Origin of the sequence: Natronococcus sp. A-GB7 (assembly GCF_029688865.1) — an archaeon.
Taxonomy (GTDB): Archaea; Halobacteriota; Halobacteria; order Halobacteriales; family Natrialbaceae; genus Natronococcus.
In genome coordinates this window covers 110,428-167,270 of record NZ_JARUKV010000008.1, presented here as the reverse complement: position 1 = coordinate 167,270, position 56,843 = coordinate 110,428, and the positions used below count along the sequence as shown (strand labels likewise).

The window sequence follows — 56,843 nt, the reverse complement described above, 5'->3', positions numbered from 1 at the left end:
CGCCGAGTGGGCTACCGCTGCCTCCGCAAAGTCCTCCTGGGAGGTCTGGACGCCGAGGTTGACGACGTCGAAGCCAGCTGCACTCAGGGCCTGCTCTAGGATCGTGATGCCAACGACGTGAGCATCGGAACCGATCACGCCGAGGACGACCGTTCGGGACATCGTATCCAGAACCATGATGAATTGCCGTATAAAGTTAATGGTTGATCATGATAATACTCCTTAAACACCCTAACACCACCCCCTTGAGAGACAACCACACCTTCATGATCTATTGCAAAGGTTTTTGCGCCTGTCCGCAGACAGTCGCCTCCATGGGCGCACTGTCGAACCTGCGCGTGATCGACCTGACGCAGGTGCTGGCCGGCCCGTACTGTACGATGTTGCTCGCGGATATGGGCGCCGACGTGGTAAAGATCGAGCGCCCGGGCGGTGACCTGATCAGGTCGAACCCGCCGTTCGTCGAGAGCGACGAGGAGGCCTACGGCGGCTACTTCCAGAGCGTCAACCGCGGCAAGCGCAGCCTCGAGCTCGATTTCAACGACCCCGACGATCGGGAGGACTTCCTCTCGCTCGTCGAAGAGGCCGACGTCGTCGTCGAGAACTATCGCTCGGGGACGATGGAGAAGTACGACCTGGGTTACGAGACCCTCAAAGAGCGCAACCCGGAGCTAATCTACTCCTCGATTCGCGGCTTCGGTGATCCGCGGACGGGCGAGACCCACCGCCAGGGCCAGCCCTCCTTCGACCTCATCGCGCAGGCGTTAGGCGGCGTGATGGAGATCACCGGACAGGAAGAGGGCCCGCCGACGAAGGTCGGTCCCGGCATCGGCGACCTCTTTACCGCGACGCTGAACTGTATCGGCATCCTCGCCGCGGTCAACTACCGCCACTGTACCGGCAAGGGCCAGTACGTCGACACCGCGATGTACGACGCGATGCTCAGCATGACCGAGCGGGCGGTCTACCAGCACTCTTACACCGGCGAGGCGCCCTCGAGGCGGGGCAACTCTCACCCGACGCTGTTCCCCTACGACGCCTTCGAGACTCGCGACGGCCACGCCGTGATCGCCGCCTTCGGCACGAACCACTGGAACGAGGTTTGCGAGGCGATGGGACGGGAGGATCTGGCTGCGGAGTACCCCGAGGCAGCCGATCGTCTCGAGCACCGCGAGGAACTCCGGGAGGAGATCGCAGCGTGGGCCGCCGACCTCGAGACCGCCGACCTCGTCGAGACCCTCGAGGGACGGGTCCCGGTCGCGCCGGTCCAGAGCACCGACGAGATCTTCGAGGATCCCCACGTCCGCGACCGCGAGATGCTCGTGCCGGTCGAACAGCCCGGAGCCGACGAAACCGTCGAGATCGCGGGCTCGCCGATCAAGATGACCGAGACGCCGCCCGAACCCGGTGGCCGAGCACCGCTGCTCGACGAACACCGGGGGGAACTGCTCGAGGACGACGAGCCCGAGCGCACCGACGCCGAGACGGCGGCCGACGACTGATCGCCGTCGAGGGGTCGGCTCCTCTCGGAGCCACCTCGAAGCGTGCCCGGAGCGGAGGGTAATCCTTTTGCGGCCCCCACACACACCTCGGGGTATGGACTGGCCATTCGACCCCGACGGGGAGCAGGGCAGCGAGGGAATGCGGAAGTTCGACATGCGGATCATCGCCGACAAGGTCGACGAGGAGGAGGACTTCCCGATGGACCGCGACGAGTTCGTCGCCGAACACGGCGACGACCCGATCCGAATCAACTACAAGCGCGTCGTGCCGATGCGGGAGATCTTCGAGTACGTCGAGCCCGAGGAGTTCGAGACGATGCTCGACATGCACAAAGCCGTCGGCGCGGCGATGCGGGCCGGCGACTTCTGGGAGTACCACCCGGAAGGAAGCGACCCGGAGAAGAAACCCGCCTGAGCCGTCACGGATCTGGATTACGTACCACTTATACGACGCCGATCGAAACCTTCGGGTACCGTGACGAACACGCAGGTTACGCTCCTCCAGATCGACAACTACGGTCCCTGGACCGTAACGCCCGAACCGCGCCGGGAAGCCGATCTCCAGACGCTCCAGTCGCGGCTGTACGCCGACGTCTCCCAGTTCGTCGGCAACCGCGACGGCTACGTCTTCTTCACCCGCTTCGACAACATGATCGCCGTCACGAACGGACTCTCACACGAGGACCACGCGCTCCTGCAAGAGTCCATCGGCAACCGGTACCCGGTGACGGTCAGTCTCGGCGTCGCGACCGGGACGACCCCGGTACAGGCACTTTCGGACGCGACCGCGCTGATCCAGGAGGCCGGCAGCGCACAGGACAAGAACCGACGCGAGTGTCTCGGGGGCCGAACGATCGACGACGAGCATCGAACCGACGGGGACGTCCAGATCGCACACTTCGACGTCATCGACGCGACCGGCGAGTACACCGACGAACTCAACGCCTTCGACACCTTCATCGAGATCGAGCAGGGGTATGCCTCCCTCATGCGACACATGCGACGGGCCCACGACAGCCTCGCGTTCTTCGTCGGCGGTGACAACGTCATCGTCGTCTGTCCGGACCTCGGCGAGGCAGAGTACGAGGAGGCGATCTACCACGTCCAGGAGGAGGTCGACGTCGAGCTTCAGGTCGGCGCCGGCCGGGGGAGAAGCGCCCACGAGGCAGGCATCGCCGCCAAACACGCCCTCGAGGACTGCCGTGCCGACGGAACCAGAATCGAACTCGAGTGGTGAGGACCCTCGCGGTCGCGTTCGTGCCCGTTCTTGCGAATCTTTGTAGACACTGTCGAACCTCGTACGTTTGTCACGCGTTCACTTAACCGTGCCGGAGATAGTTTTTAGCCGGTCCGTGGGATGTGTACACATATGGAACCGGAACTGTCCGTCAGGGAGGTCCTGACGACCGAATACGTCGGTGTCAGCGAGTCGGATCCCGTCTTGGGTACCGTCCGGCTGATGCGCGAAGAACGAGCTGGCTGTGTCCTCGTAGTTCGCGGCTCGGAGCCGGTCGGAATCATGACCGAGTGGGACGTACTCGGCCTCGTCGCCGAGGAGGACGATCCGGCCGAGACGACCGTCGGGGAGGTCATGACCAGCCCGGTGATTTCGATCAACGCGGGCTGGTCGCTGGCCGACGCCGCGACGACGATGAGCCGACAGAACATCCGCAACCTGGTCGTCGAGAACGACGACGAGATCGTCGGCGTGCTCACCCAGCGAGACGTCATCACCGCCGCGGGCTCCTTCCAGGGAACGACGAGCAGCAGCCCCGAGGGCTCCCTCGAGTCGGAACGCCCCCTCGAGCAGTCCCGGTCCTCGCGTCCCGGCGACGACCTCGAGACCGAGCTGTTGCCAAACGGTGGCGACGAGTTCTCCACGCAGGGCGTCTGCGAGGCCTGCGGTTCGCTCGCCGACTCGCTGTGGGACGCCAACGGGCGACTGGTCTGTTCAGACTGCCGATCGGTTTGAGGTCACCGTCGTAAGCCCGTTCCGGCCGGCGCGACGGAGGGAGAATAAGAAGACCTTTTGGATGCAGCTGTCGACCGGAGGACAATGGCTTCGGACTCACCGGTCGTCGAACCCGCGACCCAGGGTGACCTGCCGGCGATCACCGAGCTGTGGGTGCGGCTGGCTCGCGACCAGCGCGATCACGGCTCGTTCGTTCGCGGCGAGGAAAACCGGGAGACGATGCGGGAGACGCTCGCCGGACACCTCCACACCGACGGGCTCCTCGTCGCACGCGACGGGGAGTCGATCGTCGGCTTCGTCACCTACTCGCTCGAGCGAGGATCCCTCGAGCTCGACGCGACCCGGGGGCTGCTCTCGAACATCTACGTCGCACCCGCCTACCGCGACCGCGGGGTCGGGACCGCGCTGCTCGAGGCTGCCGAGGACGCTCTCGCCGACCGGGGTGCGGAGGTCGTGATCCTCGAGGTGCTGTCGGACAACGAGGCCGCGAGGCGGTTCTACGAGGAACGTGCGTACGAGCCCTACAGGGTGTCGATGCGGCGGTCGCTCGAGGACCGGCCGGAAAACGATACACACTCAAAGGAGGAACGGTAACTCACTGCTGCGCCAGGGGAGCATGGGCGGTTCATGCACTCGACTTGTAATCGAGACTTCGTGGGTTCAAATCCCACCCCTGGCTTGGCCGCTGTTCGAATCCCACTCCTGGTTCGGTCGTCGCGAGCGCGAACCGAACTCTTACCGATCGGTTCGGCTTTGGTTGTTCGACGGACACGTCCGTTCGTCTCGAGCTACCGTACCGCTCGAGTCGACTTTCATTTTCTTCGAGTTGTTCAACCGTTGGTCGATTACCCATCCGTTTCGAACGCGCGTCCGACCACCGGAACCGTACCGATTCATCACGGACTAATTCGGGGTCGGTCGGATATAGTTCCGCAATCGGTCCGCTGAACCGGGTGAAAAACCCGTAGGAGGACTGTTTCGATACGCACAACTTCTTAGTCCGTATAAGTAGCTGGCTTGATTTCTCACGAAACTGTTCTTCGCCACGAGTCACACGGTGGTGCGCGCTTATTTCGGCGATAATATCGGATTTCCCGTTCCATCCGCTCGAGAACGTCTCGACCCGCCTCGTCGGGCTTGAAACTGTTGAACGGGGTCGTTCGCAAGCTGAGATACTTTCACTTCAAATTACTTCGAGTATATGTATAACGGACCCGTCTGTACGGAAAGTCGTAATGTCGAACGACTCTGGTAACTGGCTGACAGGTAGACGAACGTATCTGAAGGGATGTCTTGCGGGACTCGGAACGCTTTCCGCAACCGGGATGGCCTCCGCGTCCACGGACGCGAGTGCGAGCGAGAGCGACTACAGCAACGTGGTCGATATGGTCGAGGCGGGTGCCGATCCGAACGGCAACGAGTCGATCACCTCCGTCGTCCAGCAAAACATCGCAGAGGACACGCTCCTGAAGTTCCCCGAAGGGGAGTACTACATGGACGACCAGGTGCGGTTCACTGGGTTCAACAACGTTGGGATCGTCGGAGACGGCGCGACGCTGGTTCCGGCGGACTACCACACGTTCGGTAGCTCGCGAGCCCGACTGTTCCGACTCGGAACGAACAACAATCCCGGCGGTTCGGTGTGGTTCGAGGGCTTCGAGGTCGACCAGACCGCATCCGACACCGGTATTCGCGTGATCAGCGCCGAAGTCACGGACGAACTCGTCGTCCGCGACGTCTTCGTTCACGGCGTTCACGACAGCGGTACCTGGGGTCCCGCGCTGTTCAACATCACGGACCCCGACGGATCCGGTATCATCGACTGCTTCCACGCGTTCGACGGCGCAGTACACGTCGATGAGACTCCGAACAGCGGTCGATGGCGAGGTGCGACCGGAATCGTTCTCAACGGAGAGCACCAGGGCGACATCACGTTCAAGGACTGTATCCTCGGAGGGTTCCCGGGAACCGGATTGTACGCCTCCGGTAACAACGGACGCATCAGCGTCGAGGGTGGATGGTACGAAAACAGCGCTACCGCCTCGATCCGCCTCAGCGGAAACGAGGGTTCGATCGAGAACACGATCATCGCCGTCGACGAGAACAACGTTCAGGCGAACGGACAGCACGCGATTCGTCTCGACCAGGGCAATCAGTTCACCGTCTCTAACGTGACGGTTGACGTTCCACAGCAGAACGGCGAAGCGATCCGAATCATGGGAGGCGCCGAGTCGACCACGATCGCCAACACCCGAGTCGTAGCCGAGGGCCAAAGTGCGGCCATCCGAGTGGACGATGGCGCCGGCGAAGTCGACTTCGTGAACTCGGAGGTCGAGATCAACGGCAGTTCCTACGCCTTCCGCATCCTCGGTGACAGCCCCGGTGCCGTTTCCCTCGAGGACGTCAGCGTCGTCGGTGACGCCGGTGGCTCTCCGATTCAGCCGGCGATCTTCTGTGAACGCAACAACTGCCAGTTCGAGGGTCTCTCCGTCGAGCAGCTCGGCGAGGGTCGCCGCCGGGGAATCGAGCTTCGCGGTAGCGACTACCTCATCGCGGACAGCGAGTTCGAGACGAGCCGCATCCCGATCACCGTTCACAACGGAAGCGACGTCACCATCGAGAACACCACCGCAGAGGCCGCCGACGGCAGCAGCTCGGTTCGCATCCACAATCGGTCGGGCTCGGTTTCCATGGAAAACAACGAGTTCCCCGGCGGCGTTGACGACCGCCGATAACTCGAGCTAGGGAAGGGATCGAGAACCGGTATCGAAGGGTGGTTCGTTCTTTTGTTCGTCTTCCGGCGGTGTCAGCGTCCGGACGAGACGACCGCGATAGCACACGCTGTTTCTCTAACGGGCGTTCTCGGAAAAAAGAGGGTCTCAGATTCGATCCATATGTGGGGTATAAACATACACATCAATGCCCACATTTGTCGCGTAGTGCATCATATTGTGGCTTCGTTCCGAACAGAGGACAGAGGGTTTATATATAGCGATGGAAAGACTCCGCCTAATGCTACTCTCAGTCGACCGCTCCGATACAGCCTCCGCCGCGTCGTTGAGTTACGAGGTCGTCGCCGCTGTCGCCGACCGAGAGGGTGTCGAGCCGACCGATATCGAACCGCCGAAGTACGATGCACTCTACGAGGTTATCAACCCCGAGGCGCTCGACTCGTTGTTCTCCCCTCGCGAGAACGGAATGCACCGAGCCAGCGGCCGGATCGAGTTTGACTACTGTGGCTACCACGTCGTCGTAACCAGCGACGGCGACGTCGACGTCACGGAACTCGAGTAGAGACAAGCCTTCGAACCGACGCAACTGCGTGTGTTCTCGGCTATCCGTGCAACGAGCGACGGCTACGCGTCCCGACAGGCCGCCTCGAATACAGACTCGTGGAGTCGCCCAGCGACCGTCTCCAGCAGCGGTTTCATGTTCTCGGTGTCGGCACGATTGTACTCGACGAGGCGCTCGAGGGCGGCGTCGTCGCCGGCCTCGTACTCGTGCCAGAGCCGAACCGCGTCCCGACCGCTGAGGTCGGGCATGTCGCGACCGATCCCCAGCTCGCGTTCGATCGCCTTCAGCCCGCCGTCGAGCCCCACCTTCTTGCAGGGGTACATGAGATCGACGTGAGGAACCGTCACGTCGAGGTCGTAGCACGTCTCGAGGAACGGAACGTCGAAGCGCTGCCCGTTGAACGTCACCAGCAGCGCCGACTCCTCGAGTTCCGCCTCGAGGCGCCGGGCGGTCAGGTCCCGGCCCTGGACGAACGTCTTCGTCTCGTCGCCGCGGTGGATCGACACCGTCGTCACGTCGTTGCGATCGGCGCTCAGGCCGGTCGTCTCGATGTCCAGAAAGGCGGTTTCCTCGCGGACGTTCTCGTAGAGGCGCCACCGGCTCGCGGCCGGCAGCGACTCGGCGAACGTCGAGACGTCGCCGCGCTCGAGGTGAGTCCACCCCTCGTCGATGAACGTCTCGATCCGGTCGGCGAGCGTGTCGCCGACGACGCTGCCGTCGAACTCCTCCCAGTGGGTTACCCCGTTCTCCCAGAGCCGGCGCTCGGTGGTCTCCCCGACGCCCCGGACCGGGATGAAACTGTTCTCGATTCGCACACCAGTGTAGGGGTGCCAGTCGGCCAAAAGCGCTTGGTTCCGCACGAGCGACCGGTCGGTTTCCCGACCGGTCCGAACGCCCGGCTTTTGGTCCCGGCCCGTGTAGAGCGAGGTATGGCCGATCCTGATCCCGACGACGAGCTCGCCGACGCGATCCGCGAGCTCACTACGACGATCGAGGAACTCCGAACCGAACTCGATGAACCCGCTCGCCGCCCTCGCCCTCGGTTTCCCGCGCCCCGCCCGCCGACCCCTCGAGAGCTACTCCGGGTGGCCGACGAGGTCGCGATCCCCGCGCTGCTGGCGACGCTCGAGTCGAGCGTCCGAACCCTCGAGGCCCTCCAGCGCGGCCTCGAAATCGTTCGTACGGAACGAGAGGTCCGTGACCGCGTCGACGAGAGCGCCGACCGCGCCGGAACGCGCGCGAACGAGGTGCGCCGAGCGACGCTCTCGCAGCTCGACACCGTCCTCGCGGAGCTCCAGCGGGCGGCCGCCGACGGTTCGCTGCCCGCCGACGAGGACGCTCGAGAGCTGCTCGTCGAGGCCCGCGAGCTCCGCGACGAGGTCGACGGCCGACTGCGACGCGCCGTCGAGGGCCGCGACGACTCCGACGAGAGCGGGCCGATCCGGATCGACATCGATCAACCCGACGGAACGACGGAGACGGACGAGGACGGCGACGACCCCGACTCGAGCGTCGACGTGGACGCGGAGCTCGAGACGCTCAAGGATCGGTACTCGGAGGACGAACGAACGGACGGAACAAACGGCGAAAACGAGGGGGCGGAGGACGACGAATCCGAAGACGGCGATCCTCAGACCGGTTCGAACCGGTAGCCGTCCCAGTCCTGGCTGTCGGGCTCCCTGATGCCGGCGCCGGGCTCGCGGAGCTCCTCGGTGTAGACCGGTTCGACCTCGTCGCCGGTTTCCGCGTCGTCGTTCGTGAGCTGAACGAGTGCGCGGACCGACGTCTCGGCGTCTTTGCCGTCGTCGACAGCCTCACTGACGTCGAACTCGACGATCGCGAGGTGGTTGGGCTCCCGGACCCCCGGCGGCGTCGCGGTGCTGGTCGTCCAGGTCACCACTTCGGCGGTGTACTCGCTCAGATCGATCGTCTCGACCGGCTCCGCACCGTTCCTGCTTCGCGGGTGACCGGGGTAGCTAATCGTGCCGTCGTCGTAGCGGGTCGCTTCCATCGTCATTGTCCTGTCTCCATAATGGTCGTGATAACGCAGTTGCCGAAGCCGCCGACGTTACAACAGAGCCCAACCTCCGCATCGACCTGGCGGTCGCCGGCCTCGCCCATCAGCTGTTCGTAGATCTCGACGCCCTGGGCGACGCCGCTGGCGCCCAGCGGATGGCCCTTCGACTTGAGCCCGCCGGAGGTGTTGACCGGCAGCTCGCCCGTATCCCGTTCGGTGTACCCTTCCTCGACGAGCTCCCAGGCCTCCCCCTGCTCGGCGAAGCCCAGCCCCTCCATCTGCAGGAACTCGAGGATGGTGAACATGTCGTGAAGTTCGGCAACGTCGATATCGTCGGGTTCGCGGTCGCTCATCTCGTAGGCGCCCTCACCACTCTCGACGACCCCGCCCATTACCGTCGGATCCTCGCGTTCGTGGACGACGTGCGTGTCGGTCGCGCCGTCGATCCCCGAGATGACGACGTAGTCGTCGGTGTACTCCCGGGCGACCGACTCGGGACACAGCATCAGCGCGGCCGAGCCGTCGGTGATCGGGCAGAAGTCGTACAGCCGCAGCGGATCCGCAACGATCGGCGACTCGAGAACGGTGTCGACGTCGACCTCCTTCTGAAACTGCGCGTGAGGGTTGTCGACGCCGTTCTTGTGATTCTTCGAGGCGACCTTTGCCAGACTCTCCCGGGGCGCGTCGAAGCGCTCGAGGTAGTGGCGCGCGGTCATTCCCGCAAAGGAGGGCAGGGTCACACCCGTCTTGTACTCGACGGGATGGGTGAGGGAGGCGATGACGTCGGTCGCCTCGCCTGTCGTCCGATGGGTCATCTTCTCGCCGCCGACGAGCAGCGTCATCTCGCTCGCTCCGCTTGCCACCGACTGCCAGGCGGCGTAGATCCCCGCTCCGCCGCTCGAGCTGGTCTGATCGATGCGCTGGGTGTACGCCGGCAGCGCGCCGATGTCGTGTGCCAGCCCGTTCATCACGCCGGTCTGTCCCTCGAACTCGCCGCTGGCCATGTTCGAGACGTACAGGTGTTCGACCTCGTCGGCCTCGACGCCCGCGTCCTCGAGACAGTCGAGTCCCGCCTCCGCGAGGAGCTCCTGGATCCACTCCTCGCGTTGCCCGAACTTGGTCATCGAGGCACCGATGATTGCAACGCGTTCCATACCGTATGCGACTCAACTCAATGATTTATATTGACGGGATTGCGGCAGCGTTCGACGGTCGACGGGGACCCGAGTGGGCGTTTGCCGTCGCTCATCCGTCCTCGAGTGCGACCAGGGTGCCGTCGGCACGGATCGCGTAGACGAGACCGTCCGCGAGTGCCAGCCCGCCGTGCGTTCCGATGTCGTCGGTCGGCTCGGTACTCCAGCGGACAGTCTCGTCCGCGACCGACACCGTAAACACCGCGTTCCGATCGACCTCGCCGCGAGGATAAGTGGCTTCTCGGCGGAACGGCCTCGAGAGGCGAGCTACGCCGACTCCGCCGCGGCCGTCTGCAACTCGCTCGCCCTCGAGCGCGCCTGCGAGATGACCGCGGGCCGGGCCTCGAAGGCGACGAGGACGTCCTCGTCGCCGTAGGTGACGTCCTCGACGTGGGCGTTGTCGTGGAGCCAGGAGACCACGCTCATCGTGTCGTCGGTCATCGGGAGGACGAGCCGTTCTTCCTCCCAGTCGGGCAGCTCCCGGTCGATACGCTCGAGCAGGTCGTCGACGCTAGTTCCCTCCGTTGCACTGACGACGGCAGGGTTCGGAGCGAGCGCCGACAGGGCCTCCGTCTTGCGCTCGAGCTCCTCGTCGTCGATCTTGTCGACCTTGTTCAGGACGGTGACGATCGGCGCCTCGTTTCGCTCGTAGAGCGTGTCGTGACAGGTGACGAGCTTCTCGTGGATCTCGTCGACGTCCTCGCTGACGTCGACGACGAGCAAGACCAGATCCGCCCGGTAGACCGAGTCAAGCGTCGACTTGAACGACTCGACCAGCCAGTGGGGGAGGTCGCTGATGAAGCCGACCGTGTCGGTGACCAGGACGTCCCGGGGTTCGATGTCGGCCTTTCGGGTCGTCGTCCCCAGCGTCGTGAACAGCCGATCCTGGGACTCCGCGGTCGCGTCCAGATCCGGGTGGAGGTCCTCGTTCTCCTCGACTTCGAGGTCAGCTGCGAGCCGGCGAAGCAGCGTCGACTTGCCGGCGTTGGTGTAGCCGGCGAGCGCGACCAGATCGAACCCCGAATCGCGCCGTCGCTCGCGGCGGTGTTCCTCGGTCTGCTCGATCTGCTCGAGCTCGTCCTTGATACGGCTGATCTGGGCCTTGATGTCCCGCTCGCGGCTCTCGTCGTATTCGCCGAGCCCCATGAACCCGGGGTGTTCCTCGCGCTTGGCGAGGCTCGTTTTCGCCTCCGCTCGCGGGAGCTCGTAACGGAGTTCGGCGAGCTCGACCTGGAGCTGGGCCTTCCGGGTCTGGGCGCGCTGGCCGAAGATTTCGAGGATGAGGGTGAACCGATCGATGACCTCGACGCCCTCGGGCAGCAGCTGGCCGAGATTGTACGTCTGGTAGGGGCCCAGTCGGTTGTCGAAGATGACCGTCGTCGCCTCGGATCGCTCGGCGACGTCGGCGAGCTCCTCGGCTTTCCCCTCGCCGAGCTGGAGCGCCGCGTCGGCGGTTCGGGACTGGGTCACTTCGCCGACGACGGTGTAGCCGGCCGCCGCTGCGAGTTCGCGGATCTCGGTGGTGTCTGGCGTGCCGGAGTCGACTCGTTTGGCGATGATCGCGTTCATGCAAGTACTCGTGTGTAGGTCGGATAGTCGCTCGAGGCGGGGCGCTCGTCGTCGGTGCGCTCGACCGCAGTCGTCCCGGGGCCGTCGCTCGAGCGACGACGCGCGCGTCCGGAGACGCTACTGATGGCGGTCGAACACCTCCGTTGAACGGTCGCGGAGCATACCCCTTCGTACGCGGCGGATCGTCTTGAATCCAGTGCACGACCGAGAACCGTCGACGGAGCCGGCGTCCGCGGAGAAACGAGGACGCGGCCTACCGCGTGTTGAGGTCGTCCTTGTCCTTGATGAGTTCCGTCTCGGCCTCGCCGCTCGAGTGTTCGTTGACGGTGTCGTAGAACTCGTTCTGTAGTCCGGCGGGGAAGGTGAGCACGCCGATCCAGGAGCCGTCGGCTTGCCACTCCTCGCGTTCGAGGTCGCCGAACCCGCGGATCTTCGACTGCGCGCTGCCGGCGTGCTCGGCGGGGATCTGGACAGCCATCGTCACCTCCTCGAACCGGATCGGGATCACGGGTCGCAGGTCGTCGAGCGCGTCGTCGACCTGTTGCTGGGCGGGTTCCATCGGGTCGACGGTGAAGCCGGCTTCCTCGAGGGCGTTGTCGATCCGCTCGGGGGGATGGGGAGCGTTGTCCATCTGTGGGTTGACCGCGTTTCGCGTGATGGTGTCGATCAGCTGCTTGCGCTTTCGCTCCTGCATCTCGCGGCGCTGGTCGGCCGTGATCTGGATCTCCCCCTCCTTGATGACCTCGGGGATGATTTCGAGGGGGTCGGTCGTATCGAAGACCTTCTCGAGATCGTTCTCGGCGGGGCGGTCCCCACGCGAGGCGTTCTCGAAGACGTCCTCGGCGGCGATGACGTCCTCGAGGTCGCCCTCGAAGTCGCCGCGTTTGATCGCCAGCGCTGCGTCCGGATCGACAAGCACTTCGAAACGCGCCCCGTGTGACTCGAGTCGCGCCGTCACCGCCTCGTCGAGCGATATCATACCGGAGCATACCTCCGGCCGGGTAAAAGAGCTTTTCCTGCCGGCGTTTCGGTGACTACTCGTCGGTTTCCTCGTCCTCGCCGTCGTCGAGCAGGTCGTTCTCCTCGAGATGGGTCTCGATCTTGTCGTGGTCGAACTGCTCGAAGGACTCGCTCTCGACGTCGATCGTCGCGAGTCCGACCTCGCTGGGCAGCAAGGAGCCGTCGTTGACCGACGCGAGCGCGTCGAGCGCGAGGGCGATACCGCCGTCGAGGTCGGCCTCGTCGTCGTAGTTCTCCTCTAAGTACTCCTGGAGCTCGCCGCGATCGGAGCCGACGGCCAGTGCTTTCCACTCGTAGGGCGTCCCCGAGGGGTCGGTCTCGAACAGTCGCGGCTCGCCGTTGTCGATGCCGCCGACGATCAGGGCGACGCCGAACGGCCGCGCCCCGCCGACCTGGGTGTACTGCTGGATGTGGTCGGTGACCTCCTTCGTCAGCGTCTCGACACCGATCGGTTCGCCGTAGCGGAGGTGGTTGACCTGCGCCTGCCGACGGGCGAAGTCGATCAGCTGGCGGGCGTCGGCCACGTGGCCGGCGCTCGCGATGCCGACGTGGTCGTCGGCCTTGTGTATCTTCTCGACGCTCGAGTCCTCCAGCAGCGGGGAGGGGACTCGCTTATCGACGGCGAGAACGACGCCGTCGTTGGTTCGCACGCCGATGCTTGCTGTGCCTCGCTTGACCGCCTCGCGAGCGTACTCGACCTGGTAGAGTCGGCCGTCGGGCGAGAAGATCGTGATGCCGCGGTCGTACGCCTGCTGTTGTTGTTGTCCCTGCATAGTATCACGCGAAACTGCAATCGAGGTCTGTCGCGCCCACGAACGCGTCATCGAGTCGCACGTCTGCAGACCCGTCGCGCACGACGGCGACTCGCTCCTCGTTCCGGAACACGACGTTTCTCTCCTTCGATTCTTGCCGGCGGCGTCCTAAATAGTTTTCTTCACCGGCACGGATCGTGCCACTGATACCGCGGACCCGAATTCCGATCGCATCGCCGTCGATCTCGTCGATACAGGCGATCGCCGCTCTGGCGGGTTCGGTCTCGCCCCGACGGACTCGGACGATCGCGGAACCGATTCCGTCCTCGAAATCGAACCTGACGACCGTCAGATCGGCCGCGGCGCTGCCCGGATCCCCCAGCAGGTTCTGGCCCGCGTACCAACACTCCCGCTGGAACGCCCGTCGGTCGATCTCGGCGTCGGGCCAGCCCTCGAGCTCGAGGGCGAGGTAGCGCCACCGTGGCTGGAGGTGTTTCGGGAGGTGTTTCATTCGCCCGAGTCCGGGTCGGGGGCCTCGGCCTCGGCGACCGGACTCCGCTCAGCGACCAGCACGCCCACCTGGTCGTGAACCCGCTCGACGGCCGTTAGCGAAAAGCCTGCGCTCGTAAACGCGTCCGCGAGCGTGCCGACGGTCGCCGGGTCGTCGACGTCGGGCGAGTAGAACGGCGCCTCGGGGTCGGGCTCGCCGAAGAACATCACGTCCCCGAGGACGAACTTTCGGGGCTCGAGGCCGGCGATCACCTCGATCGCCTCCCGTTTCTCCTCGTCCGAGAGGTGGTGCATGGCGAAGTTCGAGGTGACGACGTCGACGGGTCCATCGTACTCGGGCTCGCGGAAGGTGCCCCGATCGAACGCCGCGTTCTCGAGGCCCTCCTGTTGGGCTTTCGCGCGCGCCTCGTCCATCATCCCCTCGCTGATGTCCCGGCCGACGACCCGCTCGGCGTCGGGCGCGAGCGCGAGCGCAATGGCGCCCGTTCCGGTCCCCAGATCGAGGACGACGTCCTCGGCGTCGGGCGCGGCGTGTTCGATCACCAGGTTCGCGCAGGCGCGGTACTCGTCTGATTTCGACTCGTCGTACTCGCTGGCTTTCTCGTCGAAGCGGGCGGCGTGTTCCTCAGGACTCTTCTTCATATCGTCCCCGTTCGACCCCCGGCTCAATGAACGACTCGGAGTCGATGCAGCGATTGCGCTCGGCGAGTCGCCCCCACTCGGCGAGTCCGTCCTCGATAAAGTCGCTCGAGAGGCCGACCTCCTCGCCTAGCGCCCGCAGTTCGCGGGGCGCGCGAAGCTCGAGGTGCGAGTGCGGGTCGGCGCTGACGACGTAGGGCGCATCGTAGTAGTCGGCGATCTCCTCGAGTTTCCGCAGCGACTGGATCGCCCGCACGCGGCGACCGCCGCTCGCTCGAAGAACCCCCGAGAGATCGAACTCGATGCGGACGCCGTTCTCGACGGCCGCCTTCACCAGCACGTGGTTGACGTCGCCGCCGCCGGCCATCGGGCCCGCCAGCACGTCGACCTTCGCCTGCTCGACGGCGAAGCGGTTCAGGGCGTTCGTCCCGCCCTCGAGCGCGAGGATCGTGTGCGAGGGACGGAAGTTACCGACGGAGCCGCTCGCCTGTTCGGGGTCGTCGGCTCGGATCTCGACGCCGCGGACGACGTCGATCCCGTACTCGTCGGCGATCCCGCCGGCGTCGTAGTCGGCCCGCGCGCTCGAGTGGTTGCGCACGACCACGCCCTCGTAGCCGTAGTCGGCCGCCAGTTTCGCGAGTCTGGCGACCGTGCTCTGCCCCTCTGGGTGGGCGCGGACGGCCTCGTACATACTCGAGGAGTCTCGGGGCTTCGACTTGGGGTTTGCGTCACGCGCTCGCCCGACTCCCTCGAGCAATAGATTACGGCCGGGAGCGCGCTCGCCGAATTCGGCGAGCGCGCGACTCAACGGAAGAGCAAGCTCTTCCGAGCATCGCGAACGCGCAGCGTTCGCTCAACGGGGAAGGGCAGGCAGACTCCCGGTACTCACCGCGAGCGAACCCGGAGGGTGAGCGAGCGGGCCGACGACCGATGCGAGTGAGGACTATCGGGACGAACAAACGGAGGGAGGAGTGTCCTCGTGAGTGAAACGAACGAGGGCTCGGAAGTCGCAGCCCACGCAGCGAACGTAGTGAGCGAGTCGGAACGTCTTCCGGTGCTTTTGCTCAACCCTGAGCGGGAGCGAAGCTCCCGCGAGGTCCAAAAGAGCTCCGCTCTTTTGAGGATTTTACCGAGTGCCGGCGCGCCGTGTGGCAGCTACGCTGCCGTCGGCGCGGAACAAGCGCAGAGTAAAAGGTTGTTAGTTGAGAATCGACTGTGCGACCGTCGCGAGTTGGCCGTTGTCGGCCTCGGTGAGGCGCTCGTCACCGATCTTCAGGCGCAGGCGCGGGCGGCCGACGTCGATGGGGACCTTCTCGGTGTCGATCAGGCCCATGTCCTCGAGCTTGGTCTTCGTGCGGCTGAACGTCGCCTTACTGGCGATGCCGACGTCCTCGCCCCACTTGCTGATGTCGTACAGCAGCGCCTCGTTTTTCGCGGCGACGAGCAGCGAGATCGTGACCTCGTCGAGCCCGTCGCCGTCGCCGCGGGCGGTCTCGAGCGAGTCGAGGATCGCACTGAAGTCCTCCTGTGCGTCGGGGCTGATCTCCTCGGAGAGCGTGTTCTGGACGTCGGTGATCGGCGGCGTCCGGAGGTTGAACTGCGAGGCGTCCTCCCAGCGAGTCGCGTAGGCGTCGTGGGTGTCGGTGACGAAGCTCTCGTCGTCGGTGACGAGCCCGCCGACGCGGTCGTTGGCGTGAACGATGGCGACGACGCTGTCCTCGGTCACGAGCAGGGAGTTCTCGGGAGCCTCCTCGAGGGTGCGCAACGAGAGCGCGCCCTGACTGACGAGGTCCGCGGCGTTGGAGGCGACGATGAAGTCGTCCATGACGTCTTTGAGCGTCCGCTCGTCGGCGAGCATGTGCACCGACGGGAGGTCGCCCTCGAAGGCGGTCGCCACGGAGACGAACTGCTCGATGGCATCCCGGGAAGGGTTTACCATGTACACGTCGCCGCTCGCGTCTTCGAGTACCGATTCGAGGATATCGTCAATCTGGTGATTGAGTAAATTCGAGGTCATGCCAATACAGAAGTAAACGAGGTACAGTTACTTAATTTTGGTGGCCGTTTTTTCGGCAGAACCGATGGCTTCCGCTAGAGCGAGACCGAAAGATCGCGGGGCCGTCGTCGAATCAAGCCGTTCGAGCCCCGTCGCACCCCACATTTATCTATATAATACGTGCCAGCAAATTAGTATTATAGCCCATTCCATCTATACTTATATCTGAAATTACGACAAAACTTATGTTCACCTTCTGTTATTGTAGGGCTGCATGGGTGCATTTGGTGACCTGATCGAGGCGGTGCGGATGTGTGTCGAACGACGAGTACGAACTAGCGGCGACGGTCGCTCGCTCCTCAGAGCGAGCGGCGTCAGCACGTACAGCGGCCCGTAGCGGTTCAGACCAACCGCGACCACAGTTCTCCGGACCAGTAGATATCGCCGTCGTAGATGACCGACGACTCCGTTTCCTTGAGCAGTGACAGAAGCTCCGATCGGTCCAGCGTGAAACTGGACTCGTTGCCACAGAGATAGGCGTACTCGCTGCCGGTCGTGTGTGGCACGTAGTACGATCCCGTCGCACGCGTCGAGTAGCAGTCGAACGTCGCCAGATACCGGTCGCTCTCGAGTTCCTCGAGGGTGATCGTCGTCGGGAGCCGGCTGTCGCTCTGGGTGAGCGAGTGGGTGCCGTCGCCGACGACGGCGTAGTCCTTGCCCATCATGATCCGACGGCGTGCGAGTCGAAGCGCACGCTCGATGCTGAACCCGCGGACGAGCAGTTTGGCGAACGTCGATCCGACCTTGATCGCGTGATCGTTCAGCACCTTCCGGAACGTGACCGCGCCCGCGACGCTTCCCTTCTCGATCAGCTCCATCCCCTCGTAGTAGGAGCCACAGGCGTTGAGGAAGAACGTCTGTGCGGAACACTGCTCCAGGCTCGAGGCCGAGAGCGTCCCGTCGGTACAGCGCAGACCGTCGGTCTCGCAGTGGCCGATGTAGTGGACGAAGTCGTACTCGCTCTCGAACACCGTCGCGAGCTCGGCCCTCGTCAGCCCCTCCTCGACGGTGACGTCCATGCGAACCTCGTTCGACCGTCGTCGGTATATTTCGGCGACGTCGTCGTGTTCCCCGGCCATCTCGGGATCGTTCAGGACGACACAGATCGAGGTCGACTCGCTCGAGCGCTCGAGATATCCCAGCCGGTTGTGGTAGGCCGTCGCCGTCGATTTGAAGACGTCGATCGGGACGCCGTCTGCGAGCCAGCCGTGAACCCGAGCGTCCCGGAGATCGGGTTTGACGATGTCGACCGACGCGACCTGTCCGGAGTGGGCTCCCCCGGGAGAGCCGTTTCCGCCGCGATAGAAGTCGGTCAGGGAGCGCTCGATCAGCTCCTGACCCTCGAGCTCGGAGGTGCGGGGCGTGTACAGCAGGCTCATTCGATCGAGCAGGAACGGCAGCGTCTCGGCGTTTTCGTACTCGGGAGCGACGTACGTCGCGAGGTGCCACTCCGGAAGGCGGTGTTCGACCGCCTCGTAGGGGACGTCGAGGTAGGTCGCGAGCCGCGTCGCGGGCGTCGCATCGTACAGCCGTTCGGCGTCGAGTTCGAGGACGTCGAGCAGGCTGGACTCGGCGAGTTGGGTCCCGTACGGGCCGACGTTGCGGGCCAGACAGTCCAGAAAGAACGTCTTTCGAAGGAGTCGTTCGACGTCCCGCTCGAGACCGGGCATGGGCGACAGCTCTCGTTCGACGCCCTGGTCGGGAACGCGAAGCCGCGGACGCGTTCCGACGATGTCGTCGCTGTTCGTCGTTCGCACCGTCGCCTGGAGATAGTACGCGAGCGACGCGGTAGCGTACAGCGACTCGTAGTTGGGGGGGACGACGAACTCGATGCCGCTCTCCCGGTGTTCGGATCGGATCCCCTCGGGGATCTCCAGTTCGTCGCCGAACTCGATCAGCGGCGGATGACCGCGCAGCGTCGGATACGTGCGGTCGGGGCTGGTGGTCTTGTACGAGGAGGCGAGATGGGAGATCGCCGTCGCAACGTCGGCCGGCGAGTCGGGGACGGTGATCGTCCCCGCGGGGCGTTCGTGACGGCTCCGAAGGCCGACGATGACCCGAATCGGCTCCGGAAAGGAGACCACGATCGACTCGAAGTCGTCGGTCTTCCGGATCGTCGCGCGTCCGGAAAAGCGGAGGTAGCTCTTGATCTCCGTGTCGACGTCGATCACGTACTCGTCCGGCGGCAACGAGAGGGACTCGCCGCCCGGATCGAGTTCGTACCGTGCGCTCGAGCCGAGGGCGAACGCGTAGACGACGGCGTTCGGAAACCGAAGCTCGTCGGTCGTGACGGTAATCGTCTCGTCGACCGGACGCGGTATCTCGCGGCCCGATCCGACGACGGAGAGATCACTCCCGACAACGGTGAGTTCGGCGTTATCCGTGTCCATCACGTGGAGCGTTTCCCCGGCCGTCGCCCACTCTATCATTCGGTATGCTCAATACCCGCCCGATTAGTTAGGTGTATCGGACGTTACCCCCGGTCCGGAACGTTTCGCCGGACGGACGCTACTGGCTCGACTTGCCGTAGACGGGTACACTTATCCCCTCACCGGACCGCACACCAGACATGGATCACGAGCACGTCCGGGACGTCGACCCCGCCGTCGCCGACGCACTCGAGGGAGAGATCGATCGACAGCGGGAGTCGCTCCAGATGATCGCGAGCGAGAACCACGTCAGCCGCGCCGTCGTCGACGCGCAGGGAAGCGTCCTGACGAACAAGTACGCCGAGGGCTACCCCGGCGAGCGCTACTACGGCGGCTGTGAGTACGCCGACGAGGTCGAGGAGCTGGCGATCGACCGTGCCACGGAGCTGTTCGGCGCCGAGCACGTCAACGTCCAGCCCCACTCGGGTACCCAGGCCAACCAGGCCGTCTACTTCTCGATGCTCGAGCCCGGCGACAAGATCCTCTCGCTGGATCTAAACCACGGCGGCCACCTCAGTCACGGCCACCCCGCGAACTTCGTCGGGCAGCTCTACGACGTCGAGCAGTACGAGGTCGACCCCGAGACCGGCTACCTCGACTACGAGGGGCTGGCCGACCACGCCGCCGAGTTCGAGCCAGACATCATCGTCTCCGGCTACTCGGCGTACCCCCGCGAGGTCGAGTGGGAGCGCATCCAGGAGGCCGCCGACGACGTCGGCGCCTATCACCTCGCGGACATCGCCCACATTACGGGGCTCGTCGCGGCAGGCGCTCACAGCTCGCCGGTCGGCACCGCCGACTTCGTCACCGGAAGCACCCACAAGACGATCCGCTCGGGACGGGGCGGAATCGTCATGTGCGACGAGGAGTACGCCGACGACATCGACGCCGCCGTCTTCCCCGGCGGACAGGGCGGCCCGCTGATGCACAACGTCGCCGGCAAGGCCGTCGGATTCAAGGAGGCCCTCGAGCCCGAGTTCGAAGAGTACGCCGAGCAGACGGTCGCGAACGCGAAGGCGCTGGGCGACCAGCTTTCGGAACACGGCTTCTCGCTGGTCTCGGGCGGGACGGACAACCACCTCGTACTCGTCGACCTCCGCGAGAGTCACCCCGATACCTCCGGCGGCGACGCCGAAGAAGCGCTCGAGGACGCCGGCATCGTCCTCAACGGGAACACGGTTCCCGGCGAGACCCGCTCGCCGTTCGATCCCTCGGGCATCCGGGCGGGTACGCCCGGGCTGACGACGCGGGGCTTCGACGAGGACGACTGCCGCGAGGTCGCCGATCTGATCGCCCGCGTCATCGACGCGCCCGACGACGAGGATGTCATCGCCGAGGTCCGCGAGGACGTCGAGTCGCTGTGTGCGGAGAACCCGCTGTACGAGTAGTCGGCCCGGTTCGGGCCGGTCGCGCCCGCTGATTGCGTTCGACGTTTCGCGTTCGTTTTCACCGGTGACCCGTGTCCGAATATGCACTCGGAACGGTCACGTGTGGCGCGCGGTGTCGTCCTAGTCGTCGTTGCCGCCGCTGTTTCCGTCGATGGCCTCGTGTTTGTGGAGCAGGCTCATCTTCTCGCGGAGGTCTTCGCCTTCCTCGCCGTAGGTTCGCACGCGGTAGACGTACAACAGCGACACCAGCCCGATCCAGACGGCCTGTAGCACGAGCGCCGACGGGGCACCGAGGGCGACGAAGATCATAAACGCACCCGAGACGACGACGTTGCCGACGGCGACGACCTTCAGCAGCCACAGCGGGAGCTTGTAGAACGAGTACTGGTAGCGCTGGGGGAACGTCTTCGGCAGGTTCCACAGCGCGACGCCAGTGATCATGAAGCTCATGAAGATGCCGGTGACCGTCACGGTGACGAGCCAGTCGAGGACGTCGACTGCGAGGATCCCGTCCAGGGGCCCCATCAGCGGTGCGGCGAGCAGCGGCGGGAGACTGAGCAACAGGAGCGCGCGATGGGGCGTCTTGAACCGATCGTGGATTCCCGCGAAGAAGCCGGGGATGACGTCGTCGCGGGCCGCGCGCATGATCGTTCGCGAGTAGGAGGTGTACAGCGTATTGGTCGTCGTCGCCGCGGCGACGAGCGCGCCGAGCGCGACGAACGCGATCGCCCACCCGGGCATGATACCGCCTGCAACCGCCGCGAGACCGCCCTCGACGGCCTGTCCGTCCTCGCCGACGATCGATTCCCGCGGGACCGCACCGACGAGCGCCACGACGGTTCCGATCGTCAGGACGGCGACGAGCGCCATCCCGACGGCCAGCACGCGCGGGATGTTCTTCGCCGGATTCTCGAGTTCCTCGCCGATCTCGATGATCATGGCAAAACCCTGGAAGGGGATATACAGCGTCACGGCAGCCAGGAAGAAGGGTGCGTAGCCGTCAGCGAACGGTTCGCCCTCGCCCGCCGGGAACAGTGGCGTGACGTTCGACGCCTCGAAGGAGGTGAGTCCGCCGGCGATGAACGTCAGCATCGCCGCCATCAGGAAACAGACCAGAAGGATCTGGACGTTCGCGGCCAGTCGCACGCCGACGTAGTTGAACGCCAGGAAGGCGCCCAACAGCAAGTAGACCGAGACCAGCGTCGGGAGCTCGACGAACACGGGGACGTACTCGGCGAACCCGAGCGCGGCGAACAGCAGATACGCCCAGACCGCCATCACCGGAACCGCGACTCCCAGGAACCCCCAGTACGGACCGACCAGCCGCGAGGCGTAGACGTACGTACCGCCGGCGACCGGGATCGCCCCACCGAGTTGTAACAGCAGGAGAATTCCCAGCACCATCGGGATCACCGATAGCAGGATCGCGACGACGATGCTCGGCCCCGCGACGGCCGCCATCTGCGTCGGTACGATGAAGATGCTCATTCCCACTGCCGTCCCGATGAGCAACGCCACTGCGGCGATCGGGCCGACCCGCTCGTTGATCAGCTTGAATTCGTCTCCCGACATCGGTACTGTGCAAGTCAATACCAGACAGTTAGACATTAACATTGTTGTTTTTATACCGGTGTGTATTGGCGGACGGAAGGGTGAGATCGAGATAGCCTGATACTGTACAGAGTGTGTGCCGGTAACGGATACTGATTGACGCTGCTGTAAGGGTCCCTCGTCAACTTCGATGATCGGTACCGATCGGTGATGGATCGACGACCATCTCTCGACTGCCCGGCTATCGGCCGCTTTCACGAGAAAAGTAGCCACAGAGATGTCCAGTAGATCCAAATCTGGTGGCAGTCCTGGTACGAATACGAGTACTGATCAGTCTCGTAGCCACCCACTCGAGCGGGGCTCGAGTGACCCGACGAGTCGTTGCATGCAGATGACTTATAGACGAGCGTGATGGTCGGGAACACATGCCATTCGATCGAACGGCCGTCGGTCGTCGAACAGTGCTCTCGGCCGTCGGGGCCGCGGGTATCGCCGGTCTCACCGGAAAGGGCGGAGCGACGCGAGGATCGCTGGCTCGCGGCGAGTCAGGAACGGACGGCGGCGAACCCGCTATCGTTCCGGACGGCGTCGAACGGATCGACCGGACCTTCGAGTACCACCTCGAGCTTGGACTACACCACGGCGCGCAGCTCTCGGTGTGGGAGGACGGCGAACTCGTCGCCGATCTCGCTGGCGGGGTCGACGGGCCCGACGGCGACGCGGTGACCGACGACTCCCGATTCCTGCTGTTTTCGTGTACGAAACCGTACGCCGCGGCCTGTCTCCACGTACTCGCGGACCGCGGAGAGATCGGCTTCGACGACCGCGTGGTCGACTACTGGCCCGACTATGCCGACTCGGGATCGCCGAAAGCCGAGACGACGATCCGACAGGTTCTGAGCCACCAGGCCGGAATCCCGGCGGTCGACGTCGACGACGAACCCGACCGCTGGGACGATCCGTACGCGATCGACTGCGCGGTCGAGGAGGCAGACCTCGCCTTCGAGCCCGGAGAGACGGCCCAGTACCACGTCTTCAGCTTCGGGTGGATCATCGCCGGACTCGTCCGGCGAATCGACGGTCGACGGATCGACCGGTTCGCACGCGAGGAGGTATTCGAGCCGCTGGGAATGGACCGCACCCACATCGGGCTGCCCGAGGACGAGCCCGACGACGTCGCGACGCTGGTCGGGTTCGAGCCGTTCGACCGCGTCGGCGAGCCCGAACCGATCGTCGGCTACACCACCGAGGAGGCCGCCGCGGAGTTCAACCGGGAGGACGTCCAGCGAAGCGTCGCTCCCGGCGCAACCGGGGTCGGAACTGCGGGCGACCTGGCCAGGTTCTACGCCTGCTACGTCAACGGCGGCGAGCTCGAGGGTACCCGGCTGCTCGAGGAGGAGACGGTCGACGAGGCGGCCGCGCCCCAGGCCGAGGTCGGACCCGAGGGCGGCGTCGGCACCGCACAGCGGTACGGGCTGGGGTTCCAGCTCGGCGGTACCGTCCCGGACCGCCACGGCGTTCCCGACCCCGCAGCTACCTACGGCCACGCCGGACTCGGCAGCAGCATCTCCTGGGCGGACCCCGAGGACGGGCTCGCGTTCGCGTACGTAACGAACGGGATCCGAGACGCCTACGAACACGACGTGCGGATGGCGGCGATGGGTGAGACGGCTCGAGGGGCGCTTCGGTAGCGCTTCGCTGACGGCTTACCGGCTTCGAGCGACCGACTGCTCGAGGTGGTCGAGTTCGTACTCGGCTTCGAACGCGCCCAGACACGCAACCGGTGCGCCGGCAGCCCACGCCTGGGGCTCACAGGCGGTTCCGTACTCGATCGGGATCGTCGCGTGATCGCGGTCGAAGCCGGCGAACAGTTCGGGGAGTCGGTCGGTTCCGCGACGGGACGCCGCGTCGACGACCCCCTCCGTGATCGCTTTCGCGGCGTCGGATCGACCGTAGTTTACCATCCCCAGGACGACGAGCGACGTGTCGTGGGGCCAGACGCTCCCGAGGTGGTAGCTCTGGGGGTTGTAGGCGTCGTGGTCGCTCGAGAGCGTCCGGATCCCCCATCCGGAGAACATGTCGTCGGCGACCAGTCGATCGATCACCGCGTCCGCCCGTTCTGCGGGAACGATCCCGCTCCAGAGACACTGCCCTGGGTTCGTCGCGACGCTCTCGATCGGGTCGCCGTTGCCGTCCAGTGCGACCGCGTAGAACGACTCCTCGGGAAGCCAGAACGCCTCGTCGAACCGTTCGGCGAGTTCGGTAGCGCGTTCGTCGAGTTCCGACGCGGTTTCGGCGTCCCCGAGATGGCGGTAGAGCTCCGCGGCCCGCGAGAGCGCGTCGTAGTAGTAGCCCTGTACCTCCGCGACGGCGAGTGGTCCCGTCGGATGGCTGCCGTCGGGATGAACGATCCCGTCGCCGCTGTCCTTCCAGGCACGGTGGGTCAGTCCGTCGTGACCCTCGGTCGGATACTCGAGGAAACCGTCGTCGTCGGCGTCGCCGTACGTCTCGAGCCACTCGAGTGCGGCCTCCAGGTTCGGCCGGAGCTCCTCGAGCAGGTCGTCGTCCCCGGTTCGGCTCCAGGTTTCGTGGAGCAAGACGACGAACAGCGCGGTCGCGTCGATCGTGCCGTAGTAGGGGGAGTGGGGAACCGTCTCCCTGACCGTCAGCTCGCCGTGACGGAGTTCGTGGAAGATCTTTCCGGGAGCGGCGGCCCGGAACTCGTCGACCTCGGTCGCCTGGTGGTCGGCGAGGTACTGAAGGGTCGCGACGGCCGGATCGCTCGTCATCGGCAGCGCCTGATAGGCGGCGATCAGCGAGTCGCGGCCGAACGCCGTCGCGAACCACGGCGTCCCCGCGGTAAACAGTGGTCCGTACTCCGTGTCCATGGTCAGCGAGAGAAGGTCGCGACGGCTTCGCTCGAGGACCGCGTCCGTCTCCGATCGCTGCGTGCTCGGGAGCGACGTCCTCTCGTACCAGTCCCGTTCGCGCCGCCGAACCCGCTCGAGCGAACGGTCGTACGCGTCGGTCGGCGACGGCGCATCGTCGGTCGGGGTGACGACGACGGTGACGACGCCCGTTTCGCCGGGTTCGAGTGAGACGCCCGTCGAGAGCGTCGCGCCGGTGCCGTCGACCGCTTCGACGGAGACCTCGTCGCGTCCCGCAACTCGAACCGTGGTGGCTCGCTCGTAGTCGACGTCCGCGGGGTCGTACGCGAACGTCACGCTATCGGATTCGGCCGTCGCCTCGATCGTTCGCTCCGGTGCGTCGGCGTGGCCCCGAATCTCGAAGAGATCCTCGAACCCGGTTTCGAGGTCGAACGTCAGCCGCTCCTCGAGCGGTTCGCTCTCGAGGTTCGTCAGTTCGATCCGTTCGCAGAACGCCCGGTCGACGACCTGGCGCCGGGTGACCTGAAGCGACCGCGCGCCGACCTCGATCTCGCTTCCCGCGTGAACGATCCGCTCACCCGGACGCGGAGCGGTGATGTCGATCGTTTCGAGCGCCCGGTCGAGTTCCAGGGCATACATGCGAAGGTGACGCACGTCGTCGTGGTAGAATCCGTCGTGCGCTCGAGTCGGCCGTCCATCCTCACCGGTTACGAAGAAGGTCCGACCGTTCGCGACCGTGCTGTCCGATTTCATGCGCCGGTGTAGTTGGGGTCCTGACTTAAAACCACGTTTTCACACTACTCCAGTAGTAGTAGATCCGGAATATTTATACTCAAGTAGTCGGTGTCTTGTGAGTAGATGTCACGGAACCGAATCAGCCACGATAATTCGGGCAGAATCACCCGGCGGCGGGTCGTTCAGAGCGCCGCAGCGGCAGGTGCGCTCGGTCTTGCAGGATGTCTCGGGGGCGACGACGACGAGACAGATCCCGACGAGATCGACGAAGGGGATCTCGAAGGAACCGAGCTGTCGCTAACCGGCTGGGCGACCGACGACACCGAGTACGAACTCCTGCAGGAGCAGGTCGAGCAGTTCGAAGAAGAGTACGGCGCCGACGTCGACTACGAGCCGATTCCCAGCGAGTACGAACGCCAGGTCCAGACCCAGATCGGTGCCGGCGAGATCGCCGACGCCTTCTACCTCGACGCCTCCTACTACGCGTCGTTCGCCTCCGAGGGAGTACTCGTCGACCTCGAGCAGTACATCGAGGAAGACGACGATCTCGACGTCGACGACTTCTTCGACCCGCTCATCGAGGCGTTCACGTACGACGGAACGCTGTACGGCGTTCCGAAGGACTTCTCGACGCTCGGACTCTTCTACAACGAGCCGATGCTCGAGAACGCGGGCGTCGACGAGCCGCCCGAAACGTGGGACGAACTCCGGGAGTCGCTCGAGGCCGTACAGGAGGAGGGCGAGGTCGACTACCCGATGTTCGCTTCCGACGACGGCCGGATGTTCTTCCCGCTGTTGTTCCAGAAGGGCGGTCAGGTCCTCTCCGAGGACGGCGACGAGTGTGTCGTCGCCTCCGAGGAAGGCGTCGAAGCCCTTGAGTTCGTCGTCGAACTACTCGAGGACGACCTGATCGGCCGCCCGTCCGAGACGGGCTACGAGTGGCACGGCGAGGCGCTCGGATCGGAAGGCGTCGCGATGGCCGTCGAGGGAACCTGGGCGATCGCCAGCCTCGAAAGCGAGTTCTCGGACGTCGACGACGACGTCGACGTCGCCCACCTGCCGATCCCCGAGGACGGCGAACAGGCGACCGCAGCGTACACCGTCTGTTACAGCAGCTCCGAGCACACCGAGGATCCCGGTGCAGCCTACACGCTGATCAGCGAACTCACCGACAGCGAGGGGATGCAAGCATGGGCCGAGCAGGGGCTGGCGCTGTCGGCCCACGAGGACCACGACGACCTCGAGTACTACGAAGACCATCCGCGCCGTCAGACCATGCTCGAGGCCGGCGACTGGGCCGAAGTGATGAACTTCGGGCCGGAGAGCGGCGAGATCATGAACGTCCTCACTCCCGAACTCGAGGGTGCGATCACGGGCCAGAACGATCCTCAGACTGCACTCGAGCGCGCCCAGGAACAGATCAACGACGACGTGCTCTGAGATGGCGTACGAATCGGAGGCCGACGAGCGGACGACAACGGAGAGCGGTACAAGCGGATTAGCCGGTGCCAAGCGACGGCTCGGCATCACGGAAGACCAGTCGAACCTGGCCGGGTTGCTGTTCGTCGCGCCGAACGTCGCCGTGTTCTCCGTGTTTCTGCTCGGTCCGGTGCTGTACGCGTTCTACCTCGCCTTTACCGAGTACAGCATGCTGACTCACGAGTCGACGTGGGTCGGCCTCGACAACTTCTGGACCGTGCTGACGCCGTGGCCCTGGGAGAACGGGTTCGAGCCGCTGCGGGACCCCGGCGCGAATACCTGGTGGTTCTCGCTACGAAATACCGCGATATACGCGATCGGTACCGTTCCACTGCAGATCTACGGCGGTCTGGCGATCGCGCTGATGCTCGACAAGCGCGTCCGCGCGAAGAGCGCGTATCGAGCGGCGTACTTCATGCCCGTCATGCTGAGTGGCGCGGCGTCGGCAGTCATCTGGCGCTGGCTGCTCGCGGACAACGGCATCATCAATGAGTTCCTCAGCCCGTTGGGTCTAGCCCACAACTGGGCTGGCGATCCGAACACGGCCCTCGGTGCGATCATGCTGTTGGCGATCTGGGGCGGGATCGGGTTCAATATGATCCTCTTCCTGGCCGGCCTGCAGAACGTGCCACAGGAGCTGTACGAGGCCTCGCGCATCGACGGTGCGAGTGCCTGGCAGCGCTTTCGCCACGTCACGTGGCCGAACCTCGGCAACACCAACTTCTTCGTGATCGTGATGGCGATTATCGGCGCGTTCCAGGTGTTCGGCATCGCGCTGGTCTTCGAGGAGGGCGGTCCCTACTACGCGACGACCACCGCCGTGTTACGGATCTACCAGCGCGCGTTCGAGGAGAACTACTTCGGCGAGGGTGCCGCGATGGCGATGATCCTCTTCGCGATCATCTTCGCCTTCAGCTACTGGCAGTACCGCTACCGCAAGTCTGAGGAGGTCGACTACTGATGGCACGATCGAACTACGAGTATCCGGGCTACGAACGCGACGGTGCGACCTACTGGACGAAAACCGCCGTGCTGTACGCCGTCGTCACCGCGGGCGCGCTGTGGATGACCCTCCCGTTCTGGTGGACGATCACGTCGGCGTTCTCCGCGAACCCGACCTCCGCCGAAGTGACCTTCGTCCCCGCGGAGTTCACCGTCCAGAACTTCCTCGAGCTCTGGAATCGGGATAACATCCCGCTAGTTCGATGGTTCATCAATACCATCATCTTTGCGGGCGCCGTGACGATCTTCAACCTCGTCTTCGACAGCCTCGCGGGCTACGCCCTCGCGAAGGTCGACTTCTGGGGTCGGGACAAGCTCTTCTTGGCCTTCATCTCGACGATGATGATTCCTGGGATGATCACGCTGATCCCGGTTTATCTCATCCTCGTCGAACTCGGCTGGACGAACACCTACCAGGGGCTGATCCTGCCGATGGCTGCGAGTCCGTTCGGGATCTTCCTGTTGCGTCAACACTTCAAGAGCCTCCCCTCGTCGCTCGGCGACGCCGCGAAGATCGACGGCTGTGGAGAGTTTCGGACGTTCTACCACGTCTACCTCCCGCTCGCGAAGCCGGCACTGGCGGCGCTTGGCATCTTTACGTTCATGGGCGCCTGGAACAACTTCGAGTGGCCCGTGATCGTCATGACCGAGACACAGAACTTCACCCTGCCCGTTGCACTCTTCGCCGTCCGGAACCAGTACTTCGCCGAAACGGGACTGATGATGGCCGTCGCGCTGATCATCGTCGCACCGGTCATCATCGCGTTCCTCTCGGCCCAGAAGTACTTCATTCGCGGCATGAGCCTGAGCGGGATGAAGGGCTGAGACTCGCCGTTCTCGATCCGCTCGAAGCGAGGACTCGACCGCTGCTCGCTACCGCTCTCCGATCTCCTCGAGGACGATCCGGTGGGCCTCGACGTCCTCCAGCATCGCGCCCCAGCCACCGACCTCATACTGGCCGTCGTCGGTCTCGAGGACGAAGTTCGCCTCCTCGGCGAAGGAGGCCAGCGACGGGCCGCCGTCGACGTCGGCGTAGGTGACGCTATCGACCCGGCCCCGCAGGGAGACCGCGTCGCCGGTCGTTCGATCCTGCCCCTCAACCGAAACCAGGACGTCGTCACCGGCCTCGACGGCGGAGACGATATCGGCGAGGAAGTTCCGAACGTCCGTGTAGGTCGCCGGAGGTGATTCGCCGCGGTCGGAGTACAGCAGATCCCAGGACTCCCAGACCGCCGTCTGGTAGTACCAGACGAAGATCTGCGAGAGCGTGTAGTCGTCGACGAGAACCCCGTACTCCCGCCCTTCGGGGCGTCGCTCCATCGGCGCGAAACAGACCTCCGTGCGGTCGGTAAGCACTAGAAACGGCGTCGGGAGTCGTCGCCGTCTGACCTCCGTCGCGACGCCGGCGAATCGGCTCTCGGGGTCGTCGATCGGTTCGCCCGTCGCCGACGTGATCGAGACCTTGACGACGACACCGCGGTCGTACGCTGCCGCCAGCGTGTCGCGGATTTGCTCGTACTGCTCGAGCGTCGCTGCGACTTCCACCTCGTACTCGGCACCCTCGATCGCGTCCCGGACGTGGTTGAGGACGGTTTCGAACCGCTTGACGACGCCGACAGTGTGATCCTCCCCGCTTGGCTCCTGCCATCGGTCCTCGAGCTCCTCTGCGGCTTCGGTCATCAGCTGTGCCTGTGCGGTAATCTCCTCGACGACCGCATCGGGCTCGATCGCCTCGGCGCGGAGCGTTCCCTCCTCGTAGAGGTCGACGTAGCCGTCCGACTCGAGCTCCCGGAGTACATCGTAGATTCGAGCCTGCGGAACGTCGGATCGCTCGGCGACTTCGACGGCGGTTGCGGAACCCGACTCGACGAGCGTGAGGTAGGCGTCGGCCTCGTACTGGGTGAGACCGGACCGCTCGAGCACGTCCCTGAGTGTCGACGCGTCCATAGAAACAGCTGTCTCGGCGTCGGTGTAAACGGTTCGGAGTTACAGCGTCGCGGCGGGGGGCAGCTGGTCGGCCGCCCGGTCGCGATTGAAGACCGCGTCGCCGGAGGCCGAATCGAACGCGTGGACCTTCGACTGCGGGAACCGGAGGCGCAACGTCCGGTCCTCGTCGACGACGTATTCCCCGGAGATCGACGCGGTGAGCCGCGCGTCGCCGACCGAGACGTGGAGGAAGTTCTCCTTGCCCATCGGCTCGACGACCTCGACCTCGGCCTCGACCGTCGTCGGATCGGCGGATTCGGCGACTTCGATGTCTTCCGGCCGGATTCCAAGCGTGACGCCGTCGCCTGTGAGGCCGTTCTCGAGACGGGCGCGCTGCTCGTCGACAAACCGGTAGCTGACGCCGGTTCCGCGAGCTGTGCCGTCCATGCGATCGTACTCGAGTTCGAGGAAGTTCATCGACGGATCGCCGATGAAACCCGCGACGAACAGGTTCGACGGCTCGTGGTAACACTCGAGGGGAGTTCCGATCTGCTGGAGTTTCCCGTCGTCGAGCACGGCGATCCGGTCACCCATTGTCATCGCCTCGGTCTGGTCGTGGGTGACGTACAGCGTCGCAACGTCGAGGTCGTCCTGGAGCTGCTGGAGTTCGGTCCGCATCTCGGTCCGCAGTTTCGCGTCGAGGTTGCTAAGCGGCTCGTCCATCAGGAAAACCGACGGCTCGCGGACGATCGCTCGACCAAGCGCGACGCGCTGTTTCTGTCCGCCCGAAAGCGCGTTCGGCTTGCGATCGAGCAGGTCGTCGATCCCCAGCATCTCCGCGGTCCGTTCGATCCGATCGACGATCTCGCTGTCGGGAAGCTCCGTCGTCATCCGGAGGCCGAACTCCATGTTCTCGCGGACCGTCTTCTGGGGGTACAGCGCGTAGCTCTGGAACACCATCGCGATGTCGCGATCCTTCGGTTTCTGGTCGTTGACGACCTCACCGTCGATCCGGACCTCGCCGTCGCTGATCGTCTCGAGGCCGGCGAGCAGTCGAAGCGTCGTGGACTTGCCACACCCCGACGGACCGACAAGGACGAGGAACTCGCCGTCGTTGATCTCGAACGAGAGGTCGTCGACGGCGACCACCGTATCCGCGCCCCCCTCGAAGACCTTCGTGACGTTCTCGTAGACCGCGCCTGGCATGTTGTCACACAGATCGTTCTCCACTGGTAAAGTAGTTACTACTCAAGTGGTGGCAAAATCAGGACCGATCAGACGTGGCCGGCCAGCCAGGGGAGAAACGCCGGCGAGAGGTAGAGAAACCACTGAACGAACCACGCGATACCGAGCCAGATCAATCCCCACGGTGCGGAGAAGAACACGGGCCGTACCGGCCACTCCGCACCGGGGTGGTCCATTCCGCGAGGATAGACGTAGTCCGCGAGGAAATGAACCAGCATCCCAACCGTCAGGAAGTGGACGGCCGTCACCAGCCCCGGCAACGCTTCGGCGAACCCCGCTTGCCCCAGCAGCCAGTACGCGATCGCCGGGGCCAGGAACGTATGGAGGAGCCACGACCGGTGGAGTTGGCGGTCGATCGCGTCGAGTTCGGGCAGGAGCGCACCGGCGACGAGCGGGACGGCGACCCAGGGGTGGTAGCCGCCGACAACGGCGAGGAAGGCGATCGGAACGACCGACAGCAGGTGGAGTTCTCGACTCGTCTTCGCGTCCGGACCGCCGAGCAGGTCCGCGACGGACCCGATTCCGGAGCTCTCCGACGTGCTCTCCGTGCCGCGGTCGCTCTCGCTCACTCGAGTTCACCCCTGTAGGCCCGAACCAGCGACATCGCGCCCCGACCCGCGGTTTCCTCGAAAGTGACGACCTCGAGCAGGGCGAGCAATCCGGGAACCACGAGGGCGTACGCCGGGGGAAACGGGAACGCGACCAGCAAGATTCCGCCGACGGTAACGAGCTGTAAGGCGGTGTACCAGGGGTACTCCAGGCCGATGTAGGCGCCCTCGCGGGCCGCATCGAGGAACGCGGGCTCGTCGCTCGAGCGAACCGCGACGCTCGCGGTCCGGAGCAGCCACGCGAGGACGATGACGATCGCGTACAGGCCGAGCAACGCCCCGATTAGGAACAGCCCGGATCCCTCGGCCGCGCCGAGGACGTAGTAGCCGGCGACGACGATCGTCCCCAGCAGGACGGCCGAGTACGGCAGTCCGCGTCGGAGGTTCGCCCGGAACGACTCGAGAAAGAGGCGGATCCGCTGGCGCTCTTTCGTCGGCCCGCCGCGCCCTTCGCCCGTGACGACGGCCGTGACGGTGTCGACGAGTGCGACGATCGCCGCGCCGACGGTCACGAGCGGGAGCGAGGCGATCGTCGCGAGGACGCTCACGATCGCGAGCGTGAGCAGGTCGCTGTAGGCGATCCGACCGAACGCCGCGACGCTGCCCGCGAGATCGATCTCGAGTTGTCCCGGCTCGTTCACCATCGGTCGAGCATTACTCGGCTGGCGCAAAAGAACACCGATCACTCGGTCTCGGACACACGTCCATCCCATAAACATGCATAAATCTGGGTCCGAAAAGATCAATGTAGTCACGAACCCGAGCATTGATTAGCCTCGCGCCCGCCCTCCCGAGTAATGACCGAGATCATCGACGGAAAGGCCGTCGCGAGCGAGATCCGCGACGATCTGACGGACGCGATCGAACGACTGGCCGACGCGGGCACGCGGCCGGGGTTGGCGACGGTACTGATGGGCGACGATCCCGCGAGTCAGACCTACGTGAACATGAAACAACGCGACTGCGAGGAGGTCGGCATCGAGAGCACGCACGTCGACGTCGACGGTGACGCTCCCGCCGAGGAGCTGTACGATTCGATCGCCGATCTCAACGACGATCCCGAGATCCACGGCTACATCGTCCAGGCCCCGGTCCCCGACCACGTCGACTACCGCGAGGTGATCCGTCGGGTCGACCCCGCGAAGGACGTCGACGGCTTCCACCCCGAGAACGTCGGTCGGCTCGTCGCCGGCGACGCCCGCTTTCGGCCGTGTACGCCCCACGGCGTTCAGAAGCTACTCGCCCACGCGGGGGTCGAACTCGAGGGCGCGGACGTGACGATCGTCGGCCGGTCGGACATCGTCGGCAAGCCCCTGGCGAACCTGCTGATCCAGAAGGCCGACGACGGGAACGCGACGGTCACCGTCTGTCACTCCCGAACCGAGAACCTCGCGGAGAAGACCCGCAGTGCGGACGTCGTCGTCGCGGCTGCGGGTGCCCCCGAGCTGATCGACGGCTCGATGGTCGGCGAGGGAGCGGTCGTGATCGACGTCGGCGTCAACCGCGTGGATGCAGACACCGAGAAGGGGTACGAACTCGTCGGCGACGTCGAATTCGAGAGCGCGAAGGAGCGAGCGAGCGCGATCACGCCCGTCCCCGGCGGGGTCGGCCCGATGACCCGGGCGATGTTGCTGTACAACACGGTCAAAGCCGCGAGCCTGCAGGCGGACGTGGACGTCGAGCTTCCCTGACTACGCCACGTCGCCCGGCTCGAGCTCCTCGAGCCGGGTCTGGGCCTGCGTAAACGCCAGTTCGTCCCCCCGGAGTCCGTTCGCGAGGTCGCGGGTTGCCTCGAGCAGGCCCTCGGCCGTTTCCGGGTCGACGTCGCCGTCGAGCATCCGAATCCGCTTGACGTGATCGCCGAGTGTCTCGAGAGCGCCACGCTCGGCACCGGTCAGCTCTCGGTCCTGGGTCCAGTTTCGAACGTCCCGGCGGTACTCCCGAACCGCGTTCGCGTACGCGAGCCCGCGGACGCCCCGCAGCGTCGGGGGAACCTCGTCAACCGGTGGCCGTTCCCCCGCGTCGGCCCCCCTGAGCAACGAGAGGAAGTACAGCTCCTCGCGCTCCTCGAGGTCGTGTTCGCGGCCGACGACGTCGGCGACGTGGAGCAGTTCGGTCGCCGCGAGGTAGCGGTCGTCGAGTTCGCGGAGGTCGCCAGCGTTGATGAACCCCCGGCGTCGAATATACTCGTTTGCGTGCTCACGCGCGCGGTCTGCTAGGATATCGGTCGAGACGTCGTCGATCTCGTTTCTGATCGGGGCGAGATCGAACTCGACGGAGAGATCCGTGTGTTCGGTTCGGTCGTCGAGGCCGACGCTGCGGAGACTCCCGCAGGCCGGACAGCCGACGCTGCCCGTCTCGTAGTACGACCACTGCGTACCACACTCCGTGCACTCGCGTTCGCCCCTGATCTTCATACGCGACGGCTACGGTCGGCCGGCAAAAAGACCCATTGAACCGGTCTACGACTCTCCGGTCAACAGGAACCCCGCAGCGGCTCCGCCGACCGTCACCGTCAGCCAGTACGTACAGAGTCGGTAGATCAGCGCGATCGTCAACGCGGCTGCCGGCTCGAGACCGCCCAGGGTCGTCAGCGTCGCGGTAACCATCGCTTCGACGCCCCCGGTACCCCCGGGAGCGGGGACGACGGATCCGAGCTTCCCGAACGCGACGGCCACCGCGACGACCGCGAACGGGAGCTGATAGCCGAGCGCGATCGCCCCGATGTAGACCGGGAGCATAAGAAACACCATGCCGAGGTGGGCGGCGACGACGGCGATCAGCAGCGTTCGTCTGTCGGCGGAGATCGTCTCGACGGTTCGGTAGAACCCGTCGAGGCGATCCCGAACCGACTCCGGAGCGAGGGGATCGTCGAATCGGCTGGTGAACCGACCGACGAGTCGTCGGACGAGGCTCGTTAGGCCGACGACGACGGTGTAGACGATCGAGGGCCGATAGACGACCAGGGCGACGATTCCGACGAGCGTAAAGAAGAGGGCACCGAAGGCGACGAACTGGTCGATCAACCCGTCTCCGAGCGCGTCGCCGACGGTCAACAGCCCGAACGCGACGAACCCGAACGTGTAGTAGGGAACGTAGTTCAACAGATCGGCCGAGAGGACGCTCGCGAGGCCGTCCTCGTAGGCCATCGACTCGTCCTTCGAGACGAGGTAGGCGACGAGCGGTTCCGTCGCGATCTGGCCGTACGGAGTGATGTACTTGAGAAACATCGCGGTCAGGAACAGCCCGCCGATCTGGGTCCGGGAGAGCCCCTCGTCGACCAGCGAGAGGAACTGCTCCCACACCACTCCGCGGAAGGTCAGCGCGAGAAGTCCCGACAGGACGCCGAGTGAGAGCGTAGCGGGGTTGGCCGAGAACAGCTCCGCGAGGAAGTTTTCGCTACCGACGGTGTGGATCAGAATTGCCAGAAGGAAGACGGCGAATACGAACCCGACGCCGATCCGCCGTTTCATAAAGACAACATCACAGCAGGTGTTCAATTACGTTATGGATCGGCTCGTGACAGATCGAGGTACGATCGCTCGAACGCCGACCCGATTCCGATCGGCTTCCGCCGAACTATTCTCGTCATCGTAGTTTTAATCTGAATATACTCCAGAACCGATGACCGTCATCAGAACGTGTTTGATTGCTAATAGGTCATTAACGTACGGCAGTTGCAGGCCACACCCCCACCAGCGGGAAGCTGTTACCGTAGAGTATGTCTCGAGAACGACTCAACCGACGGAAGTTCGTCGCTGCAGCGGGTACCGCAAGCGCACTCGTCCTGGCCGGCTGTGCCGACGAAGGACCCGGAGACGAGGACGACGAGGACGACGACCTCGAAGACGACGAGGATCCGATGGACGGCGAGGACGACGTCGCGGACGAGGATCCGGCGGACGACGAGGACGACGAAGACGACGAGGAGACGTACACGCTGACGGTGACCGTCGAGGACGACGGTGAGCCCGTCGAGGGCGCGACCGTTACCCTCGAAGACGAGGGCATCGACGAGGGCGAGGACCTGGACGACGAGGACGTCATGGACGATGAAGACGACGACCTCGAAGACGACGAGGATGCCATGGACGACGAGGACGACGATGGCATCATGGACGACGATGAGGACGCCATGGATGACGACGAGGACGATGATGACGTCATGGATGACGACGAGGACGATGATGACGTCATGGATGACGACGAGGACGACGACCTCGAGGATGACGATGACACGGCCGACGAGGACGACTGGGAGGACGAGACCGACGAGGACGGCGAAGTCGAGTTCGAGGACCTCCAGGACGGAGAGTACACGGTTGCCGCCGAGTACGAGGACCAGGAAGCCGAAGACGACGTCGAGATCGACGGCGACGACGAGGAGATCACGCTGGACTTCGCCGAGGACGGTGAGATATCCGACGAGGGCGACGCCCGGATGGACGAAGACGACAACGAGCCGCAGGACGACGAGGACGACGAGGACGAGTAAGCACGGATCACCGTCCACCACGGTTCGGGCTCACCGGTATACGACTACAACGCGAAGGCCTGCGACTGAGGTCGTATGAGGAGATCGGTGGCCCGAAAACAGCCACTTACTCGTGAAACGGACCGCCCCCGCGACGCGTTGCCAGCCGCGGAGGGCGCCAATAGCGAATTAGCGTCGCCACGCGACCTTTTTTGCGCCCGCTCCGCGAAGTACGGGTATGCGAGACGAGGAAGAAATCCGAGAGCAGTACGAGTTCCTCGAAGAGCACCTCGAGAGCGAGGAGATGCGCCACGACGGCGTCAGAGAGATGTTTACCTACTACAAACGCGCACTCGGGTGGGTGCTCGAGGAAGAACACATCTGAGGAGTCTCACTGACCGGGACCTATCACTATCCATCCCGTTTGCGACAGAGTTAAGTACGGAGAACGGAATCTTTCGAGTGACGCTTCGCTTGGAGGGCCGAAGCGTCAGCGGGGACCAATTCAGGGCGGCAAGCGGCCGCGCGACAGTTTTCCGTCGCGCGGCTTGCTTTCCTGTTTACTACTACCCTCGAGCGACCGCTACGTGAACGTCCGGCGAGTCGAGCACCGATAGACCGACGGTTCGAACTGGACGATCGGAGACATGAAAGCGGAGTTACGATCGGCGACTGAACGATCCCTCGCTCCCGTTATCATTTGAAACTCGGCGAAACAGCTATCTTCGATGGTAATATGCCTGTTTCACTCGAAACGACCCGATAGCCTTATTAAAATTCGACAGTAAGTGCCGGTGGTACTTTCCCAATGTACGACCTGACAGGATTCCAGCGGGATCTACTTTACGTCATCGCTGGCGAGGAGGAGCCACACGGACTGGCAATCAAGGAGGAACTCGAGGAGTACTACGAGAAGGAGATCCACCACGGCCGGCTGTATCCAAACCTCGATACCCTCGTCGACAAGGGACTCGTCGAGAAGGGGAGCCGCGACCGGCGGACCAACTTCTATACGGTCACTCGTCGGGGCCGCCGGGAACTCGAGGCTCGCCGGGAGTGGGAGTCTCAGTACGTCGATCTCTAACGGGTTCGACCCGCTTACTCCGCCGGTTGCCACCGTAGTCCGCTCCTGTCGGTCGCCCGAGTGCTGCCGTCCTCGAGCGGGCGTTCGCGCCGAGACGGCACGGTTTGGAGTCGAGTCGGCGCCCGCAGACCACTCGTCTAAGGGCGCAAAGTGAACGGCATCGCGTCGGAACCCGCCGGAGCCGCTAGACGCTACCGTCGTTCGAATCGCGCTCGCGGAACCGTGTCCCCGAACGCCGAGTTTCACGACCGGGCGCGCTCCACGGCGTGGCCCTTCCGCCCGGCGACGGCTTCGGTACGCCGATCGTTTCGTGTTCCGCGAGGCGAGCAGTACCCCTTTAACTCATCGGCATCCCAATCGCCAGCATGGATCGCGATACGGTCGAACCGCAGGTAGGGACGATCCCCGGCGCGCGGGCGAAACGCTGGGCCGAGTACCACCACCGCTACGCCGCGCCGAGTACGTACGTCTACGAGTTCGTCTGGAACACCCAGGCTGACGCCGTCGGGCCGTTCTGTACCGATGTCGACGGCAACGTCTTGCTCGATTTCACGAGCCACGTCGCCGCCGCCCCGCTCGGGTACAACAATCCCGTCGTCCGCGAGAAGCTCGAGGCGTTCGACCTCGTCGACCCCCTGAAGATCGCCGGCCAGGACTTCTACGCCAGCGGCGGCTGGCCGCCGGAAGAGCCCGAGTTCCCCAGTCCGACTCAGCTTCAGGACAGGCTGATCGCGGCGACCGACCACTACGACATGGATCGGGTGTTCCTCTCGAACTCCGGCGCCGAGGCCGTCGAGAACGCCATCAAGATCTGTTACGCCTCCGGCGGCCACCGCGCGTTCACGTTCGACGGCGCGTTCCACGGTCGCACCCTCGGGGCGCTCTCACTCAATCGCTCGAAGGCCGTCCACCGGACGGGCTACCCCGAGATTCCCGGCGTGGTCAGCGTTCCCTACCCCTCGACGAGGGAGGGGTACGAGACCGACTGGCTGACCGACGGCCCCGGCGGAAACGTCGTCGCCGACAAACTCCACCCCGAGAGGGGCGTGATCGATCCCGACGAGGTCGCCTTCCTCATCCTCGAGCCGATCCAGGGCGAGGGCGGCTACCGCGTCGCCCATCCGGAGTTCGCCCGGGACCTCGAGGCTCTGCGCGAGCGCTACGACCTGAAGATCGTCGCCGACGAGATCCAGACCGGACTCGGGCGCACGGGCGAGCTGTGGGGTGTCGACCACCTCGAGCTGACGCCGGACGTCATCACCAGTGCGAAGGGGCTGCGCGTCGGCGCGACGATCTCGCGATCGGACGTCTTCCCCGCGGAGACGGGCCGGATCTCCTCGACCTGGGGTGCCGGCGACGTGATCGCCGCGATGCAGGGCGCCCTGACGATCGACGTGATCCACGAGGAGAACCTGCTCGAGAACGTCCGCGAGCGCGGCGAACAGCTCCGAAGCCGACTCGAGCGGGCCGAAATTCCGGGAGCGATCGACGTCCGGGGACGCGGCCTGATGCTCGCCATCGAGTTCGACACCAAAGCACGACGGGAGGCCGTCGTCGAGGCCGCCTTCGAGCGCGGCCTGCTCACCCTCGGCTGTGGCTACAAGTCGCTGCGGCTGCTGCCGCCGCTGGACGTCACCGAACGCGAGATCGACCTCGGTGCCGAACTGCTGCTCGAGGCGACTTCGGTCGCCTCGACGTAGCGGTCGCGGCCACCTAACTGCGAGTCGGAGGCCCCGTGCTCAAGGAGCAACGCAGGGAGCGAAACGACCGAGTAGCGTCAACGAGAGCGAAGCTCTCGCTCGATCAGAACGCGAAGCGTTCTGAGACGGCGACCTCCACGCTACCGACCCAGTGTCGGCAGAAGGGAAGTCCACCGACAAACCCCACCCTCAACGAGCGAGGTCGTCAGACCGAGCGAAGTAGGGGGGGGTGGTTGATACGAAAGCCCCAGGTTCATACTGTCGACGCGTCTATCGTACACACGATGATCGGAGCATTCACCGTCGGCAAGAAGGTGCTACTGTTCGGCTACAAACGCTACGGAATCCCGGGGGCGATCGTCTCCGGTGCGATCTTCGTGGCCGGCTACGTCGCCGTTCGCCGGGCGCTGAGCGGCGGTGCTGACGCCGAATCCCTCGACGAGGCCCTCGAGGCCGAACTGGGTCCGACCGACGGGAGCGACGACGCCGACCTCGACGACTCCTCGGACGATTCGAGCACGTCGGACTGACGGCCGCGATCGACCGCCCGACGACCACAACACTATCCTGCAGCCGCCGTGAATCGCCGGTAGATGTCACGGGAACCGCGGATCCGGCGGATCGTCGAGGAGCTCTCGCTCGAGGAGAAGGTTCGGCTCACACACGGCGCGAACGACCCCGAGGGACGGGCGACGGGCTACGTGGCGGGCGTCGACCGGCTCGGGATTCCGCCGCTGCGGATGGCCGACGGGCCCCTCGGCGTGCGGATTCCCGACGAGTCCGCGACGGCGTTTCCCGCGCCGATCGCGCTCGCCGCGACCTTCGACGCGGAACTCGCACGCGAGCACGGAGAGGCGCTCGGACGGGAGACCAGGGGCAAGGGACAGGACGTCCTGCTCGCCCCCGGCGCCAACCTCGTTCGGGTCCCCCACAACGGCCGGAACTTCGAGTACTTCGCCGAGGATCCCGTCCTCTCGGCGACGTTCGCGGGAGCGGTCGTCGCGGGAATCCAGTCCCAGGACGTCGTCGCGACGCCGAAACACTACGTCGCGAACAGTCAGGAGACCGCCCGCGCCGCCGTCGACGCCGAGATCGACGAACGCCCGCTGCGCGAACTGTACCTCCCGTCGTTCCGCTCGGCCGTCGAGGCCGGCGCAGGCTCCGTCATGACCGCCTACAACGACGTCAACGGGACGCGAATGAGCGACCACGAGCGGCTCGTTCGGGACGTGCTGAAGGGTGAGTGGGGGTTCGAGGGGTACGTCGTCTCGGACTGGTTCGGCACCGAGGGCACGGCCGCCGCGGCGAACGGGGGACTCGACGTCGAAATGCCCGGAATCACGATGGCGGAGATGCAGTCCGCGATGGCGGGCGACGACGCCGACGCGTCCGAGACAGTGGACGGCGACGGCGACGAACCGGGCGAGCTCCCGGACGCCATCGCCGAGGGAATGCCCGACCCCGAGAGCTGCGAGCGGTTCGCCGACTCGCTGGCCGACGCGGTCGAATCGGGTGCCGTCCCGGAGGAGCGACTCGACGACATGGTCGCTCGAGTGCTCGGTGTGATGGACCGAGTCGGGCTGCTCGAGGACGATGAGACACGACACGCCTCGGGCGACCCGACGGACTCCGACGACGGCGCGGTCGACACGCCCGCTCATCGCGAACTCGCGACTCGCGTCGCGACGCGAGGGACGGTCCTGCTCGAGAACGACGGCGTCCTCCCGCTCGCTGACGACGCAGACCTCGCCGTTGTCGGCCCGAACGTCGACGAACCCGTCCTCGGGGGTGGGGGCTCCTCGGAGACGACGCCCGTCGTCGAGACCGATCCGCGAACCGGGATCGCCGAGCGCGCCGAGGGCGAGGTGGCGGTCGCACACGGCCTCCCGCGGGTCGAGGAAGTATCGATGCTCGAGGAGTTCGCGGGTCTCGACGACGACGACGAGAACGACCCCGACGGGTCTGGCCGGGAGCCCGACCTCGAGGGCGCCGCGGCGACCGCACGCGAGGCCGACGTTGCGGTCGTCTTCGTCCGTGACACCGCGAGCGAGGCGATCGACCGCGAGGACCTGCGTCTGCCCGACCGCCAGGAGGAGCTGATCGAGGCTGTCGCCGCGGAAAACGACCGCACGGTCGTCGTCGTCAACTCGAGCGGGCCGATCGAGGCGCCTTGGCGCGAGGACGTCGCCGCGGTCCTCGAGAACTGGTATCCCGGCCAGAGCCACGGCAACGCCGTTGCGTCGATCCTCTACGGCGACGTTGACCCGGGCGGGCGGCTGCCGGTGACGTTCGCGCCCGAGGACGCCTACCCGACCGCAGATGAACGGCGCTATCCGGGCGTCGACGGGACGGCCCGCTACGACGAGGGTGTCTTCGTCGGCTACCGCCACTTCGACTCGACCGAGCGGGAGCCGACCTACCCCTTCGGCCACGGCCGCAGCTACGCCGACTACGAGTACGTCGACGCCGACCCGGACCTCGAGGACGGCGTCGTTCGAGTCACGGTCGAGAACACGGCCGACCGAGATGGTCGAGAAGCCGTCCAGGTCTACGTCCGTCCGCCATCCGTCGACGGCGTCGACCGTCCCGTCCGCGAACTCGCGGGCTTCGAGAGCGTCGCGATCCCGGCCGGCGAGCGCGCCTCGGTCGCGGTCGACCTCGAGGATCTCGCGTTCGCCCGCTACGGCGAGGACGGAGACGGCTGGACGGTCGATCCGGGCGAGTACGCTCTCGAGATCGGTCGGTCCTCGCGGGACGTTCGGACGACCCTGCGGACGGAGCTCGACTCGGAGTTCCGGGAACGGGTTCGGGAGTCGCTTGCAGCCCGCGAGTCGTCCTCGACCGATCGTCGCGTCCGGTAGCCGGCGAAGTGAGGGCGGGCGTCCGAGCAGTCGGTACGGCAGCGTTATTCACCTGGGACGGCATCCGGACTCGTGGAGCTGAAATCGACACTCGAGGGGATCGAAGGGACGTTCTGGAGCCGACACTCCAATCCGAAGAGCGGCTGGAGTCGGACGGTACTGCTGCCGGTCATCCTCTACGCGACGTACCGACGGAACTGGAACGTGGCGGCTGTCGCCGCGGTATTCACGCTACTCAACCCGATTCTGTTCTCGCCGCCGAAGAACGAGGACGCGTGGATGACCCGCGTCGTGCTCGCCGAGCGGTGGTGGAAAGAACGCGGGAACGGCGTTATCGGCCTCACCTACCCGACCGTTCTCAACGCCGTCAACGTCCCGGTGACGGCGTACGCGGTCGTCGCGGCGTACCGGCAGCGACCGCTTCGAGCCGCGCTCGCCGGCGTCGCTTCTATGGCGCTCAAGCTCTGGTACGTGGCGGCGCTCGTCCGCGAGTACGACGCCGAGACGAAAACGGCACCGTAGCGTGTACCGACGGGCCGTCGTACACCGTCTCGATCGCGACCGAAGTCGGCTAACGGAGCCACGCTACGCTACTGTTCGCCTCGAAGCTCCTCGACGTGGTCGATCCGCTGTCGGACGAGATCGGGTTTGCCGATGTCGTGGCGGACGTGGAGTCCCTCCTCGCCGGCGACCTCGAGGGCCTCTTCTGCGATCTCCTCGGCTTCGGTGATCGAGTCGGCGACGCCGACGACGGCGAACGCCCGCGAGGTCGTCGTGTAGATGCCGTCGTCGCGCTCGTCCACGCTGGCGTAGTACAGCAGCGCGTCGCCCGCGCTCTCCTCGTCCACTTGCACCTTCGCACCCGCCTTCGGATCCGTCGGATACCCCTCGGGGACGGCGTACTTACAGACCGTCGCCTGCGAGGCGAACTCGAGCTCCGGCAGCCGATCGCCGTCGCGGGCGGCCGAGAGGACGTCGAGGAACGGCGTCTCGAGAACCGGCAGGGTGTTCATCGCCTCGGGGTCGCCGAAGCGGGCGTTGAACTCGATGACCTTCGGCCCCTCGCTGGTGAGCATGAACTGGCCGTAGAGGATCCCCCGGTACTCCTCGAGGGCCTCGACGGTCGCCTCCATAATCGAGACGGCCGCCTCGTAGTCGGCCTCGGTCATGAAGGGGAGCTCGAACGTGGCGTCGCTATAGGATCCCATCCCGCCGGTGTTCGGCCCCTCGTCGCCCTCGTAGGCCCGTTTGTGGTCCTGGACGGCGGGTGCGGTTCGGAGTTCGCCGTCGGCGACGACTGCCTGAACAGTGAACTCCTCGCCGACCAGCCGCTCCTCCAGGACGATCCGATCGTAGTCGGAGTCGCGGATGTACTCCTTGCCCTCCTCGTCAGTGACCTGGTCGCCGATGACCTTCACGCCCTTTCCGCCCGTGAGTCCGGCGGGCTTGATCGCGAGGTCGCCGTCGTACTCGTCGATGTAGTCACAGGCCGCGTCCATGTCGTCGAAGGTCTCGAAATCGGGACAGCCCGGCACGTCGTGTTCGGCCATGAAGCGCCGCTGGAAGGCCTTGTCCGTCTCGATGCGGGCCTCCTCGGCCTTCGGCCCGAACGCGTAGATCCCCGCGTCCTCGAGTTCGTCGACGACGCCGGCCTCGAGGGGCGCCTCGGGGCCGACGACCGCCAGCGTCGCCCCGACCTTCTCGGCGTACTCGCGGACCGCCTTCGGGTTGGTCGTCTCGAGGGTCTCGAACTCGGTCGCGAGCCGGGCGATCCCCGGGTTTCGGTTGCCGGCGCAGGCGTAGAGGGCAACCTCGTCGTCGGACCCGTTCTCGAGCGCCCGCGCGATCGCGTGTTCGCGCCCGCCGCCGCCGATCAGGAGCACGTGCTCTGCCATGCTCGATAGCGAAACGCACGAACCTGTAAGCGTTGCCCTTTGTGCGAGCGAGAAGTATGCACGAGTACGCGTATGATTCGCCGAAGTCCGCCTCGCGGTCGGTCTCGAGTTTCAGTCGTCGTCGGCGGGCGAGGGCTCGAGGGGCGCGCCGGCGTCCTCGTCGGTGTCGCCCTCCTCGATCCCGTCCGGACGCGGGAACTGTTCGATCGTCTGCTCGCGGAACGCCTCCTCGTCGAACTCGTACTCGCCCTCGAGGAACTCGAGGACCTCGAGGGTGTCGCGTCGCGCGTTCTTCAGGCAGGTCGAGGCGCCCGGCGAGGGGGTGATGTTGAAGATGATGTCGTCGCCGACGATCTTGGCCTCGCCCATGTCGAGCGATTTCTTCTCGGTGTCGACGATCTGGGGGCGGACGCCGCCGTACCCCTTCGCGCGCTCGATATCGTCGAGTTCGACGCTAGGGACGACCTTCTGGACGTGCGGGAGGAACTGCTTCGGACCGACGTTCGGCACGTCGTAGACGAGGTTTCGAAGCACGTACGGCAGGAGAATGCGATCCGAGAGGACGTTCGCGTAGCTGAGAAACGCCGCGGCGTTCAGGCCGAAGACATCGAGAAAGTCGGTGACGGTAGAGATTCGCCCCCGCTCGAGGGTCGGGACGAGCTTCGCGGTCGGACCGAAGCGCGTGATCGAAGAGTCGTGAACGTCTGCGTCGCCGTGAACCGCGGCGAAGGGGAGCTTCTTCATCTGGAGGGTGTAGACCTTGCCGTTGAGCAGGTCATCCGCGAGGAAGAAACTGCCCGCCACCGGGAGCAGGACCTTGTTCTCGCCGTACCCCAGCTCCTTGGCGATCTGGAGGCTGTGGGAGCCGGCGGCGACGACGGTCGCCTCGCAGTCGAAGCGACCGTCGGTCGTCTCGATGGTGTAGCCGTCCAGCGTCGGCGTGATGTCCTTCACTTTCGTCCCGGTGTAGACGTCGACGCCCGCCTCCTCACGGGCGAGTTCGACGAACGACTGGGTCGTCGCGCCGTAGTCGACGACGTAGCCGTCCGGGGTCTGCAGCGCGCGCAGCTCCTTGTCCGGATCCCGACCCTCGACGACCTTCGGCTCGATCTCGGCGATCTCCTCGCGGCCGATCGAGCGCAGCTTCGGGAACAGGTCGCCGAAGCCGTCGCCCTCGTAGCGTCGCTCGAGCTCCGCGACCTCCTCGTTGCCCACGCCCAGCACCATCTTGCTGCGCTTGTCGTGCATCTCCCGGTCGGGGTCGCGGTTCTCGAGGTAGCCCGCGAGCATCTCCGCACCCTCCTTTACCTCCCGGGCCTTCTCGAGGGTGTAGTTGGTCTCGATATCCCCGAAGTGGAGGGTCTGGGAGTTGTTCGTGTGATCGGAGTTGATCGCCGCGATCTCGTCTTCCTTCTCGATCAGTGCGATGGAGTCGATATCGGTGAACGTCGCGGTCGTATACAGCAGCGAGGCGCCGCTGATACCGCCGCCGACGATAACGAGGTCGTACTTGCCAGACATTGTTATGGTGGCCGCTACTTGCCCAACTTCGGTCCAGACGTATAACTCATCTTTTTCGATCAAACTGCCGTCGATCGACGAATGCGGTATCGACAGCTGCTGTTTCGGCGAGACCTCGAGCGGTGCAGTTGTCGAGAACGGCGGATCGAGCGAGGCGGGCTCCCGGTAGAGGAGCGCTTTCGGACCGGAAGTGGGGTTCCGCGACCGGTCGCTTCAAGGTGTCAGCATCGAATACGGTCGGTATGAACCCGGCTGGACCCCCGCCAACGAAGCGAAAAAACACGAGCTACGAACGACACGGCGACCTCGTAGACGATCCCTACCTCTGGCTCGAGGACGGCGGGGAGGCGGTCGACGACTGGGTCGACCGCCAAAACGAGTACGCCGACGCCTTCCTCGAGTCGATCGACGTTCGCGAGGAGCTACGGCCGCGCTTCGAATCGCTCGCGCGGACGACCGACTACGGAACGGTGACGGCCGCGCCGACGGGGTACTTCCAGGAGGTCGAGCGACCGGAGGACGACCAGCCGATTCTGTACGTCCGGGAGTCACTCGAGTCGGACCGAGCGGTCCTCGTCGATCCCAACGAGTTCAGCGACGACGGAACGAAGTCGATGGGCTGGTGGACCGTCTCTCCCGACGGCGAGCGACTCGCCTACGGCGTCCACGAGGACGGCGACGAGCTGTACGACGTGACGGTTCTCGAGGTGTCCGACGGAACCGTCCGCGAGGAGCTCACCGATCTCGGTCGCGTGAACCCCGGCATGTTCGCGTGGACGCCGGACGGGTTCTACTACGGACGTACCGGCCTAACCGGCGAGAGCCAGCTCGAGAAAGAGATCTGCTACCACGAGCACGGCGACGCCCTCGACGCGGACGAGCTCGTCCGCGAGGTCGACGATCCCGCGACCTGGCCGCTGCTTGCCACCGACAGGAGCGGGAGCCACCTGCTCGTCGCGCTCGTGACCGGCTGGGAGCGAAGCGATCTGTTCTACGCCGAGGTCGGCGACACGGATCTGACGCCCGTCATCACCGATTCGGAGCACTTCTACACGCCGTTGATCCACGACGATACTGCCTACCTGCGGACCGACCTCGAGGCACCCTTCTACCGATTCCTCGAGCTCGAGCTCTCCGGAGACGTTGGTGAGGTCGACCCCGCCGCGCTGCCCGAGGCGGTCCCCGAGCGCGACGGGATCGTCAAAGACGCGACCGTCACGGACGACCGACTGCTCGTGCAGTACGAGGAGAGCGCCGTCTCCGATCTCGAGGTATTCGACCTCGGCGGCGACCATCTGCGATCCGTCGAACTTCCGGGGAAGGGAACGATCGCCGGACTGAGCGGCAATCGCGACGCTCCCGAGGCGTTCTTCAGTTACCAGTCGTTCGACCACCCGCCCGCGGTGTTTCGCTACGACCTCGAGGCGGGCGACGTCTCGGAACTGGACCGCCCCGATATCGCCCTCGAGTTCGACGTCACCGTCGAGCAGGTTCGGTACGAGTCGGCCGACGGCACCGACGTTCCGATGTTCGTCGTCCACCGTGCCGACCTCGAGCGCGACGGCGACAGTCCGACGCTGCTGTACGGCTACGGCGGCTTCGAGAACAGCCTGACGCCGACCTTTCAGAAGTTCGGACGGGAGTTCCTCCGCTCGGGTGGGGTCTACGTCCAGGCGAACCTCCGAGGTGGCGGCGAGTTCGGCACGGAGTGGCACGAGGCGGCTCGCCACGAGAACAAACAGAACACGTTCGACGACATGATCGCCGCGGCCGAGTATCTGATCGAGGGAGGGTACACTTCGAGCGATCGACTGGCGATCCGGGGCGGCTCGAACGGCGGGCTGACCGTCGGTGCGGTGCTGACCCAGCGGCCGAAGCTGATGGCGGCGGTCTGCTGTCAGGTCCCCCTACTCGACATGCTTCGCTACCACACGTTCTTGCTCGGCGCGTCCTGGACGAGCGAGTACGGATCGCCGGAGGATCCCGACGCGTACGAGTGGATCAGGAACTACTCGCCGTACCACAACCTCGAGCCGTCCGAAGACGGTGGGCCCGAGTATCCCGCCGTCCTCTTCGAGACCGCCGAGAGCGATACGCGCGTCCACCCGGTCCACGCCTGGAAGATGGCCGCCCGCATGCAGAACGAGGTCGAGGGCGGCCCGTTCCTCTGCAAGACGAACCGCGACACCGGCCACGGAACGGGCAAGCCGACCTGGATGGTCGTCGAGGAACAGCTCGACCTCTGGTCGTTTTGCTTCGACCGACTCGAGGTCGAGTACGTCGCGCCGTAGCCGCGGGGCGAGACGCTCAGGAGTAGAACAACGGCGGCCGCCGATCACCGCCAGGTTCGGTCTCGGCGGGGGCCTCGAGCGCCTCCCGGTCCTCGTTTCCGAGCAACCGATCCAGCACGTCGACGGCGGCTTCGCGGTGTAACGGCTGGTTGTCGTTGCCACACTGGTCGTCCATCACGCAGGCCGGACAGCCGTCGACGCGGCCGCAGTCGCAGTCCGCGATCAGCTCCCGTGCGCGCTCGGCGACGGCCTCGAAGTTCTCGTAGATCGCCCGCGAGAAGCCGAGTCCGCCGTCGATCCCGTCGTAGATGAACCAGCCGCTTTTCGGCTCGTGCTCGAGGCCGTCGGCGATCTCTCTGACGGTGGCCTCGGCCGCGGCGACGTTGCGCGGAGCCCGCTCACCCGTCGTCCCGTTCTCGCCTCGCTCCCGCTCGAGGTGCGAGTCGATCGAGAGCGTCGCGAGCCCGCCCAGATCGCGCTTGTCGACCATCAGCTCGAGCGGCGCGACGCCGATGGTCGCGTGCTCGGCGGCGTGGAGTCCACCCGCGTAGCCGAGGTGGGCCGTCGCCGCGGGTTCGTTTCCGTCTCCGTCCCCGTCCTCGTCCTCGAGCGAGAACTCGCGGTAGCGCTCGACGAGCGCCCGTTCGACGCGGTCGGGCACCTCGAGCCAGCAGAGCTGGGTCTCGATCGACAGCGGCGGGTTCTCCGTCGGGATCCCCTGTTCCTTCGGGTCGCCGCTGTCGACGTCGACCCGGTCGTAGGTGCCGTGGTAGACTAACACCCGTCCGCGTCCGAAGTGCAGCGCGAAGTCGCCGATCTCGCGGGACTCCTCCGGGACGGCGTCGAGGACCGTCACGTCGGTCCGGGTTCGGGTGTAGCAGTCGGCGTCCGTCGGTCGGAGCGTCACCGTGGGCCGGGGCGAGTCGTGGTCGACACCGACGACCTCGTACTGCTGGCCCTCGTGGAGCCTGATCGCGCCCTCGTGGAAGTCCCGCAGGACTCGCTCCTCGGCGAGGGGCTCCATCTCGGGATCGTGTCGCTCGTCGACGCCGTCGGCGAGTTCGACGACGTACTCCTCGCCGGACGTCGCGTACAGCGAGATCGACCCCTGGGGGCGGGGCGGGCCGACGTAGGAGACGCCCGTCTCGAGGTGGCCCGCCAACCGACCCGCGCGGCGCCACATCTCGACGGCGCCCTCGAGTCGCTCGCGCCCGGCGAACGCGCCCGTGTCGGCCTCCTCGAGGGCGAGTTCGTCCGCCGCACACAGGAGGTGTCGGGCGAACACCGCGTCGTTATCGACGTCGACGACCGCGTCCTCCACGTCGGTCTCGAGCAGGTAGTCGGGGTTGTTCGCGACGTACTGATCGAGGGTGCGATGCCCCGCTACGAGCACCGAGAGCGCCCGCTTCGTTCCCCGACCCGCGCGGCCGATCTGCTGCCAGAACGACTGGCGCTGGCCCGGGTAGCCGAGCTGGACCGTCGCGTCCATCTCGCCGACGTTGATCCCCAGCTCGAGGGCGTTCGTCGAGGCGACGCCGTCGAGCGCACCGGTCTTGAGTCGGTGTTCGGTCCCGTGGCGTTTCGTCCGCGAGTGGCCGGCGTGGTAGGGTTCGATTTCGCTCCCCCGATCGGGGTTCGTGTAGTACCGACTTCGGTCGCGGCGGTGGGTCGACGCCCGCCTGATCGACAGCTCGGAGAGCTTCCGCGAGGGCGTAAACAGCAGCGTCTGGGCGTCGTGGTAACACAGGTGCGAGAGGAGCTTCGGCGCCTCGACGCTCGCGGGAACGCGGTCGACGACGGCGTCGTCAGCTTCGTCCTCGCTCCCGCCGGTGGTCGTCGAATCGCTGTCCGCACCGTCTGCTCGCGCTCGAGCCGGCGGGTTCCAGAGCACCAGCTCTCGTGGCCCCGCGGGCGAGCCGTCCTCGTCGACCACCGTCACTGGCTCGTCGATCAGGGCGCTCGAGTGCTCGCCGGGGTTGCCGATCGTCGCGCTCGTGAGCGCGAACTGCGGGTCGGCGCCGTAGTACTCGAGGACCCGCTTCAATCGTCTGAGGACCCAGGCGACGTGCATGCCGTGGACGCCGGTGTAGGTGTGGGACTCGTCGATCACGACGAGCTCACAGCTCGAGAGAAAGCGCGCCCAGCGGTCGTGATCGTGCAGGTACGTGTTCACGCCCGCGAAGTTCGAGATGATCACGTCGGCCTCCTCGCGAATCTGCCGTCGGGTCTCGCCGGGGTCCGTGTCGCCGTCGTACACTCGGACCGAGATGTCGAGTCCCAGTTGCTCGAAAAAGTCGTTCAGCTCCCGCTCCTGATCCCGCGAGAGCGCCTTCGTCGGGTACAGCACGTACGCGGTCGAGCGCTCGCCGCGAGCGCGCGCTTCGAGGACGTTCCGGGCGATCTCGAGGGCGTAGATCCGGGTCTTTCCCGACGACGTGCTCGTCGCGACGCAGACGTTCTCGTCGCGCTCGAGCGCCGCGAGCGCCTCGGCCTGGTGGGCGTACAGGTCCTGTTCGAGGGGGCCGGCGAGTTCGGGCCGCAGGACCTCGTCGTTCGGCACCGTCGACGCCTCACGGCCGGGAATCTCGAGGACGGAGACGTCCTCGTCGTCGCGGTACCGAGGGAACGTCTCGAGCAGCTCGTCGCCGGTGATCGGTACGTCGCCCCGGTTCCCGTCGGCTGGCCCGATCGCGTCTTCGTCCGCGGTGTCGTCCGTATTCATGCTCAAAAATCACCGAGTCCGGTCTGTTCGCCTCCCGACGTTCCGGTGGGAGTCGCTCCGTCGGCGTCCGCTGGAGACGTGTCGCTCGGATCCGCTGCCCGCGGCGCGCCCCGGAGCCGGTCGTAGACGTGCCACAGCGCCCGGCAGTCGTCCTCGCAGTAGGCCTCGTGGCGATCCCAGTCGAGCTCCTCGCCGGTTCGCACGAACCGCTGGTAGGCCGCTGCCGTCTGCGCGCCGTCGAGGCCGGTTCCGCCGCCCTCGTAGCCGAGCGCGCCGGCGACGTCATCGAGTCGGTTCGTCCGACCCGGCAACAGGGCGTGCCCCTCGCGGACGGCCCAGTCGTAGAGATCGAACTTCGGCACCGACTCCCACTCGTCGGCGTAGTACGGCACGTGGCGTGTGACGAACGACCCGAGGTGGCGGTAGTCGAAGCGCCAGCCGTTCCAGGTGAGCAGCGCCCTGTCGGGGTGACTGGCGAACAACCAGTCGCAGAACGACTCGAGCACCGGTGCGGGATCGTCCGGGTCGTCGCGCTCGACGAACGCACGGTACGAGTCGTCGACCGGGTCGTAGACCCCGATCTGCCAGAGGATCGTCGGCGAGAGTCCGTCGGTCTCGATATCGAGACACAGCGGGGGCCGCCCGCCCTCGCCCGGGAGCGACTCGCCGGTGAGTCGCCGGGGTTCGTTCGTCTCGAGCACGGTCGCGTGGCGGTGCATCCGGCGTGCGCCGTCCCGACCGACGCCGGGGTAATCTGCGAGTTCGTCGATCGGCGTCTCGAGGAGCTCCGCCCGCGTCGTCACCTCGGAGTCGGCGAGTCGCTTCGCCGTCTTCGGACCGATGCCGGTGACCGCCTCGAGGCCGAAGTTCGAGGTATCGGACGTGTCGACGGTCGTGACTCCCGTTTCGTCGAGTTCGAGGACGGCGAGCGACGCCGATCCGCCGTAGCCCTCGACGGGACCGACACCTCGAACCCGAACGGAGACGCAGTCGTCGCCGGCCGGCTCACACTCGAGTTGGGGCTCGTGCTCGACGGCCCGAACCGCGCCCGTCTCGGCCTCGAGGTGCCACAGCTCGTCGTAGTCGGCGGGAAGACCCCCGGTCAGGACGGCCGTCACCCGACCGGTCGGCAGTGCCGCCGCGAGTTCGGCCGCCCCCTCGAGGGTCGTCTCGAGCGCCGTCGGTCGCGTCGTCGTCGTGACGTCGTCACAGACGACCGCGATCGGGGTCGAACTCGAACGCGTGTCGGACAGCGCCCTCGAGACGTCCGCAGGAGACGCACGAAGCGCACGGATACTTCGAACGACTGCAACCTCGAGTCCCGCCCCGAGAGCCTGTCTGGAGACGGGTCCGTCGTTCGTCTCGAGCGGGGGGTGAAACGCCGGCGTGTCGAACTCCCGTCGTGTCCGTGCGAAGGCCCGCGCCTCGCGTTCGGGGCCGAGCAGCCAGACCGCGTCGGGCTCGAGGGTCGCATCGACGTCCGCGAGGGTCTCGGCCGGGCGCCCGAGAACGGCTGACGGCGGAAGGGCGAGCAGGCGGGCCCCGGCGTGACTCGTCATCGGTCGGGGAGAAGGGTGGGCGGACAAAGAGGGTTTGGACAGCACGGCGAAAGTGAAGGCGTTTGTACGGGCGATCCGACTGGCTATCCGGACCTCAAAGAAAACGAATAGGTCCAGTGAATCCGAATGGACAACTACCAACAGACCATGATGGTCATCGCAATCCTCACCCTGATGCTCGGTGCCTTCAGACTTGGAATGGCAGTGGCGTGAGCTAAGGCAACTACTGCTGACCTACAGATAGTAGCCTGTCCGAAGACCAACCTCTTTGCTTCTTGATATCCGACTCGGTATCAGCCATTATCTGGTGCCAAAAAGCTCGACTCGTTGTATTCGAGGGACAGGTGAACCGAATCCATCGACGAGGCTGAAGCGCAAACCCATTATCGGACCGTTTCAAATGTAGCTACAATGCATCAGTACCTCGAGCTCGTCGACTCGGTACTCTCGGACGGGACCCACAAACCCAACCGGACCGGCGTCGACACGATCTCGTCGTTCAGCGAACACTACGAGGTCGACCTCCAGGAGGGGTTCCCGCTGTTGACGACCAAGAAGATGGACGGCTACCGGTGGAACTCGATGCTCCACGAGGTCGCCTGGTACCTCTCGGGCGAGGAGCACATCCGTGAGCTGCGCGAGGAGACCAAGATCTGGGACGCCTGGGCCGACGACGATGGCCGACTCGACACCGCCTACGGCCGGTTCTGGCGGCGCTATCCGGTTCCCGACGGCGAGAGTCAGCTCGAGGGCGAGAGCTGGCCCGACGAGAGTCATCGCTGGGTCACCGAGGAGGGTAATCGAAGAACGTTCGATCAGCTCCAGTACGTCGTCGACACGCTTTCCGATTCGCCGAACTCGAGACGGCTCGTGGTCAACGCCTGGCACCCCGCGAACGCCGCCGTCTCGACGCTGCCGCCCTGTCACTACTCCTTCGTCTTCAACGTCCAGGGCGACCGCCTGAACTGCCATCTCACGCAGCGTTCGGGCGACGTCGCGCTCGGCGTGCCGTTCAACATCGCGGCCTACGCGCTCCTGACGAAGGTCGTCGCCAGACAGACCGGGTTCGAGCCCGGCACGTTCGCCCACACCGTCGTCGACGCCCACGTCTACTGCGGCCGCGGCGAGCGCGGCGAGTGGTACGCCGACAACCTCGAGGCCCTCCAGTCCCGGCTCGCCGACGTCGACGATACGGAGGAGTACCGCGAGATCCGGGAATGGCTCGAGCGCGAGGCCCCCGCCGAGGCCGACGGCGACGAACGGCTCGACCACGTCCCTGGCCTGCTCGAGCAGTGTGCCCGGGAACCACTCGAGCGACCAACCCTCGAGATCGGCGACGCCTCGATCGACGATCTCTCGGTGGCTGACCTCGAGCTGCGGGGGTACGACTCCCACGAGGGGCTTCGGTTCGCGGTGGCAGAATGACCGACGCTTCGGCTCTCGAGACCGAGCTCGAGCTCGCCGCGATCGTCGCCGTCGCCGACAACGGCGTCATCGGGCGGGACGGCGAGATGCCCTGGCACCTCCCCGAGGATCTGCAACACTTCAAGGAGACCACGATGGACCACCCGGTGATTATGGGGCGGGTAACGTACGAGGGGATCCTCGAGGCGATCGGCGAGCCGCTGCCGGGTCGGACGACGGTCGTGCTGACGAGCCGGGAGCTCGAGACCCCCGAGAACGCCGTGGTTGCGCGGAGTCTCGAGGAGGCGCTTCGAAAGGCCGAGACCGCGGCCGAGAACCGCCACGGCGGGGTCGACACCGCGTTCGTCGCCGGCGGCGCGACGGTCTACGAGGGGTTCCTTCCCGCTCTCGATCGACTCGTCGTCACGGAAGTCGACCGCGATCCGGCGGGCGACACCGAGTTTCCCGACTGGGACCGCGACGCCTGGACCGAGGTCGATCGGGACGAGCGCGACGGGTTCGCGTTCGTCGAGTACGTCCGCGAGGCGTAATGGGGGAGCCGATCGCCGACGCGGTCGCCCGCGCGCTCGAGTGCGACGTCGTCGACACGACCGCGCTCGAGGGCGGTCAGATCGGGTCCGTCCACCGCGTCGAGCTGGCCGACGGCTCGTCGGTGGTCGCGAAGACGGGCGAGACGCCCCTCGAGGTCGAGGCGTTCATGCTTCGGTATCTGGCTGACGAGAGCGAGCTCCCGGTTCCCGCCGTCTACCACGCCAGCCCCGACCTGCTGGTCCTCGAGCACGTCCCGGGAACGGCGGATCACGGTCCCGCCGTCGCGCGCAACGCGGCGGACCACCTGGCTCGGCTGCACGACGTCGAGGCCGGGGCGTTCGGATTCGAACGCGACACTCTCACCGGTCCCGTTCGCCAGCCGAACCCCTGGACAGACTCCTGGATCGACTTCTACCGCGAGCAGCGCCTCGAACACGTCGCCGACCTGGCGCTCGAGTCGGGATCGCTGTCGACCTCGCTCGCGAAACGCCTCGAGACCCTCCGCTCGGAGCTCGAGGACCTGCTCTCCGAGCCCGCGGCGCCCGGGCTGATCCACGGCGACGTCTGGACCACGAACGTCCTCTCGCGAAACGGCGCGGTGACGGCGTTTCTCGACCCAGCGACGTACTACGCCCATCCTGAGGTCGAACTCGCCTACGTCGACTGGACCGGGACCTTCGGCGACCCCTTCTTCGAGCGCTACCGGGAACGCCGGGGGATCGAGGCGGGCTTTTTCGAGCGGCGGCGGTACGTCTACCGGCTCTATCCGCTGCTGGTTCACGCTCACCTCTTCGGCGGTCGGTACCCCGGCCGACTCGAGGCGACCCTCGACCAACTCGGCTACTAACTCGGGCCCGGCGAACGAACGTCTCGAGCGACCCTCGAGCCACCGCGCGCTCCCGCCGGACGTCTCGAGTTCTTGAAACGGTCCGCCGAGCCGCCAAATATAGGGAGTATATGTTCTCTAGGGAATATTCTCGAGGGATTCAAATACCACGGGTTCGCAGCTCGAATATGGTAGTTGATGAGTTCTCGGAGGCGATCCGGGAGTTCGAACACGACGGCGAGACGTACAAGATGGCGGATCTCACGGCCCTCGAGGAGGAGGGGCTCTGCGAGCTCGAGAAGCTGCCGGTGAGCATCCGGATCCTGCTCGAGTCGGTGCTGCGAAACGCGGACGGCGATCAGATCGACGCCGAGTCGATCCGCGCCGCGGCATCCTGGGAGCCGGACGTCCCGGACGCCGAAGTACCGTTTACGGTGTCGCGGGTCGTTCTGCAGGACCTGACCGGCGTTCCGGCAGTGGTGGACCTCGCGGCGCTGCGCTCGGCCGCCGACCGAAAGGGCGTCGATCCGACGGTCGTCGAACCCGAGGTCCCCTGTGACCTCGTGATCGACCACAGCGTCCAGGTCGACCACTTCGGCAGCGCCGAGGCCTACGAGAAGAACGTCGAGATCGAGTACGAGCGAAACGAGGAGCGCTATCGTGCGATCAAGTGGGCACAGCAAGCGTTCGACGAGTTCAACGTCGTTCCGCCGGGAACGGGGATCGTCCACCAGGTGAACCTCGAGCACCTCGGCCGTGTCGTCCACGAGCGCGAGCACGACGGCGAGCAGTGGCTCGTCCCCGACACGCTCGTCGGCACCGACAGCCACACCCCCATGATCGGTGGCATCGGCGTCGTCGGCTGGGGCGTCGGCGGAATCGAGGCCGAGGCCGCCCTGCTCGGCCAGCCGATAAACATGAGCCTGCCCGAAGTCGTCGGCGTCCGCCTCGAGGGCGAGCTCCCCGAGGGCGCCACGGCGACGGACCTCGTGCTCCACATCACCGAACGGCTCCGCGAGGTCGGCGTCGTCGACAAGTTCGTCGAGTTCTTCGGCCCCGGCGTCGCCGAGCTCTCCGTGGCGGATCGGGCGACCATCTCAAACATGGCTCCCGAGCAGGGGTCGACGATCAGCATGTTCCCCGTCGACGAGAAGACCCTCGAGTATCTCGAACTCACGGGACGGGATCCGGACCACGTCGAGCTCGTCCGCGAGTACCTCGAGGCCCAGGGCCTGTTCGGCGAACAGGAGCCCGAATACACCGAAACCGTCGATTTCGACCTCGGAGAGGTCGAACCGAGCCTCGCGGGCCACAAGAAGCCCCACCAGCGGATCCCGATGGGCGACCTCGACGAGCACTTCCCGGCTCTGCTACAGGAGGAGGGCGTGCTCGGTGCGGGCGGCGAGCCCGCCATCAGTGACGGCAGCGGCGCGGCCGCCGCAGAGGCGACCGACGCCGACCCCGGCCTCGCACTCGACGAGAAAGTTCCCGTCGAGCTCGAGGACGGTACCGAGGTCGAAATCGGCCACGGCGACGTCCTCGTCAGCGCGATCACCAGCTGTACGAACACCTCGAACCCGTCGGTGATGGTCGCCGCCGGCCTGCTGGCCCGCAACGCGGCCGAGCAGGGACTCGAGGTGCCCGACTACGTCAAGACGAGCCTCGCACCCGGGAGCCGCGTCGTCACGGAGTACCTGAAGCGTGCGGACCTGCTCGACGACTTGGAGGAACTGGGCTACCACGTCGTCGGCTACGGCTGTACGACCTGTATCGGCAACTCCGGGCCGCTCCCCGAGCCGATCGAGAACGCGATCGACGAACACGACCTCTGGACGACGAGCGTTCTCTCCGGAAATCGGAACTTCGAAGCCCGCATCCACCCGAAGATCAGGGCCAACTACCTCGCTAGTCCGCCGCTGGTCGTCGCCTACGGGCTCGCCGGGAAGATGGACGTCGACCTCGAGACCGAGCCGCTTGGCACGAACGACGACGGCGAGGAGGTGTACCTCGAGGACGTCTGGCCGGACGCCGAAGAGATCCGCGAGACGATCCACGACAGCGTCTCCCCCGAGATGTTCGCGGAGAAGTACGCCAGCGTCTACGAGGGCGACGAGCGCTGGGAGGCCCTGGACGCCCCCGAGGGCGACGTCTACGACTGGGACGAGGAGTCGACCTACAT

At 65.6% G+C, this 56,843-nt stretch carries 51 protein-coding genes and 1 tRNA gene (2 of these 52 only partly in view); 27 read left to right on the top strand and 25 right to left on the bottom strand.

Annotation, left to right across the window (positions count from 1 at the left end; all coding sequences use genetic code 11):
* Positions 1-177, bottom strand: partial view of a methylaspartate mutase subunit S gene (glmS, locus tag QA609_RS09505; protein ID WP_278302364.1) — the beginning only. It extends 279 nt beyond the left edge of the window; the window shows 177 of its 456 coding nt (coding positions 1-177); its start codon is at positions 175-177; its stop codon lies beyond the left edge, outside the window.
* 137 nt (positions 178-314) lie between these two features.
* Here glmS and mct point away from each other — a divergent pair, with 137 nt between their 5' ends.
* From mct to QA609_RS09465, 8 genes are all read left to right on the top strand, one after another.
* On the top strand, positions 315-1,502 hold the full coding sequence (gene mct, locus QA609_RS09500) for a succinyl-CoA:mesaconate CoA-transferase (protein WP_278302363.1): 1,188 nt from the start codon (positions 315-317) through the stop codon (positions 1,500-1,502).
* 94 nt (positions 1,503-1,596) lie between these two features.
* Complete coding sequence (locus tag QA609_RS09495; RefSeq protein WP_278302362.1) at positions 1,597-1,917, top strand: DUF5785 family protein; 321 nt, start codon at positions 1,597-1,599, stop codon at positions 1,915-1,917.
* A gap of 60 nt (positions 1,918-1,977) precedes the next feature.
* The gene (locus QA609_RS09490) at positions 1,978-2,739 is read left to right on the top strand and encodes a GTP cyclohydrolase III (RefSeq protein WP_278302361.1); all 762 of its coding nucleotides are present in this window, start codon (positions 1,978-1,980) and stop codon (positions 2,737-2,739) included.
* 132 nt (positions 2,740-2,871) lie between these two features.
* Positions 2,872-3,474 carry a CBS domain-containing protein gene (locus tag QA609_RS09485; protein ID WP_278302360.1) on the top strand — a complete coding sequence of 201 codons (603 nt, stop codon included), beginning with the start codon at positions 2,872-2,874 and terminating at the stop codon, positions 3,472-3,474.
* Between the two features lie 84 nt (positions 3,475-3,558).
* Positions 3,559-4,068 (top strand): GNAT family N-acetyltransferase, encoded by a 510-nt coding sequence (locus QA609_RS09480; RefSeq protein WP_278302359.1) that lies wholly within the window; start codon positions 3,559-3,561, stop codon positions 4,066-4,068.
* 11 nt (positions 4,069-4,079) lie between these two features.
* Positions 4,080-4,153: transfer RNA gene (locus tag QA609_RS09475), tRNA-Thr, on the top strand.
* 646 nt (positions 4,154-4,799) lie between these two features.
* Complete coding sequence (locus QA609_RS09470; protein ID WP_278302371.1) at positions 4,800-6,209, top strand: right-handed parallel beta-helix repeat-containing protein; 1,410 nt, start codon at positions 4,800-4,802, stop codon at positions 6,207-6,209.
* Between the two features lie 277 nt (positions 6,210-6,486).
* Positions 6,487-6,768 (top strand): HalOD1 output domain-containing protein, encoded by a 282-nt coding sequence (locus QA609_RS09465; protein WP_278302358.1) that lies wholly within the window; start codon positions 6,487-6,489, stop codon positions 6,766-6,768.
* A 62-nt stretch (positions 6,769-6,830) separates the two neighbouring features.
* Here the strand turns inward: QA609_RS09465 and QA609_RS09460 are convergent, their stop codons facing one another.
* Positions 6,831-7,583, bottom strand: coding sequence for a ribonuclease H-like domain-containing protein (locus tag QA609_RS09460; RefSeq protein WP_278302357.1), 753 nt, complete (start codon positions 7,581-7,583; stop codon positions 6,831-6,833).
* 114 nt (positions 7,584-7,697) lie between these two features.
* Here QA609_RS09460 and QA609_RS09455 point away from each other — a divergent pair, with 114 nt between their 5' ends.
* Positions 7,698-8,420, top strand: a complete 723-nt coding sequence (locus tag QA609_RS09455) for a hypothetical protein (protein WP_278302356.1) — start codon at positions 7,698-7,700, stop codon at positions 8,418-8,420.
* On the opposite strand, the gene QA609_RS09450 is transcribed toward QA609_RS09455, so the two are convergent.
* From QA609_RS09450 to QA609_RS09400, 11 genes are all read right to left on the bottom strand, one after another.
* Positions 8,399-8,785 (bottom strand): nucleic acid-binding protein, encoded by a 387-nt coding sequence (locus QA609_RS09450; protein ID WP_278302355.1) that lies wholly within the window; start codon positions 8,783-8,785, stop codon positions 8,399-8,401. The genes QA609_RS09455 and QA609_RS09450 overlap by 22 nt on opposite strands.
* A complete protein-coding gene (locus QA609_RS09445) occupies positions 8,782-9,939 on the bottom strand; it encodes a thiolase family protein (RefSeq protein WP_278302354.1) in 1,158 nt (385 codons plus the stop codon). The genes QA609_RS09450 and QA609_RS09445 overlap by 4 nt, the downstream gene beginning before the upstream one ends.
* 91 nt (positions 9,940-10,030) lie before the next feature.
* Positions 10,031-10,180: a PQQ-binding-like beta-propeller repeat protein gene (locus QA609_RS09440; protein ID WP_278302353.1), complete on the bottom strand. Its 150-nt coding sequence runs from the start codon at positions 10,178-10,180 to the stop codon at positions 10,031-10,033.
* Between the two features lie 65 nt (positions 10,181-10,245).
* Positions 10,246-11,547 (bottom strand): GTPase HflX, encoded by a 1,302-nt coding sequence (hflX, locus tag QA609_RS09435; protein WP_278302352.1) that lies wholly within the window; start codon positions 11,545-11,547, stop codon positions 10,246-10,248.
* A gap of 253 nt (positions 11,548-11,800) precedes the next feature.
* Complete coding sequence (locus QA609_RS09430; RefSeq protein WP_278302351.1) at positions 11,801-12,526, bottom strand: ribosome assembly factor SBDS; 726 nt, start codon at positions 12,524-12,526, stop codon at positions 11,801-11,803.
* A gap of 55 nt (positions 12,527-12,581) precedes the next feature.
* Positions 12,582-13,340 carry an archaeal proteasome endopeptidase complex subunit alpha gene (gene psmA / locus QA609_RS09425; protein ID WP_278302349.1) on the bottom strand — a complete coding sequence of 253 codons (759 nt, stop codon included), beginning with the start codon at positions 13,338-13,340 and terminating at the stop codon, positions 12,582-12,584.
* A gap of 4 nt (positions 13,341-13,344) precedes the next feature.
* Positions 13,345-13,830, bottom strand: coding sequence for an Rpp14/Pop5 family protein (locus tag QA609_RS09420; RefSeq protein ID WP_278302348.1), 486 nt, complete (start codon positions 13,828-13,830; stop codon positions 13,345-13,347).
* Positions 13,827-14,471: a class I SAM-dependent methyltransferase gene (locus tag QA609_RS09415; protein WP_278302346.1), complete on the bottom strand. Its 645-nt coding sequence runs from the start codon at positions 14,469-14,471 to the stop codon at positions 13,827-13,829. Before QA609_RS09415 ends, QA609_RS09420 begins: the two co-directional genes overlap by 4 nt.
* Positions 14,455-15,159: an RNase P subunit p30 family protein gene (locus QA609_RS09410; protein WP_278302345.1), complete on the bottom strand. Its 705-nt coding sequence runs from the start codon at positions 15,157-15,159 to the stop codon at positions 14,455-14,457. The genes QA609_RS09415 and QA609_RS09410 overlap by 17 nt, the downstream gene beginning before the upstream one ends.
* 507 nt (positions 15,160-15,666) lie before the next feature.
* A complete protein-coding gene (locus tag QA609_RS09405) occupies positions 15,667-16,485 on the bottom strand; it encodes a DUF5821 family protein (RefSeq protein WP_278302344.1) in 819 nt (272 codons plus the stop codon).
* A 380-nt stretch (positions 16,486-16,865) separates the two neighbouring features.
* The gene (locus QA609_RS09400) at positions 16,866-18,953 is read right to left on the bottom strand and encodes a hypothetical protein (RefSeq protein WP_278302343.1); all 2,088 of its coding nucleotides are present in this window, start codon (positions 18,951-18,953) and stop codon (positions 16,866-16,868) included.
* A gap of 140 nt (positions 18,954-19,093) precedes the next feature.
* Between QA609_RS09400 and glyA the strand changes: the two genes are divergently transcribed.
* Positions 19,094-20,341, top strand: a complete 1,248-nt coding sequence (gene glyA, locus QA609_RS09395; RefSeq protein ID WP_278302342.1) for a serine hydroxymethyltransferase — start codon at positions 19,094-19,096, stop codon at positions 20,339-20,341.
* A gap of 120 nt (positions 20,342-20,461) precedes the next feature.
* On the opposite strand, the gene QA609_RS09390 is transcribed toward glyA, so the two are convergent.
* Positions 20,462-21,913, bottom strand: coding sequence for an APC family permease (locus QA609_RS09390; protein ID WP_278302341.1), 1,452 nt, complete (start codon positions 21,911-21,913; stop codon positions 20,462-20,464).
* A gap of 404 nt (positions 21,914-22,317) precedes the next feature.
* Between QA609_RS09390 and QA609_RS09385 the strand changes: the two genes are divergently transcribed.
* Positions 22,318-23,583 carry a serine hydrolase domain-containing protein gene (locus QA609_RS09385; protein WP_278302340.1) on the top strand — a complete coding sequence of 422 codons (1,266 nt, stop codon included), beginning with the start codon at positions 22,318-22,320 and terminating at the stop codon, positions 23,581-23,583.
* Between the two features lie 15 nt (positions 23,584-23,598).
* Here QA609_RS09385 and QA609_RS09380 read toward each other — a convergent pair whose 3' ends face one another.
* Positions 23,599-25,533, bottom strand: a complete 1,935-nt coding sequence (locus QA609_RS09380; protein WP_278302339.1) for a glycogen debranching N-terminal domain-containing protein — start codon at positions 25,531-25,533, stop codon at positions 23,599-23,601.
* A 105-nt stretch (positions 25,534-25,638) separates the two neighbouring features.
* Between QA609_RS09380 and QA609_RS09375 the strand changes: the two genes are divergently transcribed.
* From QA609_RS09375 to QA609_RS09365, 3 genes are read left to right on the top strand one after another with little or no spacing between them, the layout of a single operon-like run.
* Complete coding sequence (locus tag QA609_RS09375) at positions 25,639-26,955, top strand: extracellular solute-binding protein (protein ID WP_278302338.1); 1,317 nt, start codon at positions 25,639-25,641, stop codon at positions 26,953-26,955.
* A gap of 1 nt (position 26,956) precedes the next feature.
* Positions 26,957-27,955, top strand: coding sequence for a sugar ABC transporter permease (locus QA609_RS09370; RefSeq protein WP_278302337.1), 999 nt, complete (start codon positions 26,957-26,959; stop codon positions 27,953-27,955).
* Positions 27,955-28,821, top strand: coding sequence for a carbohydrate ABC transporter permease (locus QA609_RS09365; RefSeq protein ID WP_278302336.1), 867 nt, complete (start codon positions 27,955-27,957; stop codon positions 28,819-28,821). Before QA609_RS09370 ends, QA609_RS09365 begins: the two co-directional genes overlap by 1 nt.
* Positions 28,822-28,869: 48 nt before the next feature.
* Here QA609_RS09365 and QA609_RS09360 read toward each other — a convergent pair whose 3' ends face one another.
* The 4 genes from QA609_RS09360 to QA609_RS09345 all read right to left on the bottom strand — a co-directional run bounded on the left by QA609_RS09360 (position 28,870) and on the right by QA609_RS09345 (position 32,419).
* Positions 28,870-29,943 (bottom strand): TrmB family transcriptional regulator, encoded by a 1,074-nt coding sequence (locus tag QA609_RS09360; protein WP_278302335.1) that lies wholly within the window; start codon positions 29,941-29,943, stop codon positions 28,870-28,872.
* Between the two features lie 39 nt (positions 29,944-29,982).
* Entirely contained in the window at positions 29,983-31,128 is a 1,146-nt protein-coding gene (locus tag QA609_RS09355; protein ID WP_278302334.1) for an ABC transporter ATP-binding protein, read from the bottom strand.
* A gap of 68 nt (positions 31,129-31,196) precedes the next feature.
* Positions 31,197-31,736 carry a hypothetical protein gene (locus QA609_RS09350; RefSeq protein ID WP_278302333.1) on the bottom strand — a complete coding sequence of 180 codons (540 nt, stop codon included), beginning with the start codon at positions 31,734-31,736 and terminating at the stop codon, positions 31,197-31,199.
* Positions 31,733-32,419 (bottom strand): hypothetical protein, encoded by a 687-nt coding sequence (locus tag QA609_RS09345; protein WP_278302332.1) that lies wholly within the window; start codon positions 32,417-32,419, stop codon positions 31,733-31,735. The genes QA609_RS09350 and QA609_RS09345 overlap by 4 nt, the downstream gene beginning before the upstream one ends.
* Positions 32,420-32,572: 153 nt before the next feature.
* Here QA609_RS09345 and QA609_RS09340 point away from each other — a divergent pair, with 153 nt between their 5' ends.
* Positions 32,573-33,466: a bifunctional methylenetetrahydrofolate dehydrogenase/methenyltetrahydrofolate cyclohydrolase gene (locus QA609_RS09340; protein WP_278302331.1), complete on the top strand. Its 894-nt coding sequence runs from the start codon at positions 32,573-32,575 to the stop codon at positions 33,464-33,466.
* Here QA609_RS09340 and QA609_RS09335 read toward each other — a convergent pair whose 3' ends face one another.
* Positions 33,467-34,192 (bottom strand): TFIIB-type zinc ribbon-containing protein, encoded by a 726-nt coding sequence (locus QA609_RS09335; RefSeq protein WP_278302330.1) that lies wholly within the window; start codon positions 34,190-34,192, stop codon positions 33,467-33,469.
* 45 nt (positions 34,193-34,237) lie between these two features.
* Complete coding sequence (locus QA609_RS09330; protein WP_278302329.1) at positions 34,238-35,248, bottom strand: lysylphosphatidylglycerol synthase transmembrane domain-containing protein; 1,011 nt, start codon at positions 35,246-35,248, stop codon at positions 34,238-34,240.
* Between the two features lie 248 nt (positions 35,249-35,496).
* Here QA609_RS09330 and QA609_RS09325 point away from each other — a divergent pair, with 248 nt between their 5' ends.
* The 7 genes from QA609_RS09325 to QA609_RS09295 all read left to right on the top strand — a co-directional run bounded on the left by QA609_RS09325 (position 35,497) and on the right by QA609_RS09295 (position 42,416).
* Positions 35,497-36,270 (top strand): hypothetical protein, encoded by a 774-nt coding sequence (locus tag QA609_RS09325; RefSeq protein ID WP_278302328.1) that lies wholly within the window; start codon positions 35,497-35,499, stop codon positions 36,268-36,270.
* A 217-nt stretch (positions 36,271-36,487) separates the two neighbouring features.
* Positions 36,488-36,634: a hypothetical protein gene (locus QA609_RS09320; RefSeq protein WP_005555567.1), complete on the top strand. Its 147-nt coding sequence runs from the start codon at positions 36,488-36,490 to the stop codon at positions 36,632-36,634.
* Between the two features lie 423 nt (positions 36,635-37,057).
* Positions 37,058-37,333, top strand: coding sequence for a PadR family transcriptional regulator (locus QA609_RS09315; RefSeq protein WP_278302327.1), 276 nt, complete (start codon positions 37,058-37,060; stop codon positions 37,331-37,333).
* A 365-nt stretch (positions 37,334-37,698) separates the two neighbouring features.
* Positions 37,699-39,033: an aminotransferase class III-fold pyridoxal phosphate-dependent enzyme gene (locus QA609_RS09310; protein ID WP_278302326.1), complete on the top strand. Its 1,335-nt coding sequence runs from the start codon at positions 37,699-37,701 to the stop codon at positions 39,031-39,033.
* Between the two features lie 284 nt (positions 39,034-39,317).
* On the top strand, positions 39,318-39,563 hold the full coding sequence (locus QA609_RS09305) for a hypothetical protein (protein ID WP_278302325.1): 246 nt from the start codon (positions 39,318-39,320) through the stop codon (positions 39,561-39,563).
* A 63-nt stretch (positions 39,564-39,626) separates the two neighbouring features.
* On the top strand, positions 39,627-41,894 hold the full coding sequence (locus QA609_RS09300) for a glycoside hydrolase family 3 C-terminal domain-containing protein (RefSeq protein ID WP_278302324.1): 2,268 nt from the start codon (positions 39,627-39,629) through the stop codon (positions 41,892-41,894).
* Positions 41,895-41,966: 72 nt separating this feature from the next.
* Positions 41,967-42,416: a DUF6653 family protein gene (locus QA609_RS09295; protein ID WP_278302323.1), complete on the top strand. Its 450-nt coding sequence runs from the start codon at positions 41,967-41,969 to the stop codon at positions 42,414-42,416.
* Between the two features lie 68 nt (positions 42,417-42,484).
* On the opposite strand, the gene purD is transcribed toward QA609_RS09295, so the two are convergent.
* Entirely contained in the window at positions 42,485-43,789 is a 1,305-nt protein-coding gene (gene purD, locus QA609_RS09290) for a phosphoribosylamine--glycine ligase (RefSeq protein WP_278302322.1), read from the bottom strand.
* 111 nt (positions 43,790-43,900) lie between these two features.
* Positions 43,901-45,310 carry an FAD-dependent oxidoreductase gene (locus QA609_RS09285; protein ID WP_278302321.1) on the bottom strand — a complete coding sequence of 470 codons (1,410 nt, stop codon included), beginning with the start codon at positions 45,308-45,310 and terminating at the stop codon, positions 43,901-43,903.
* Positions 45,311-45,552: 242 nt separating this feature from the next.
* Here QA609_RS09285 and QA609_RS09280 point away from each other — a divergent pair, with 242 nt between their 5' ends.
* The gene (locus tag QA609_RS09280; RefSeq protein WP_278302319.1) at positions 45,553-47,601 is read left to right on the top strand and encodes a prolyl oligopeptidase family serine peptidase; all 2,049 of its coding nucleotides are present in this window, start codon (positions 45,553-45,555) and stop codon (positions 47,599-47,601) included.
* A 16-nt stretch (positions 47,602-47,617) separates the two neighbouring features.
* On the opposite strand, the gene QA609_RS09275 is transcribed toward QA609_RS09280, so the two are convergent.
* Positions 47,618-50,323 (bottom strand): DEAD/DEAH box helicase, encoded by a 2,706-nt coding sequence (locus tag QA609_RS09275; protein ID WP_278302318.1) that lies wholly within the window; start codon positions 50,321-50,323, stop codon positions 47,618-47,620.
* A 2-nt stretch (positions 50,324-50,325) separates the two neighbouring features.
* Positions 50,326-51,882, bottom strand: coding sequence for a ribonuclease H-like domain-containing protein (locus tag QA609_RS09270; RefSeq protein WP_278302317.1), 1,557 nt, complete (start codon positions 51,880-51,882; stop codon positions 50,326-50,328).
* Between the two features lie 411 nt (positions 51,883-52,293).
* Between QA609_RS09270 and thyA the strand changes: the two genes are divergently transcribed.
* The 4 genes from thyA to acnA form a co-directional block, all read left to right on the top strand.
* On the top strand, positions 52,294-53,307 hold the full coding sequence (gene thyA, locus QA609_RS09265) for a thymidylate synthase (protein ID WP_278302316.1): 1,014 nt from the start codon (positions 52,294-52,296) through the stop codon (positions 53,305-53,307).
* Positions 53,304-53,837 (top strand): dihydrofolate reductase, encoded by a 534-nt coding sequence (locus QA609_RS09260; protein ID WP_278302315.1) that lies wholly within the window; start codon positions 53,304-53,306, stop codon positions 53,835-53,837. Before thyA ends, QA609_RS09260 begins: the two co-directional genes overlap by 4 nt.
* Positions 53,837-54,685, top strand: a complete 849-nt coding sequence (locus QA609_RS09255) for a fructosamine kinase family protein (protein ID WP_278302313.1) — start codon at positions 53,837-53,839, stop codon at positions 54,683-54,685. The genes QA609_RS09260 and QA609_RS09255 overlap by 1 nt, the downstream gene beginning before the upstream one ends.
* Before the next feature lie 167 nt (positions 54,686-54,852).
* A protein-coding gene (gene acnA, locus QA609_RS09250; protein WP_278302312.1) for an aconitate hydratase AcnA crosses the window boundary here: on the top strand, positions 54,853-56,843 show its 5' portion. It continues 772 nt past the right edge of the window; only the first 1,991 of its 2,763 coding nucleotides appear in the window; the start codon lies at positions 54,853-54,855; the stop codon falls past the right edge of the window.

What these genes read in the sequence shown, in the direction of transcription:
- mct (WP_278302363.1), top strand. Translation starts at nt 315, where the DNA reads ATGGGCGCACTGTCGAACCTGCGCGTGATCGACCTGACGCAGGTGCTG.
- QA609_RS09495 (WP_278302362.1), top strand. Translation starts at nt 1,597, where the DNA reads ATGGACTGGCCATTCGACCCCGACGGGGAGCAGGGCAGCGAGGGAATG.
- QA609_RS09485 (WP_278302360.1), top strand. Translation starts at nt 2,872, where the DNA reads ATGGAACCGGAACTGTCCGTCAGGGAGGTCCTGACGACCGAATACGTC.
- QA609_RS09480 (WP_278302359.1), top strand. Translation starts at nt 3,559, where the DNA reads ATGGCTTCGGACTCACCGGTCGTCGAACCCGCGACCCAGGGTGACCTG.
- QA609_RS09470 (WP_278302371.1), top strand. Translation starts at nt 4,800, where the DNA reads ATGGCCTCCGCGTCCACGGACGCGAGTGCGAGCGAGAGCGACTACAGC.
- QA609_RS09465 (WP_278302358.1), top strand. Translation starts at nt 6,487, where the DNA reads ATGCTACTCTCAGTCGACCGCTCCGATACAGCCTCCGCCGCGTCGTTG.
- QA609_RS09455 (WP_278302356.1), top strand. Translation starts at nt 7,698, where the DNA reads ATGGCCGATCCTGATCCCGACGACGAGCTCGCCGACGCGATCCGCGAG.
- QA609_RS09450 (WP_278302355.1), bottom strand. Translation starts at nt 8,785, where the DNA reads ATGACGATGGAAGCGACCCGCTACGACGACGGCACGATTAGCTACCCC.
- QA609_RS09445 (WP_278302354.1), bottom strand. Translation starts at nt 9,939, where the DNA reads ATGGAACGCGTTGCAATCATCGGTGCCTCGATGACCAAGTTCGGGCAA.
- hflX (WP_278302352.1), bottom strand. Translation starts at nt 11,547, where the DNA reads ATGAACGCGATCATCGCCAAACGAGTCGACTCCGGCACGCCAGACACC.
- QA609_RS09430 (WP_278302351.1), bottom strand. Translation starts at nt 12,526, where the DNA reads ATGATATCGCTCGACGAGGCGGTGACGGCGCGACTCGAGTCACACGGG.
- psmA (WP_278302349.1), bottom strand. Translation starts at nt 13,340, where the DNA reads ATGCAGGGACAACAACAACAGCAGGCGTACGACCGCGGCATCACGATC.
- QA609_RS09420 (WP_278302348.1), bottom strand. Translation starts at nt 13,830, where the DNA reads ATGAAACACCTCCCGAAACACCTCCAGCCACGGTGGCGCTACCTCGCC.
- QA609_RS09415 (WP_278302346.1), bottom strand. Translation starts at nt 14,471, where the DNA reads ATGAAGAAGAGTCCTGAGGAACACGCCGCCCGCTTCGACGAGAAAGCC.
- QA609_RS09410 (WP_278302345.1), bottom strand. Translation starts at nt 15,159, where the DNA reads ATGTACGAGGCCGTCCGCGCCCACCCAGAGGGGCAGAGCACGGTCGCC.
- QA609_RS09405 (WP_278302344.1), bottom strand. Translation starts at nt 16,485, where the DNA reads ATGACCTCGAATTTACTCAATCACCAGATTGACGATATCCTCGAATCG.
- QA609_RS09400 (WP_278302343.1), bottom strand. Translation starts at nt 18,953, where the DNA reads ATGATAGAGTGGGCGACGGCCGGGGAAACGCTCCACGTGATGGACACG.
- glyA (WP_278302342.1), top strand. Translation starts at nt 19,094, where the DNA reads ATGGATCACGAGCACGTCCGGGACGTCGACCCCGCCGTCGCCGACGCA.
- QA609_RS09390 (WP_278302341.1), bottom strand. Translation starts at nt 21,913, where the DNA reads ATGTCGGGAGACGAATTCAAGCTGATCAACGAGCGGGTCGGCCCGATC.
- QA609_RS09385 (WP_278302340.1), top strand. Translation starts at nt 22,318, where the DNA reads ATGCCATTCGATCGAACGGCCGTCGGTCGTCGAACAGTGCTCTCGGCC.
- QA609_RS09380 (WP_278302339.1), bottom strand. Translation starts at nt 25,533, where the DNA reads ATGAAATCGGACAGCACGGTCGCGAACGGTCGGACCTTCTTCGTAACC.
- QA609_RS09375 (WP_278302338.1), top strand. Translation starts at nt 25,639, where the DNA reads ATGTCACGGAACCGAATCAGCCACGATAATTCGGGCAGAATCACCCGG.
- QA609_RS09370 (WP_278302337.1), top strand. Translation starts at nt 26,957, where the DNA reads ATGGCGTACGAATCGGAGGCCGACGAGCGGACGACAACGGAGAGCGGT.
- QA609_RS09365 (WP_278302336.1), top strand. Translation starts at nt 27,955, where the DNA reads ATGGCACGATCGAACTACGAGTATCCGGGCTACGAACGCGACGGTGCG.
- QA609_RS09360 (WP_278302335.1), bottom strand. Translation starts at nt 29,943, where the DNA reads ATGGACGCGTCGACACTCAGGGACGTGCTCGAGCGGTCCGGTCTCACC.
- QA609_RS09355 (WP_278302334.1), bottom strand. Translation starts at nt 31,128, where the DNA reads ATGCCAGGCGCGGTCTACGAGAACGTCACGAAGGTCTTCGAGGGGGGC.
- QA609_RS09345 (WP_278302332.1), bottom strand. Translation starts at nt 32,419, where the DNA reads ATGGTGAACGAGCCGGGACAACTCGAGATCGATCTCGCGGGCAGCGTC.
- QA609_RS09340 (WP_278302331.1), top strand. Translation starts at nt 32,573, where the DNA reads ATGACCGAGATCATCGACGGAAAGGCCGTCGCGAGCGAGATCCGCGAC.
- QA609_RS09335 (WP_278302330.1), bottom strand. Translation starts at nt 34,192, where the DNA reads ATGAAGATCAGGGGCGAACGCGAGTGCACGGAGTGTGGTACGCAGTGG.
- QA609_RS09330 (WP_278302329.1), bottom strand. Translation starts at nt 35,248, where the DNA reads ATGAAACGGCGGATCGGCGTCGGGTTCGTATTCGCCGTCTTCCTTCTG.
- QA609_RS09325 (WP_278302328.1), top strand. Translation starts at nt 35,497, where the DNA reads ATGTCTCGAGAACGACTCAACCGACGGAAGTTCGTCGCTGCAGCGGGT.
- QA609_RS09320 (WP_005555567.1), top strand. Translation starts at nt 36,488, where the DNA reads ATGCGAGACGAGGAAGAAATCCGAGAGCAGTACGAGTTCCTCGAAGAG.
- QA609_RS09315 (WP_278302327.1), top strand. Translation starts at nt 37,058, where the DNA reads ATGTACGACCTGACAGGATTCCAGCGGGATCTACTTTACGTCATCGCT.
- QA609_RS09310 (WP_278302326.1), top strand. Translation starts at nt 37,699, where the DNA reads ATGGATCGCGATACGGTCGAACCGCAGGTAGGGACGATCCCCGGCGCG.
- QA609_RS09305 (WP_278302325.1), top strand. Translation starts at nt 39,318, where the DNA reads ATGATCGGAGCATTCACCGTCGGCAAGAAGGTGCTACTGTTCGGCTAC.
- QA609_RS09300 (WP_278302324.1), top strand. Translation starts at nt 39,627, where the DNA reads ATGTCACGGGAACCGCGGATCCGGCGGATCGTCGAGGAGCTCTCGCTC.
- purD (WP_278302322.1), bottom strand. Translation starts at nt 43,789, where the DNA reads ATGGCAGAGCACGTGCTCCTGATCGGCGGCGGCGGGCGCGAACACGCG.
- QA609_RS09285 (WP_278302321.1), bottom strand. Translation starts at nt 45,310, where the DNA reads ATGTCTGGCAAGTACGACCTCGTTATCGTCGGCGGCGGTATCAGCGGC.
- QA609_RS09280 (WP_278302319.1), top strand. Translation starts at nt 45,553, where the DNA reads ATGAACCCGGCTGGACCCCCGCCAACGAAGCGAAAAAACACGAGCTAC.
- QA609_RS09275 (WP_278302318.1), bottom strand. Translation starts at nt 50,323, where the DNA reads ATGAATACGGACGACACCGCGGACGAAGACGCGATCGGGCCAGCCGAC.
- QA609_RS09270 (WP_278302317.1), bottom strand. Translation starts at nt 51,882, where the DNA reads ATGACGAGTCACGCCGGGGCCCGCCTGCTCGCCCTTCCGCCGTCAGCC.
- thyA (WP_278302316.1), top strand. Translation starts at nt 52,294, where the DNA reads ATGCATCAGTACCTCGAGCTCGTCGACTCGGTACTCTCGGACGGGACC.
- QA609_RS09260 (WP_278302315.1), top strand. Translation starts at nt 53,304, where the DNA reads ATGACCGACGCTTCGGCTCTCGAGACCGAGCTCGAGCTCGCCGCGATC.
- QA609_RS09255 (WP_278302313.1), top strand. Translation starts at nt 53,837, where the DNA reads ATGGGGGAGCCGATCGCCGACGCGGTCGCCCGCGCGCTCGAGTGCGAC.